The sequence below is a fragment of the Enterovibrio norvegicus FF-33 genome, from assembly GCF_000286835.2.
GTDB classification, from domain to species: domain Bacteria; phylum Pseudomonadota; class Gammaproteobacteria; order Enterobacterales; family Vibrionaceae; genus Enterovibrio; species Enterovibrio norvegicus_A.
On the sequence record NZ_AJYD02000038.1, the window covers coordinates 173,015 to 230,685 of the forward strand.

Below are 57,671 nucleotides of genomic sequence, written 5' to 3' on the forward strand. Positions count from 1 at the left end.
GGAAGATTCACGGTGAAAATCCTTGTCCGTTTGATTTGTGAGTGAGAATGTTGAAAGCAAGTCATGATAACTCATTCTGGCTAACATCCCTTTCTCATGTCCCAAAACCAGTTTGATCGCGATCGCTCAATGCCGTTTCTGCACCATTTCGTGTTATCAGTCATGAAGAAAAATCCCAAACCAATTATTTTTTGCCAAATATGTACTAATGGATAGGTAAAAGAAATGAGCACATCATCGGCATTTTTTATGATGTTGCTCATAAACTCAATGTGTTGATTGAAAAAATTATAGTTAGCCCTACGGCATTCATATCTTTTACTCAGCGAATAAGGAAAATGGCATGCTAGAAGTTAAATGCATGAAAACTATTAATCCGATGCAAACACTTAATACATTTCAAAGCATTACAGAACGCGATATTGATCTCTTAGTGCTAGAGGAACTGAACGTTTCAGACTCCTTTTCTCAATGGATCGTTTGCCAAGTTCGTAAAGAAGTAGCCTCTGTTAAAACGATCGGTGCTTGGCACTCTGTAGCTGATACATCTCTCGGAGAGTCGGATCTTGTTTATCTCTACCAATCTGATGATATGTCTTCTCACGCCATACTATTAGAAAACAAAATTGATGCTTCAGCTCAACCACAGCAAGGAAAGCGATACAGATTAAGAGGAAATAAAGGTATTGAAGATGGACTATGGCAAGATTTCAGAACCTGCATCATTGCACCAGAGGATTACATTGCTAGAAATTCTGAGCCTTATGATGCGGCCATCTCATACGAAAAAATCATGGATTATTTCGTTGCCCAAGGCGACAAACGAGGGTGCTATCGCGCTCAGATATTAAAAAACGCGATCGATAAAAATCGAAGATATTATGTAGCGAAAATTTGCTCAAGAACTACAGAATTTGCCAGAAAATATTTGGCTTACGTTTCAAATAACTTCCCAAAGTTGAACCCAGAACAATCAAAACCTCGAGCTGTTGGACACAACTGGATTCATTTCTACCCTGATCCTGCCAACAAACAGGTGCGAATTGTTCATCAAATCTACGGTAAAACTATTAAGTTGCAGTTTCTTGGTCGAGCAGACGACTTCGACCATATCAAGAGCCAGTTTGAGTGCTTAGAGATGAAAGGGTATCAAATAGTTAAATCGGGTAAATCAGTCAATATCGAAACGCCACTACCTGAGATTAAAATCACGGTACAAGAGTTTGAATCAGTCATGGAAGAGATAGGCACCGCACTTGAAAAAGCACAGGTGTTGAAATCGTTGATGAGAAGACTCCAAACAGCAGTGTGAGAGGGCTAGGACACAAAAACATGAGAAGGTCATGCCCAAAGGCGAGTTAGTTACCGCTTACGCCTCTAAATCATCTTTTGGCTTGTTTTTTCTAATGCCTGTCTAGTGTCTATGGACTGTACACTCAAGCTAGCAACCAAAGTCTTTAACGTCCACTCATAAGCATTTGATATTTTGTCTCTTTTGTGAAAGTAGTGAATTGACACCCGCTTCATGCTAATTAATACCCAATTAAGCTTAAATTAAAGTTGTAATAAGTGGCTATTATTGCGATAACTGAATGTACCAGCAGAGTACAAATTTCTAGTAAGGAGTTATAAATGAGTGTTTCAGTAGCTGACTTTGAGGCGAAAGTATTAGCGCTTGAGGAGGTTGTGATTAGGGTTCGTGCGCCTCGGGCAGCGATGGTTGAAGACTACAATTATGCAAGGAAGGCTGCGGGAAGCTCCTCTGTTACTGAGTGGTTACAGAATCGAATTTGGCCTTGTATTGATGGCTTCGAGGTAGAAGTTATTGCTGGGAATCATACCGCGCCTCATGGAAGAACAAAGTTAGACACTCTTCGTGCCACTTATGTTTACTAACAATTGCTTGTTAAGCACGTTTCAATGGGCGATCACGGAATGGAAATATTAAGAAAAGACTTAATTAAGGCTTATCGGTTTCTGGTTCTTAGGGATGACATTAGCTTACTGAATATGTCCTCGAGTTATCAGAACTTCTCTCGTGACCTTAAGGAGCTGACGGGGATCTCTGAGCCAATCAAAGGATCTGAAGATCTCAAGGCATTTTTGGTAATGATTGCGAAACCATGCTCTGAGATGCCTCCTTGGGAGGATATACGTAAGGGCAAATCTTTTCGAGATGTAAAACTGTATCTGAGAAAGAGTTTGGCCAGAGATGTAAAGGCACGATCTTGGGCTCAGCTTGAACAGTACTATTCGGCATTGAGGGCTATCTTTGAGTCATATCAGAGAAAATTAACTCCTGAAGAGCTTTACGCCATGAACAACGCTAGTAGCTTCAAAGGTTCTTCGAACTTAGAGGGGATCACAGTGTCGGGCGAACCCAAAACTGAGTCGAAGGAAGAGATTATCGCTCGCATACTCAAAAAAAGGAACAAAGGATAATGGACAAGTACACGCCTATCTATGGCGATCCGTATTGCTACCCTGGTACAGATGTACTGATTAACAATTTCGACGAGCGAAATATCTACATCCTCGAAGAGTTGGAGGTTGATCTAACTGAGGCCGCAGCGCAAAAGATTCAATTTCGTCACCCTCCTTATAACTTGCGAACAATGGAGCAGATCCACGCTTCACTTTTTAGCGATCTCTATCCTTGGGCTGGCAAGCTCAGGACTTGTGATATAACCAAGGGTGATACGCGTTTTTGCAACTGTAACTTTATAGAGCTAGAGGCCACAAAGTTGTTTGCTGCGTTGGCGGAAGATAAATGGCTTAAAGGACTGCCGATAGCTCAATTCGCTGAAAAGCTTGCCGAACATTATTGTGAGTTTAATTTGCTACATCCTTTCAGGGAGGGAAACGGACGAACTCAGAGATACCTATTTGACTTCATTGCAAACAGCAACGGCTATGTGGTTATGTGGGGCGAAATAGAGCGTAAGGAGTGGCTAAATGCTAACGTAATGGGTGTATTCGATCCGGAGCCAATGGCCATACTGTTTAGGAGGGCTATTAACTTGCTATAACGCAGTTTTGTGCAAAAATCAGTTTGAAGGCGACCGTTCTGAACTGGTAGCCTTTATCAGCCCGACTGGATTAACAAACTATCAATTATCCAAATACCGCAAGCTTTTCGTCACCCGTATACCCTCTGTATTCTCATGACTCGCTCGTTGTCTAGCTTTAATTGACCGTCTAAGCGCTCTTGCATCTATCGCAATAGGCCGATGAACATAATTGAATTTCCCTATTTGCTTTTTTACATCAAGCATCAACGCGGCATCAGCTTGCTTGGCCGCCAACCAATACGCCGTCATTAGGTCTCGGCGTCGGTCGAGTATGTGTTTCTCATAGCCCTTGATGGCATTATTTTGCTCATACTGTTTCATCAAGTCGTGGTCTGAGAACCCAATGCCTTGCAGCAAGAGTTGATGCCAAATGAAATCACCTTTCTCCTTGTAAGCATCCCCCCGATAGTTCAACGCGCCCTCTTCCTCGTACCGAAATGCCTTCATCGGATCTCGAACAAATTTAGGCACAATCTTTTCGATTCCTCGCCCGTATTTACCATCAGAGATGTCCTGGCTACCACGAATTGCGCCCATCACCACACCACCAAGAACGGGTCCTGCAATTTGCTGCGCGTAATGAGTCCACAAGTCCTGCCCTTCCAAATCTCTATTGGGATCGCGGATCCAAAGGCCATCAAGTGAAATACGGGGAGATACACCGGCACCACCCGCGCCATAGAGAACCAAGTCACTCATCTCTTTTCCGACGATGTCGGATAGGTAGGCTTTGAATTCAATCTCTGCATCCCAGGGCTCATCATCGTCACCAAAGGCCGCATCCAACGCATTGGCGAGCGCGTAAAGCATTCCAAGAGGCATAGCACTTACGCCACCTAGCAATGCCGTCAACCCAAGTGTGCCGAAAAGCTGCTTTCGTGCTGCCGATTTTTCTTCGACTGTTGCTCCCTTAAAACCAACATATAGATTGCGCAGTAAGTAATACGTCATGTTCTGGCTGTATTGCTTGAACTGGGTAATGACTTTCATCGAGGGAGATTGCATGTATCGAGCGCGATTGGCATTGGTATAGTCAAAGTGAGCGTCCCACGTCATGTCAGCAGCGGCTTTGACTGACGCCTCATGGCTTATCCCTTTTTGCCTCGACAAACGATAAGCAGCAATCGCGGTTGTTTCGCGGTTAAACACTTCGGCTTTATGGAACAGTGCGCTCACCATACCCATCACTTTTTCGCGATTCTCGTTGTATTGCCAATTCTCCGCTTCGGCCATTCCGGCTAAATCATGCGCATTGGTCGCATCCAAAAGGCCCATGTCATGCCATTGTTGATAGGCATCCTTTTCGTCATATCCATTGAGCTTATTGAGGATTTTTCCTTTACTGGTCACAAACTCTTTCATAGTTCGCGTCAACGCACCCGCCGCTTTGGCTGAACCAAACTTACTCGCAAGAATCGGTAACGCCACCACGAAATTCTGAGTCGTGTTGACGGCGGCAGCGGCCGGAGACACACCTAGCATCCAGATAAAACCCAGTGACGTAATGTGTTGAGCGACGCTTGAATGTTTTGGGTTCATCACCCAATCGTGACGCTTCAAGAGCTCTTCGGCATAGCGACCGGCTTGATTGTCACCCGATGCGTCAGCTGCCTTTGATGTGTCATTGGCATGCTTGGTCAATTCATCAGCATATTCCATCCTAGCGAGCTGATACGCACCTTTCATCATGTTCGATGCCATGGCCCGCAGCGCATCATTGCTCCACCCTTTGACTTTCTTACGGTGAAGAAACTGTTTGCGCATTGAGCGAGACGGGAGTGCCTGCAGGTAAAGCTGATAGATAGCGTCTTTGATTTCTTCTTTCTTGGCCTCATTCAACGATGTGCCGTCGACCTTACCAATAAAATCCGTAACAAAACTTAGGCTCGCCCCGCTAATACCCGTATTGCCTTCCAGGCGGTAACCTGTATTTACATCAAACCCCTTCTTACGGAGCCGGTCAGCGGTACCGGTTTGTTCTGCTTCACTATCGAACATCATGTAACGCTTTTCGCCGTTCTCATCGACGGAAGACAGCCAATATTTACCAAAACGTGTTAGCGGGAAATAGGGTGCGTTAACCTCTTGCAAATCAAAGACGGTGCGAAGCTCTGCAATCTGTTTCTTCTTTCTCCTGCCATCGACCTCGGCATTCTGTATTTGCTGTTCTAGCAGACGCCGATAGTCATGGTGACGTTGTTTGTAGTTATCTCGCATTGAGCGATAATGCGTTTTCGCCTCTTCAGGCAACCTATCGAACTGCCGTTTTAGCTGCGCATGTTTTGCCTGCCGATGTGGTTCGTTAATCAGATTACTTCTAAGCTCTTTCAGCTCATCAGTTTGCGCTTGAGTCTTATGACTGCCCTCATTGATGTTTTCGACGTACTCGATACGCCGCTCAATGGCTGCAGCTGCAGAAACAAACTTACCATCAGGATCCACGCCCTCCACAGTCGCTTGATGGGCAAGCCCAAACATCGTGTCTGCATCATGCTGATTCTTTGCTGCCCACTTACGAATGTCTTGCGCTATCTCCGCTGACTCAAACGCCATTTGATTACGCCTTGTCAGCATACGATGGACGGTATCGACATAGGTTTTCAGCATGGGTAGCGTGTCAGCGGCCAAATCCGACAATTGGCGAAGTGACACGGCACCCAACCCCACCTTGCCGCCGGCAACACCCTTGACGGCTAACGCCACCGAGCTGAGCGCGGATTTAAACCGATCAGCCGGTGTTTTCCCGCGCTCCACCTGCGCCATGGCCTCTTCAAACGTCATGTTCTGTGTGCGAGAAAACTTCACATCGTCGTCATCTGGTGTTACGGTTTTACTCTCAGCTTCCGCTCCCTCCCTTGGTACAATGGGTCCTTGGGCATGTAGGCGCGGCCCCGAACTGTTGCCATCGGAAGCTGAATCATCCCGCTCAAAGGAATGGTCATAATAAAACTTGCCATCCGGCATTTCGCGCACATCAATGACAACGTCATGCACTCTGCCTTCTACTTCAAAATGCGCGCCAAACCGATGATGGGCGATATCGTTTTTGTTACCTTTTGACTCTTCGATCTCCCCTAAATACACGGATTTTTCAATGAGCTCGCCGGTATAGGGAATCGATGCAGCCAAATCGGGCATCGCGCCTTTCATTGTATGTTTGATCCCCGTTTTACCCACGCTAACCGATATGCCAGAGCCCTTGTTAAGGTATGCTCGCCCTGCCAACAGAAAACCTTTTGCAAGTGCTTTTAGCCTGATTTCTTTGTAGGTTTTGCCGTGAATTGGCTCACCTCGAATAAGCGGTGCCTCGTCCTGCACCCGACTGAACTTTGCTTGCGACAGCGACGATCGCTTATTGGATGGGGTGGCCTGAACTTTCCAATGGTTCACCGACTTGATGCGGTCAATCAATGTCTGAACAATGTTGTTCATTTCTGCACGTGTCATGTCGCTTGGGCGCATCAGCCCCACCTTACGCAAAGCCCGCGCAATGGCGGCAACAAGGCGATCCCACCATTGTTGAATACGGCTTCGCTCAATCTCTGACGCATGGGCTAACACTTCTTCGACTTGCGTGAGCGGGTCTTGATCGGCGTAGTGTTTCAGGACTGTGTCCCAAAGCGGTTTAAGGTGCTTGGATTGCTTGCCCGCATGCACCCGCTCGACGAGCTTTTGATATTCGCTGTCCCCCACCACCGCTTTCAATCCGTGATGAACCAACACTTCATGGCGAAGTTTCTGGCGAAGCATTTTCATGTCTTTGATGTTTTCAGCGACCAATACCACAGCGGCACTCTGATCGTGATAAAAGGCATGGACGGTGGCGTCAGGAAAGGAGCGACCAAGCATCTGTTCGGCACTTTTTTGCGTTGGGACCACCTCTATGTGTATCCCCGCTCCCCCGCGATATTCTTTCAACCACTGCTGTACCCCTAACTCTGCATGCTTGACGGACATACCTTTGATACGGGCACGTTGCCTGGAGACGCCTTCACGGGAGTACAGCATCACCCGCCCATCGTCGAATTCCTGTTGCTCGATGGTATTGAACAAGCGGTCATAGGCGCGTCGGAGTGATTGAGATTCCGATGCTGTTGGGTAGGGATACGCATTTTTAACGTCACTGCCAATCGCATTTTTCTCCCACGCGGATTCACTTGCGATGTTGGCGAGAAAGTCATTCCTTGCATCCTGATCGGCAAGTTTTGCAATCAAATACGATTCAAATGCACGTGCACTCATTTCAACGGGCGTGGACCAATAGTCTTTACTTCTTTTTCGGTCATGCACCATAGAACGCGCTTTGAGATCACTCTTCCCAATTGTGGTCATCACGTTCATGAAGGCATCGCGCATTTCAACACGCACTTGATGGTCATTCCCCCAGTGCGTCCCCGTGTTGGTTGTCATGAAGGCATCACTGGGTTTGTGACTTCCATTATCCAATTTGGCGAAGTAGTTATCTAACGCATGCCACCACTCATGCCCGAGCGAACCCGCGCCATGCTTTTTAGTCAGATTGATCACCACCTTGCCAGGCTCGTAATGCGCCGCAGCGGGATCAACACCGCCACGCCCTCTTGCGCCAAATGCGAGTCCAAGTTGTCCATTGAGGGATATCGCTTTCGGTGAAATACCAAGAATGGCGGCCATGTCCATCAATGCGTCATAGGCATCGTTCACCATCGACTGACGCTTGCCTTGCTCCACCCAATTGCCAAATTCCACGCCACGAAACCCAAAGGTCTTCGCAAAGTCCTCAGCTTTGACATCGCTGCCTTGGCGCATGTCTTCACCGACACGCGGATCATTGGTGTCACGACGAGGTGGCGGCGTAAACTTTGCGGCATCCAGTTTGTCTGCCAACGCATCATGGTCTTCATCGACCATACGGCGGGCTTCCCCAAGGCTGTCTATCGGGCCTGCAAGGTCAATGTATGAACGCCCGACTTTTTTACCGACAAAATACCCAGGCTCACTGCGCTTGGTGTAGACATCAAACGAGGCCGCCTTGCGCTTTTTAGGTTGGCTCATCAATTTTTCGTATTGCGCTTTAAACTCTTCAATGGCCGCGTCTTTGGTGTCGCCATAGGATAAGAGCCTTGGCCAGTTCCCATAAGCACTGCCTTTGGCCGAACGTTCCACCGTCCATATCGTTTTAGGAGGGTCAAACGTTTCACCTTTGAACATGCTGTAATGCCCGCTTGTCAGAGATAGATGCGCCAGACTATGCGCATGACCCACGGCATCATAGAGCGCGGCTCTCCCCATCACTTTATGGCTGTCCCTGCTCGATGACTTTTTAAGCGCGTCAGTCACCTCCTCAGGTGTTAGTGCCCCCTTAACCGCAGCCATCGACACATCACGCATACGTTTAAGGGCGTACGCCCATGGCACTAACTTGTGCGCACGCCGAGGTTTTGGGGGAATGCTGTCACGCATGGCGCGGAAAAGACTGATGGCTGTCAACGATACACCTTGGTCCAATAAGGCGATGTAATTGGGTTGGGGCCAGGCGTTTGAGAGTGTCAGAGACTGAATGTCTTCCGGTGTTTCTCCTTTTATCGAGTCAGCGTAGGCGCCCCATACGTCTTTTCGCGCACCACCAATTTTTTCGCCGACATCTTCAATGCGATTTGGCGGGGTATCGTTATGAGGCTCGATGTTCTTTGTCACCGTCTGTGATTCTGACACCGCCCCATCATTAGGACTGGAGGGCGCGTCCTTTTCGATTTCTGGCTGATAGCGTGGCATGAACTCTTTTAGCTTTTTTGTACGGCGAGTTTTAGCTTCATCACGCATCATGCTCAGGCGTGTTTTCACAAACGCTTCGGCTTTTCTTAGATCCTCTCGCGCCGTCAGCTGCTCATGCTTGGGCAACGTACGAATAAGATTTTCACCGCGCGATCGCAAATCATCCATCACCTGCTTAATGGCATTGGGTGAAAAATCAGGTACCGCGTTCGTTTCTGTCGCTGGCGAAAAAAGGGCTTCCGTTTTCGCACGTCGTTCAATGGTCTCGGGCTTCGCCTCGTTAACAGCCTGACGTCTTTCTGCCTCAGCATTGAATGCCGCTAATCGCTCCGGCGCATGGCGAAGCGATTCAAGCAAGGCCGCTTTCAACTGTGGGTTAGCTTTGGCCATGCGTTTACTTAACCGTTTACGCATCGACTTGGTTTTCTTGACTGTCTCTGAAAAATCGGACAAAGGAATGAGCTCAGAACGCTGCGCCTCAGCCTGATGTCGTGCCTGACGCCAAGCCTTATCGCGTTGAAATGTTTTTGTGACATCACCATCACGTGTTTCTGGCTCTTCCGGTTTTAACGCACGCTCCGCATTCGCTTCACGCTTGAGCAATTCAGCTCTAGCAATGTCTGCGTCAAAATCTCGGTGTGGCGTTTGCCTACCATCACGCTCGGCTTGCGCCTCTTCTAGACGCGGATCGTAAGGCGGGGAGTATGGCTTATAGGTGGGCACGCCATCGCGTTCTTCTGTCAGTTGCTGACGGCCTTGCTCGATGGCGGTAATGTAGCGTTCTGCTTTTGACTGAGCCGCCACGTACCCCGATTGTTGTCCCGCCTGACGTTTTTCCACCGCGGCATCGAAGGCTTGCTGCACACCCGTTTCATCTATATCCAACGAGGACGCTTGTTCTGCTAACGCATAGATGTCTTGTTCAGCCGTGATATCTCCTTGTTCAATACGTTCAAGTGCCGCATCGGTTTTCTGCGCATCAAAGGCATAAGCACGCTTTAACAGTTGAATGTCATGATTTGAGGGGTCGCTCAATACCTGTTTTTCACGCAACACGGCGCGAGACTGGTCACGCTTGGCAGTGAGCGGGTCAGCTGCGTCACTGTCTGTTGGCGCGATATTGACGTCTTGCGATGGCGCTACCGGTTGGACTGTTTCCTCTGTTTCAGCGAGGGACGGCTCCTCCACAGGTGAAACATTGGGACCTGCTTGCCCATCTGGCGCTGTTTCAACGGATCCAGGGTGAGGCGCAATCACCTCCGGCTCTGGCGGCGCGGCGCGTGCCCCGCCAACGGCGCCCATGCCACTGCCGAGGACACCGCCAATCGCGGCTTCATTCACGGCACCAAGTGCCACGCCATCCATCAACGCTTTATCTGTACCGGCGAATTCATTAGCGACCTTGTTCGACACATACTGCTCAACGCCACCTTGGAGGGCTTCTGTGGGTGCTTCACGCACCGCCCCTATCGCCGCGCCTTTCATGATGCCTTTTCCCGTTCCTTTAACCAGTGCGTTTGCCAAAGGAACATCGCCGACAAGTGTTGCTGCGACACTTGCCCCCAACGTGAGTGGGTCGGTCATCGTGGCTTGAGAGGCACCATTGGCAACGCGTGCTCTCGCTTCTTCTAGTTTTTGGTCATCACTGAGCAAAGCGAACTCGGGGTCGGTATCGACATCCATAAACGCTGACGTAAACACCTCACTTTTCAGCAAGTCTTCAAACGGCGTGTTCAAGATACTTTCTTTGGATTGCTGGCCTTGCGCGCCCACATCGCTCGCCATAGACACCGCCGCTGTGGGCGCTTTCGTCAGCAGATTCACCGCATGTGTTGCCGCTTTTGCCGCTAGCTCCGGCCTGGCTCCCGAGCGGACCGCCATGCTCGTCAATGAACTCACCGCATTGGGTAACGACATCCCGCCCGTTGCGATGGCAGACGCCACGGTAGGCGCCAGATACCCAAGCCCTTGGCTCAATTGCATTCCCCAGACAGCAGGATCCGTGGAAAACTTCCAGCTTCCATCGGGCGATTCAGACACGGGCAATGTCTCAAGGGCTTCTTTGCCGTCATCCGTCAGCGTATCTCTGACGGCATCTGCACCTTGACCCATGATGTCTCCCACCCAGGACACATAATTGGCGGCCAAACCTTGCGGTGTGTAGTTCGCGGCATCAATCAATGCATCGGGCACACCTAACTCTCGCGCCTTATCGCCTAAGTAATTCTGTGTCTGGCTTACGACTTCCGTGCCGCCTTCCACGCTGTTCATCGCGCCAATCGCTACCGCTTTGGCCGCGTCGCCTGCGGTGACTTCCAGGTTTTTTGTCGGTGCGTAGGCGTTCAAATCAAAGTCATCCGATAACTCAAACGTCATGTCGGTGCGCCCATTCACTGTCGCGTCAGGGTTGTTTCCACGTGATTCGTTTGGCATATGTTGCTCCAAGAGAGACAAAAAAAAGCCGCTACCCACAAGGGCAACGGCTCGGTTGTTCATAAAAGGGCTATCGAGAGGCGTATCGTTTGGCGTTCTCAGTCCGAATTTGACCGGCCAGCTGTTCAGACTTGGCGGCTTTTTGCTTGTTGATTTGATCCTTGTAGGCGAGATCAATCGTGGCGACATCCACACCCGCCACCTCTTGGCCCTTTTCGCGCAGTGCATTCAAAAAGCCGTGTTTATTGGCGTCATTTCCCGCCCATTGGTCAATATCATGAGTGGGCGGTGAAGACGGCATTTGCGGCTCATCGTTAAATAGCGCCCTGACTTTTTGCGCTTGGCCATCATAGTGTTGATTCATCGCTTCAAGTTGCTCGGGCGTGCTGCCGATACTGAGCTCTTTTAGCGCTTCACTGCGCTGTTTCTCAACGTCTAACAGGGCTTTTCTCAAGTCCTTCTCCGTGTCTTTCCCTTTCGGGTGAAACACCGATCGGTAGGTGGGCGACAGTGAGGCCTGGCGTCGGAGCTTGAGCTGTCCGGTAATATCTTGAAGGGCATGTTCTAACGGAATGACTTTGACGTTGTCATCATCCGCGGTGGAGCGTCCTTGCGTGATGGGACGCGCTACCCATTCATCGTCTCCTTCGTACATCACGTCAGCGGTGATCACGAGCCCAGGTTGTTCTCCCTCTAACTCAGGCTGAATATCGTTCGCGAAGGTCAATCCTCCCCATCGAACCTGCTTGATCGCTTTCCCTGTTTTGGGGTCTTTTTGCCCAACCGCAGCCTTGAGATTGGATTGATAGAAGGAAGAGAACGCGGCTTTTAACTCAGGATCGTTAAAGTCCCCCTCGCCATTAATGACCTTCGGTATGTTGGCTTCAAGCACGTCGGCAGCGTGATTCAGTTCGGGGTCCAAGTAGCGTCTGGGATCATACGCACCGCCTTTGACTCGCTCATCATCAAACACCGCATCCGTTTCACCGGTTTCCATAAACCGCTGCCAGCCGGCATTGAGTAAGGGCGCATTTTCATTGATGTAGACTGACTTTTGCTCTTGCTGATGCAAGTAGTCATTCCTTCGCTTAGCGGAATTTGCATTGGCAAGTTGCGCATCTCGAAGCTTTAGCGTTTGTTCATGTGATTCACTTTGTCGTGCCCGATCTTGCGCCAATGCGCCCCCCTGGCCATCGACACCATACAGGTCCTCAAACTGCGTCTGCCGGCGCGTCTCTTCGGCATGGCGAAGATTTAACGATTCGTTGTACCGGCGATCGTTTTCCGTGTCCCGTTCACGACGGTATTGGGCATCGTCTTTGCGCTGAAAGTACCGATCAGCCACATCAAATGCACGAAGCGCACCGTCCATGAAACCCCGCGTGTCGAGTCTGCTCATGTTCGCTCCTAAAATAAATTGCCGAGAACAAAACCGGCTGCTGCCCCAATCACCGCGCCCCATGGTCCGCCTACCGACCCATACTGGGCGCCAATCATGGCCCCCGTTGTCGCACCGCCCACGGTCGCGCTCATTTTCTGTTGACGCTCAGCTTGCTTGAGTTGTTTATTGGCCGATTCCATCTGCTCCTCGCGATTGGCGGCATCTCGCAAGCCCCCCATCGCCATGCGCTTGGTATTGTTTGCCAAACTGGTAATGCTGTATCCCATGGCTTCTCTCCTTACGAGGCGACATTGTGATCGGCATACTGACGTAATCCGGTCGATCCGCCCGATAACGCCCTTAACGAGCGGTCTCTTTCGTGTTCACGCAAACTGTTTTTCGCTTTGGCCACCGACAGCGCCATATTGGCCTGACGGTTGGTATCTTGACCTGGCGCCACGCCATAGCGCCCCATCCGATTCGCATCAGCCAAGTTTGCCCCTGCCATCGATTGCTTCGCGACACTGTCTACTCGGCTTAATTGCTCATTGAGGAGAACGCCATTTTGAGATTCCTCAAGCAGACGTTTCTGGGAAGGGTAAAAACGTTTGAGCCAATCGTCGTAGTTCTGACGAGAGAGTTCCGCGTAACGATCTGCCGCGATGCCCATGTAACCTCCTTATGCGTAAAGCGTGTCGGCGCGGTTGTGCATGCCATAAGGTGAGACATCACGTTGCTTGCGCATGGTGCTAATACCATCGCCTACCCCATTTTGTGCGGTTGGCCCTTTTTGCATGCCCATGTAACTGCGAAGCCCGACACCGGCTGCTGCGCCTGCAAGCTGCAAGTTTGACGACCGTTTGTTAAAAGCCGTGGCCGCATCATTGATCGCCTTTTGGGTACTGAGAGACGCCACATCACTGAGCCCTTGCAGGGCATCCGATTGTTCACCTACGCCCATCGCCACATAATCAGAGAGCCCCGCTATGTATTTGTCCTGCTCCGCGGCTTGCGCACGATTAACCGTGTCGGTGGTTCCTGTCCCTTGCTCCGTGCTCATCTGTGCCATGGTTTGCGTGAACTTGCCACTGGAAGGGTCAACCCCACTGGCCGCCATGGCCTTCGCGGCATCACCCTTTGTGTTACTGAAGGCATCTTGATAGGCCAAATTGACGTTCGATCCCCGTTCAGACATGTTGGCATCCGCGCGAAAGTTGTTTATTCGCCCACGGAAAACGTCGATATGTTGACTCAGTTCGTTCTCGTAGATCTCCCACTGCTTTTGCGCCACTTCCGACGCCGCGATTTGCGCTGACGTCTCTTTCACTTCATTGCTGCCGCCTTTACCGCCCATGCCCTGTCCTCACAGTCGCTTCTCCCAGTGCTGAACCCCGTCACGCACACTGATTTGTTGAAACCCCTGACGTTCAAAAAGAAGCGAAAGCCCTGCTACCTTGGTGTAGAGATCCAGCCCCCTTGCCCCAATCTGCCGTGAGAGCTTTTCCACGGTCGCTTGATAACGCTCAATCGCATTCCCCGCCCAGTTAAACGCGAACATCACCGTGACCCATAAGGTCCCGTTGTTACGCTCAAACGGTCGTAAGACAAAAAATCCATCCGCCCCTACAAACAAAAAGGCACTGCCATCGGTCAGTGCCTCGTCAATCTCTTTCGCGAACGCATGCTGGTTTCGCGTCTGGGTTTCTTGAATGATCGGAAGCAACACGTCCCGATAGTCCGGCCACTTGGCTTTTTCTACCGTCATCGCTAGCCCTCATACCAAGCAGGTCGCAAGGGGCGAGGAGAAAGCCGAAAGTCGTAATCTCTCAAACGTTGACGGTAAGCGGCGATGTCTTGCTCATACGTGCTGGCTTTAATCAACGCCCCGTTGTACGTGGCGTCGGCCGGCATGAGTCTGTCCGTTAACACCAATTCGTGGTTTCTCCACTCCCGCTCTTTTTCCACATTCCCTTCGACCACCTCCATCATTAACGCATGGCGTGTGTCGTATTCCTCCTGTGTGATCACACCCTGGTCAAACAGTGACTGAAATTCGTCAAACGTCATGACGCTATCATCACGGTAAAACTGATACGTTTCTTTGGCGCTAAACATCCATCACCTCGGATCAATCGCGTTATTCACATCCCAATCGATAATGGTTTTAAAACCGCCATAGTCATGCGCGGATTCCTGACGAATAGCCAGACGATGGGTGGAAGACGGATTCGTCGTCCAACCGACGCCATACAAGGTTTTTGCATTGCGAAAAACACAGTACATGCCCCCGCTGCCTCTATACGCCATGCCCATCTGCTGCGCATATTCGCTGCTCGCATTGTAAATGGCCGTCTCAACCACAAACGTCATCTGCCCACAGGTGAACGTGTCACCGGCACGTAATGCGCGAGAGTGTCCCAGTGCACTGGTAAAAGAATCACTGGTCGCAACAATGTGCCCATAGCTGTTCATGAGCGCGAGACGAAACCCGCCAAAGCGTGTGCCCCCCGCCCTTGGTGCACACATTTTGATGCGAAAGGCGCCTGGCGCAATGGTGCGAAATCGAAATCGGCGAACCTCATCAACGTGAGTCGGTGTCGTCAAATCGCCGGCACTGTAAAGGTTTGAGGTGAGACTTTTCCATCCCGAATCGTTGTGACCCGCTCCCACTTCGTTGTGTCCGTTAAACCGCGGTAAACACGCGACAGACAGCCCACCATTCCAAGGGTAAGCGCGCGCAGAATGGTTATCACCCAAGCACGCGTAATAGTTTTGTATCGTGGTGATACGGGCGCCGTAGATAGACCCGCCCGTGATGCTCGTACTGTGCACGGCGGAGCTATATACCGACGTGCCATGGATCTCTGAGCCGAAAATATAGCCACTGGCATACAAGTCATCGGTATACACTCTGCCGTCGTTGGTGATGTGCGTGTGATAACCACCATAAGGTCCACCAACGCCAAAAAAGGCGTCCCCGCCATAGAACGTACCGCCCGTGATCACGGGACTTTCCATGCTTATCCCTGAAACCACTTTGTCGGCGGTAATGATTTGGGCATCCAGAATTTGAATGGTGGCCTTTCGGATGAGGGCACGTGGGATCACCACATTGCCGTCGTCAATGGCGAACAGCGGTGACAAGGTAGGTTGTCCCTCTTCCGTGTCCTGGTTGGGATCGAAGATCACCACACTGGACGCCGCAATCGCGACCTGACTGGTGCCATCTTCTTTGGCAAGTAAGCCAATGCCCGCTTGAATGTCACCGGCTTGTTGTTTGACGCCCCACATGTTGTCGAACGTTTCGCCCGTTTGTGCAATATCTTGGCGCAGAAAAGCAATCAGCTCTGAGTCTTCAAGTTGCTCACCAATCTCATCGATGACGCGACTAATATCCACACTGGTTTCGACATAAAGCCCACCTTCGTCGGTGTAAGGCCCTGGGATGTCTTTCACATTCACATGGCGAAGCCAGAAATAAAACGTGGCCCCCGTGGACACCACATCGCTAAACAAAGTCGCGCGAGTCGTGCCAATCATGACCGCGTCAGACAGCGAAGGGGCATTGCCCTCCTCATCGGGTGAGGCCTTCCAAATTTCGGTGTGCGAATGTCCCGCATAATCGGGTACGTTCCATCGGATCAAGATAGCGCCAAATCCGCCATATCCTTGCATGCCTTGTGGCAGCGTTGGCCGCTCGACCGTTGACGTTGTATTCCCAGGTTTTGATGGCGGCGGAATAGGGATCAGTTTCGACCCTCCCGACACACTGCTTCGGCGAATACCTATGATGTTGAGATCGGCCAAGTCTTGCAGCGTCAGCGCACGGTGTAAGCCATTTCCGCGGCGCCCCGTCAGTTTCTCCACGTTCTCAATGAGGGCATCGAGATCGCGTCGCCCGTTCCACTTTGACGTCATATCACGCCAACTCCTGCATCGAGGACGCCAAAAGAATACGATCAACGTCTGCGGTCCCCGACACTTCCACTTGCCAATAGGTCGCTCTCACGCAAGGTAGCCGAAAGGCGTCGTGTGTCAGGCTTCCCATGGCCACGGTGAACACCTCTTCTCCGTCGGCAAGAAAACGTAGCGACAGCCGTTCTGGATGGTCCGTTTGAATACGCGCACTGCTGAGCAACGCGTCTTTCGGCACAAGAAAGGCCTTTGATCGCCAAACGAGTGGGCGATGTTGTTCGCCTTGCCGCCAATGCAGCAATTGACGACCATTGACCATCACGAGGCGGTCATTTTCCAAATCGGTGAACGAGGCATCCCAAGTGTCTGTTGTTCGCGTGAACGCCATTGAGACGGGATCAAACACAAAGGAGCCGCCCTCGCTTTGGGCAACATACAGCCCTTCCACACTCACCGCCGATAGGCTTTCCGGTGTCCAACGAGCTCGCCACGTCACGGGGTCAATGATGGATTCGGTGGCAGGTATCGCGCCGTCTGAGCCAATCGCCACGATGCCATCGGGTGAGGCGTAAAACACCACGCCATTAATCACGACCATGGAGCGTGCACTGACGCACGCTTGCTCTCGCTCAATCTTGGTGGCCGTCATCGCATCGGGCGTGATCCCCGAAAACAAATAGGGGTAGCCTTTTGTACCGACCACTAATGAGGTGCCGATCGCCGTGATGGCCACAATCTCATGCTCTGTGGTCGCGCGATTTCTTTTTGGCCAGGCATATGGCAAATACGCGTCACTGAACAAAATCTCGTTCCCGCTAAATCCCGCACAGATCCCATTGGCCATCTGGCACAGTCCCTGCAAGTTTTCAGGCGGCAATGCATAGTCCCAGGTCTCCACCACGGGGCCTGTCGCGTCTCGCGCAGCATCGACAATAGTGGATTGGGATATTGGGACCTCGTCCACCAGTAAATACGCTTCGTCCGTCAGTGAGGTGCTCGTGCGATACAGTCGGATATGGGTAATGTTATGCGTGTTCGTGGTCGGGCTCGTGATCCGCACCGTCACGGTGGAACCAGGACGCTCGACAAGTAACTCTTGAGAGGGATTGCTCGGGATACCTTCTTCGCCAAATCGCGTGACATACGTCTGCACATAGAAGCGCGTTTCATCATCAAAGGCGGCCGCTTCACCTTCAGGCGGTGACTCCCCCGTGCTCGCATCGATGGCCACAATCAACGGGGCTGAAGATGGCTTGGGCACGCCCAGATCATACGCCGCTTGTGGCCCCACCCCGTTGGGACCAATCGCGATGTCTTGCGCAGTGACTTTCGGCTTTCCCTCCCCAGTAAAATAAACCCTTTGATACGGATCTCTTGCTTGCGGCGAAGAGATAGCACTGACCTCCGCACTGCCTGACCATACCAGCCAATGATCGCCATATCGAAACAGCGAGCGTGGTGACAAGGGCAAGTTATCGGCCATGGCGTTTTGCTTCATTGGCGTCAAGACACCATGGGTAAACTCACAGTCGAGCGCATAGGTTGCCGCTTCATTGGGAAGGAGATGCGCTTTAAACCGTGGGATCTCGCCGCGCATCATCGACACGTCAATCAACATCGTTAGTTCACCACATAGGCCATAAGAGATAGGCCGTTGACCGTTGCACCACTTTCACTCGACGCCTCGCCTTCGATGCGAATGGTTTCCTCGGTCACCGTCACTGAAGGCTCAGCGGCCCACCCAGCACCAGACCACCAATTCTCGTCCTTAAACAATACGATTGGCGTCATGGCCATGGGCGGGTCGAACGCCATCTGTGCAAAACTCCAATGGGGCGTGGACGCTTTACCTATCACGGGACAAAAGAGCGTCGGGATTTGGCGGTGATATCGTTGCGTTTTTAAACGAGTGACGCTTTCATCCATCGGAATAAAGACCGACGACTCGCTCTCTATGTCCACAACGACATTGGTAATAATGAACTCTATCCTGGAGCTTGTTTCCACATCGAACCACTTCACCCCAATATTCAGCTCAAGGTAGCTATCAAAAATCGCGGGGTGATTCTCATCCGGCGCAATGTTTTGAAACACGGCGCGGTAACTTCTCGATACACCGCGCACTTTGTTGGACAGCACATTTTCAACGATGACCCAGTCCCCATCCGTTTGCTGGCCTGCCGGTATCTCCATCACACTGTTTTCGGTATTGAGCATCACACGCACGTCAATCTCACCCACCATAGGCCCGCTGTGATATCCCAGAAAAAGCACGTCACTTAAGCTGAGTTCAAATGTCACCTCGACACGCTGGCCTTTCAACGCATAGAACGCGTCAGGCATGCGCTGTGATATCACGAGGTGAGTTACCATCGGCTGACTCGTGCTGATCGAAAGCCCAGATTTCGCAGGCACAGCGGTGTCGCTGTATTCACCTTGGTAAATGAATTGCCTAACCGTTCCCGACACTAAGTCGGCGAAGTTGGGATTTAGCCAGCGCGTAAACCACATCCCAGCGATCGGCACGTGATAATTAATGCCAATTTCGTCAATGCTCACATAACTCGGCCCGTCCCAGACGGCGAAATCCCCATTGGTGATATAGGTACGTTTCACTATCGGTCGCACCGTGCCAAATGGCGGCGCTTTATGGACGCCGTAGTAACGCAAATCCGCGGCTTCTTGATTGATCATGCCCGTCTGCGCCTCATCGACCACTTCTTGTTTGGTTTTACCTGAGAGTTTGTCTGCGTTTACCGCAGTCGCATCGAGTGGCAAGGCGCCAATGGTGGTCGGATTGATGGAAAAATCAGGAAACGGGATCACGTCCATCACGTTTGACGGCACATCAAAGAACAACAAGTGCCCTGGCTTAACCGTCTTTCCAGCCAATGGTCCCGCGGTGTAAGTAAACGACGTGGTTTCATCCGCAAAGTTCACCAGCCACAATGTGTCTCTATCAAGTGTTTCGTAGCCGTCGGGATAAGGTTGCGCCGTCGTGGGGGTAAACATCCCGCCAGAAACGAACGTTTGTTGCGAGTACGACAACGCTTTCAATGCCCAATGTTTTGCCGAATAGAAACTGCCATCGATGGGGCTATTTTCAGGATTCGACGCAAACATCCACGCTTTATTACGCGCTAAAATGGCATCTTGAGACGCTGATTCTGCCGCACTTTTATTGCCGGCCGTCGTGGCCACAGCATCCAAAATGGTGGCGTGATAATCCACAATCACACCGTGCTTATCGACCACATTCGCGTGCATCGTTTGCACCGATGAAAAGTGCGATTGTGCCGTTTGGTATGACTGGTTAAATGCCGTCATACGGTCATTTAGCGCGGTTTGGTCATCCTCCAATTCCTGTTGGCTATCGAGCAACTGATCGCGAATGTTCATCACGGTGACCACGGAAGGATGTGGCACTGGCTCATCAAAGATCAGCAAGGATTCCAACGTATAATCGCCCGACATCGCGGGGCTCACCGAGCAATCCCCAACATGGTCGACATCGGAACGTCGGGACACCTGTGCAAAAACGTCGTACTCACCGCTTTTGAGCGTAAAATCGTACCGCGCTAAGTGATCAGTTCGGTGATACACCGTGGAATGGATCAGCGCATCGCCTGAATTACTTTTGGAAATAAACTCAATGATCGCATGCGGGAGCGTCGTATTTCCCGACGCGTCAGTTAATACGCCCGTTAACCGTATCATCGCTCCGCCTCCCGTTGCCGACGTTGTTGTTTCTTCATCGCACTCAAATCCATCACGTTGCCAATGGCAGCATTAAACAGCTGCAGATGAAGCAAGGATTTGTTCTGTTCACTGGCATTTTGTCCGTCCTTGCCGTAAGCACGATGAAGCACGAAATCCATCACCGCAGAGACGTAAGCGTCTTTGATGGGCAAAACATCGTCGCCGTGTAGAAACGAAAATGCCGAATAGGTGTGCGTGACCGACACAGCATGGCTGGGGCTGGGATACAGCCAATACCGTGTTTTCTCCTCGCGGGCTTGCGTCCAAGAAGAAGGCTGTCCTTCCCGCACTCGCCACATCGGATCTAACTGATTGAGCTTTTCCAGCGCCACAAAACTCACACCCATGTCATCCACGGCATCGACCGACATCAACGAGATAGCCCCTTCGGGCAACACCACTTCGCTGCTCTCACTATTCACCGTGTCCGTTCGCCTGAATTCATCGGGCAGATTCACGGCCAGAATGGACAGGGCTTGGTTGATGTAAAGCAACAGCTCCGCCTCTGACCACCTCACGAACCGCTTATCAATCAGCTGCTCGGCCATCACGTTTATCACGTCAGATATTTGCATCAGAAAAACTCGTGTTTTCTCACCGCATGAGGCGGATTCAGTGCCGGGGTATGTTCCAATCGCCAACGTTTGGCCTTGCGTATTTGCTCAACGAACTCCCGCTCTTGGTAAACGCCGAGTTGGACATTTGACCACTCCTTGTCAGGCTGTCGAAGCAGGAAACTGGCGGCGCCCGCGCAGATCCCCAGCGCCCAATCCTCGAACAGCAATGCCGGTAAATGGGCGGTCCCTTGTTGCGGCTCAATCACCGCATGCAGCGTCACATTGCTCGCCGACTCGGTGAAACTGACTTCGTCCAATGACAGGGCCTGATACGCGTCTTCCGTCATGACCACCTTGTCGGTGACCCCTGACCTTTCAACCCGATAGATCCCAGCCGACTTGTAGCGGCCTTGGGTTCGGCGATTAATACCCGCGCGTTCCACGGCGGAAAGGGTTTGATGGGCGTAAACCCGATCAAGGCGTCGGGTATACACCACCACTTGGCTTTGACGGCAAAATTGAATCGCCGCATCCACCACCGCGCTTTCCATAAGCGGAATAAGGGGAACATTGACCAGGGTACGCAGCCTTGGCACAAAGGCAGAAACGGGCACCTCTCTCATCCGGCGATCTCTTCGACGTCACGTAACGCATCGCGGACACGCTTTCGATACTCCGGCATCGGCTCTTGCGGGCCTTTCGGTTCAAGGGTTAACGCATCAATGCTCTCCACCAACGTGGCAAGCTTGGGACCGGTCATCTTAGACAGATCGACCACGTCACCATGGAGTGTCACGGTCATGTCCATGGCCTGTTGCAAGGCTTTGGCCTCTTCCTCTTGTTTGGCCTGTTCATCCGCCAAGGTTTTCACACGCACCTTCTCTTCACTCAAAAAGGTATCGAGCTGCCCCTCGGCAATAAAGACGTGTTCAAAGCGAAGCAACATGGCCGCGTTCTCATCCGTCACCTCAATTGGCGTCAGCCTAGGGAACACCTGGCGCGTTCCTGTTACCGTGTCACGCTTAAAGGCTTTCGGCCCGACATACACGATGTTTTGCACACCCATCTTCAACCTCCTAACATCGAAAAAGGCGCATGACGCGCCTTGGTAGATCAGTAGCCTTTGACGACATACTCAGGGTTAATTTCCAACTTGCCCGTGGCTGGCGCCCCTTTCAGCGTGGCCATCAACACCTGCTTGCTCATGGTGTAGACCGTGTCGATAGGCAGCGCGACCGTGCGCGCTTGTGACACGTCCACGTCCATGGCCAGCACCTCGTCGCCCAGCGTGATATCCGCCTTCACACCCGCGCCTAAGCCGTCGGTGTTCACGCGAAGTCCAATCACGTTGATGCCAATTTCCACTTGGATCATTTCGACGAGGGTGTCGACCGCGGCGGCATTAAGCTCCACGCCCGTAAACGCCAATGAGACGTTACCGTGCGCTCCCACATACATGCGGTCATGCATCGAGGGCGCTTTAATTACATTTGCCATTATTCTGTTCTCCAACGCAGTGAGATAAGGCCAGCAAGTTGCCGGCCTTTGCCATTAGCCCATTGAAATTGCGGTATCCACAGCCACCACGCCGTGATCATTCATTCGCCCGTTCTTATCCTTAAAGCGGATTTTCTTGAGGCCATTCATCCAGGCGATCGTGACCTCATCTCGGTTACCAGAATCGGTTTTCTCCGTGTGCACGCTAAACTGGCTGCCCTTCGAGGTTGAACCCCATGCATCGGCTAAAGCTTGCGCCCCAATGAGCATGGCGCGATCGATGGACGTGCTTGCCGTCACCTGACGCACGGTGGCCTCGTTGTCATTCCCTGCCACGTTGACCGTCGAGCCTGTATTGAAACGAATGGGCATACCGAGGTATTTACGCACCAAGATGTTTTCGTGCATGACGCAATCACCGCGGAAGACTTGATGGCTGAAATCCCCCTTGCGCTTCATCGCCGTGGCGGCCAGTTGCTGCCAATCTTTGTAAGACGAGGTCTGCTTAAAGTCATTCCACTGACGGGGCGTGATGTTGAGGATAAAGAACGGTTCATCGCCCGCCAGCTTGTCTTCGTTAAAACGGATCGGCTGAATGGGATGGTCCATTTCATCCAAGAACAAGGACAGACTATCAACCACACTCATGCTGAAGACATCCGCCTGATCGAGCGTTTCAAACGTGGTGGCGTCCCCGCCGAAGAAATGGCGATCGTAGGTGGGTGGCAACACGTCATTGACCAACATGCCTGCGTACTCTTCGTGGGCAGACAAAGGAACAATGGTGTCATCGGCAATGAAATCCCCGCGCGCACCGGCCATATGAACGGTGGCGAGCTGGTCTTTCAGATCGTTGTAGTACGTGCCAAGAAGCGTGCGCGACGTGCTCATCAAGTTATGGGCCGTGCGTTGCTTGCTCATCTTGCCGCCCGCATCGACTTGGTGACGACCTTGGTCAATCGACAGTTCGAACGCCGTGAAGTCCAACGATTCACCGCGCCCCGCGATACGTTGATCGCCCATGGTCGGGCGTTTAGTGAGTTTGTGGACAATCTGCATGTCCACGGTGTCGCCTTTGGTCTTTTTCAAATCGGTGACTTGCACTATTGGTGCACCCGACGAGGTTTGCTTATTCCCCTTCATGTCTCCTTTGGCGGCTTTGGGCGCCTGCTCGGTCAGCATATTGGTGAACGAGCGATTTCGGTTGGCGGCCGTAAAAAGTGCCGCCTCCTGCAAGCGGCGTGCTTGCTCTCGCGTAATGGTTGTCATGCTCGGTATCCTTCACACAAAAAAACCGCCACGCGGGCGGTCTCTTTTGCCGTCTACACGGCAGTGCTAATCACTGGTTTGAGCAAGAATGTTCTCGATGTCTTCTGTCGACATCTCCGCCATCAGCGTTTGCATGGATTCTGCATCCGCATTCAATAGCTGTTCAGCCTTTGATGGCGTGTGTTGACTGCTCGAGCCCACCTCACTCGGTGAGTTAGGCAAGACGTCTTCGTTGGCTTTTTCCGCTGCCGCCTTCGCTTTCTCTGTGATTTGCTCATCAAAGTGCGTTTTGGTCAGACGGACGGCCTCGTTGAAGCGTGCCTCTAAGGGCTGGTTAGCCCACTGCGGATCGGCTTGTAGTTGGTCATCAAATTCAATCGCTTTGTCCCATCGTTCTCCGCCGGATTCGTGCCACGCGTTGAGCGCCTCATTGGCATGAATGGCCGCTAACACTGCTTGGGTGTTCGTGTCGGGGTCCGGTTGAGATGACGCAGGTTCTGCGGTGTCGGTGAACTGACGCTCTATGTTGGCCACCTTGGCGACAAGCCCACGAATGGCCATGCCAATGTCGGGATAGTCCTCTGCCAATGTCTCCAACTGTTCGTCGGTCAGTTGTAACTTCTCAGGTAAATCCTCGGGAGCCACACCCAGCTTCTCGAGTTGTCGGTCGCGTATTTGCAGAAGCCGCCCTGATTCTTCCCAGGTCGCCTCTTTTTGCTGCAACACTTCCAGCTGCTCTTTGAGTTGGGCCTTTTCTTCGCGCTCGCGCTCAAGCACGTCATAAGGAATGACATGTTCGCCGTCTTTCGCTGCGATGCCCGTTGGGGTGCCTTCGTCGATCTCTTGCTCGTTGGTGTCGTCATTTGCGGGGGCCGACTCCGCAGCAGTATCGGCATCAGATGACGCAACATCCGCGCTTAGCGCTGGCTTTTCTTCTGGCGGTGATGATTCCGACGGCAGTTCGTCAACCACCTCGGCGTCTTCGTACTTCGCCATCAGAGCGTCCAGTTCTTCGAGTGTTTCATTACCTGTGATTTCGATGTCCACGTTTGCTTCTCCTGTGTAGACGTATCGCTGTCTGTGCGGTTAAGGGCTCTCGCTGAAAACCCTTAGCGACAGAGACTGTTCTCCAAAACATGGTGTTACTTTCGTTGCAGCCCCTCCAAAAAAAAGCCTCTACCAGAACATGGAGAGGCTACTAAATCAGTAAGTTTCAAGTGATCGCATTAGGCATATTTCACCCCTTTAGCCCTCAGCTTCTGTCTAGCACTTTTAATGTATTCCGTTGTAAAGATTTCCTCATCTTTCAGGTCTAGGGCTATATTCAGAATCGTTGCTAAAACATCATCACTATAGCGAAGTGATTTCGACAAATTCCCAACTTTTCTTTGCTCAATATCCCCGAGCAGTAAAGCTACTGTGTCTTGTTTTGATGGCCTATGCTGGGAAATGACAATATCAGAAGCCAAATCACGCCCCACAACTTCCAAGCTATCGTTTTCAAACGCAATAGTTTGAAAGAAATCTGACAACGAAGGCCAATATCGCGAATCAAAATTGATTTTCTTTAGCTCAGGGCTCGTATAGCTTTCAAACAAATAGTTACCCTCTCCTGCATTTTCCAATAGTGATGAAATAGAGCTCTCGTAATCGCAGAAAACTCGTCCTCTATTCATGATTTCGGTTCTGCGTTCAAGCAAGTTACTCATAATCGCGGCATACCTTGAAAGTTGCTCGTTCACACTCTCCAACTCTCCAAAGTCATTTCTAATCTCATCACCTACAGTTTCTGACCAGAAAAAGCGCGAATCAGGGATAAGCTCCATTGCTAGTTGAATGTCGTATTCTGAAACCTGCTCAAGAGTTTCAACAAAGAAGGGCTCTAATTCACTTGCACGCTCCAACATTCGCCTTTGAATTGGAATGTGTTTAGGCAAAATTTCTTGTTCAATATTGGACTCAATATCTGATTGGATATAATCAATACAAATTCTCTTAGCTTCTTTACGACTATACATACTCGGTTTAATCCTCAGTGAAAGTGCAACTGAGGCAGATCATAATTGATTGAGAGCACCTTGTAGGTATCTGAACATAAAAAATATTATTACCTTTAGATACCTCGTAGCGATAAGCCAATCCTCGGTAGTTAATACGTTTATGATTAGATAGAGTTGTCAGTTCAAGACAGTATTGTTTCGACAATGGGTTTCGAACCGAAAGGCAAAGCGGTAGCGCTCGTTGTTCACACCGTTGCCGACAAAATCACTGTCTCCCGCGTTGAATAATTCAAACTGCACGCGCAATACCCAGTCATCATTGGCGTTCTGATAGCGCGCAATGCGAGGGGTTTGAATGATCAAGGAGTCAGGCAATGACTGGTCATAATCAATGCCACCTTGTGCCACTTTGGATTGGTCATCATCCACATAACTGATGGACAACGAGGGACGAGACAGGTCCAGATTGGCAATGTCGAACCCACTGCCCGCCTCACTGATGAAGGTCGCGACCATTTTACTGCTCCCCACAGGGATGGTGTCGTTCGTCGCAACCCAATGGACCGTCCCTACATACATGTTGTCGGTCGCGTATTGGCCCGCGATGCCCAATTGGTCAGCGGACAGCGTCACGCGCCCCGCTTTGGCCACGTCGGTGTCGTCATCTTGGCTACTGAACACCACGTTGAGCACACTGCTATCAAAGTTTTGTTTGGGTGACACCGAATAGAGATAAGGGCGAAACAACAAGGTGTCCCTCTTACTCCAGGTCGCCAAGAGATCGATAAATCCCGAGCCCCCTTTATTGAGGTTGCCCTCCGTGAGCCTGTCGTGCTCCCAGTATTGGGTGAACATCATGTTGGCAAAAGAAGGCGCCAGCACATTCACGAGGCTTCCGATCTGATCGGGCCTTGGGTGGGTGTAGTGGTTACACGATTCGGCGGCAAAAATGTTGGAATCCGGATTGGTCGTGGCCACGGTTTGAAGCGGGTTTCGCCAACGACAAAACAGCACACGACGTGTGTCCGTCGGCGTGCTGGTCATGGTGATTTCGTTTTGACGCGCCAAAGCCGCGAACACAATGCACCCAGCCCAACGCAAAGGGTTCCAATCGCCCAGATGCTTATCGGAACGTGTGCCGAAAATGTCAATGTTGTGGGCGTCATAGTGGTGCTCTGCACTGCCGGTAATGAGGCGATTACTGTCCGCCCCAAAATAGAAGGCCCCACCACGGTTCCCGTAGGTGTCAAAGTTACCGAGATCATTCAAAGACGCGCTGTAGGTCCGCTTTCTATGCACGATGAAGCGTCCCTCACCATCCGGCCAGGCGTTATCATTGGAGTGCGAAGTGTTAAAGGGTTCTCGCAGATACACGCCCCACCCTTGGTTATTAATGCCCGCACACGCTTCAAAGGTATTGTGCATGTAGTCTTCGTAGCCTGCCGGCGCGTGAAAGCCATCAAGCTGGTTATAGCGACAGATGATCCCGACATGACGATTACAAAAACCATCGACCAGCATCCAGCCATTCCAGGGCATCGACTCCACTGTGATGCTTTCAAAGTGATTGGCGTGTTGTCGCGCGGCGACCGAAAACTTCCCATGGAGGAAGGGGAACATGAGCATCGTGTAGGTTTGATGGTAAACCAGGTGATAAAGGGAGACGTCAACCGTCACGGTGTCCGCAGGAAGACCGCCTGGCACCACAATGGTCGTGTTTTCATCCGTCTCGGGATCGAAAGGTTGATGGTACACACGGGTTTCGGATGCCAGCACCTGGCCATCCTCATCGCGTGCCGGCCGCGAGGTGCAATCACCATCATGGAAAGAAAATCGATGGCCGCCACCGAGCTTCGTGCCCGACATGGCGTAGCGCGCAATTTCCACCCTGTCACTGTCATAGGCACGCACATAGCGCACTAACGGAATGTCTATCGAGTCATCATCCACAACAGGAAACTGATCGTTGTAAGACCCAACTGCCACCGTGATGTGTGTGTCACCATTGCCGGCTTGAGAAAACGCCGTCAGATCTCGGTGAACAATCGGCTCACCAAACCGATTTTGCGTAAACGTATTGGGTAAGGCTGCCGCGCGGTCACTCAACGTACTCAATGCGGTCGCTTCTGCAATCGGCGGCGTATAGCCTTCAATCACCCCATGCCCACCGGATCCCTCGGGCTTTAAACCGCCATGTATCGTGAAATACCCCACGCGAGAGCTGCTGCACTGCGTGCGAATACCGCTTTCGTTGTTGTCACCGACGATAAATAAGCAGGTCCCAAACTCCGAAATGTTTCTGAGCGCTTCGGTGTTGCCCACGTATAGCCCTTTTCTGCGAAGCATGCTGCCGAGGCCATAAAACCGTCCTACACACGGTGGTAAGTCCAGATCGCCAACAATGGGAAAGTAGCCAATCGGGAGCTCAACATTGAACGTATGAGGAAGGTCCGCATCATTGACCTTGGTGCCGTCGGGATGCCTCGTGCCCAGCGCCACCTCAATGGCACGTTGGTTAGCACGTGCGATGTCTTGCAGTATTTGGGGATTGGCTTGGCCAAACGCTTTGGCATCGATAAAGGTGCTGCCAATGCTTTGCAGCTTCGGCAATCGCTTTTCCTGGGGGATCGCTTTATACACCCCGTCTTCATCACGATACCCAGACTGAAAGAAAGAGTCTTGGTAGGCGAGCGCGCCCATCAGCCCACCCACTTCGGCATCAACTTGCTCCACTTTTTGCGTCAGCTCGGTGACTTCTTGGGAATCACCAGGACCACTCACGGTATTGAAAAGACCTTTTCTCATGCTACCACCTCTCAATCACGAGCTTGACGGCGTCAACGCCCGTCGGCGGATTATCCAAATCGGCCTGAACAACCAGATCATCGGCAAGTCCGATCCAATTGGGTTTGTCGTAAGTGGGCGGGTTGGTTTGACTCAGCAAGACTTCCCCATCAGGGATGGACTCTTCCACCCCTTCCAATTTGACGGAGCAAACAATGCCCCCAGTCGCGTTATTCACCACCTCGCCGTTGAGTAAGGGAATGACAAACACGCGCCCATAATTGCCATGCGCACACCGGATGGCTTTGCCCGTTTGCAAATCCGCCAGTGACACCGTGACGCGGTATTCCTGCAGTGATTCTTCATGGCGCCTTCTCACACCCGTTACCTCGCTATTGATTCGTCAGCTACAGCTGCAATGCGTCGATTTGTTGGGACAAGAACGCGTCGTACTGCACACGAACCTGCTTCATGTCTTCGGTCAGCTGTTGCATCTCGGCCAGTGTTTTACCGGTCTCTGCTTGCGTCTTCGCATTGTCATAATGGGACGATGACGCGTCGGATTTCAGCTTCTCCACCTTCGCTTCGAGCTCGGCCACCTTGGCGTTCATCTCGCGCATCATCAGCGCTTCTTGCTCGGCCGCTTTCTGTTGCTCTGCCTCATACGCGGCGTGTTCTTCAGGCGTCATGTCCTCAGGATCTTTGGGCACCTTCAAGGCCCCGCGGATACGCTCAAGAAACTCTTGTTTGTTCGGGATATCAGAGAGCTCGCAGACCAAATCAAACACCGACATTTGCGCTTCGGGTGGTAAGTTCGTCGTCAACATCATCATGCGGTCAGCCAACTGCGCTTTGTACGCGGTCGTTTGTTGGATAGGCGCCAGTGAAATATGAGCACGCAGGCGGGTGACATCGTTGTTAAGCCCCTGCTCGGTTTCTTCATTCACCACCACGGTTTTGCGCTTCATCTTGTTGTCGCGATTGATCACCACCGGCTTATTGCGTTGCCCTGACATGTCTTCAATGATGTAACCCAGCATGAGCTCACCCAGCATTTGACTCGACAATCGATAGTTATCATTGAGCTCAGCCAAGGTGGTTGAGCCTTGCTCCACCAAGTTCGCAATGGCGACACCGGAATCGGCGGCCCCTTCTTGCCCGAGAAACGCGGAGTAAATGCCCATCGTGTCTTGGATGAGCTTCATCGAGTCTTGCATCACCTCAAACTGCTGCGAGGCGACACTGAAATCTTGTTGAACCTGGAGGGATTCCGCGATGGTCTTCTTGTTCTTGCGCTCGGGGTTTAACTCGATGTAGCCATCAGGACGCTCGACCTCTTCCAACAATCGCTCTCGGCTCATGTTGGTCGCATCTTCGTCCGCAATCACACGTTTGGCCTGAAGTAACCAGGTCAGTTTGATACGCCGAAAGTTCACTTCATCTTGCGCCGGTATCGCCCGCGCGATTAAGCCATACGGCTCACCACTTTTATCTTTTCGATAGCCAAAGAACGGGACGATCGGAAACATCCCATTGGGCGCTTGGCATGCACGGGATCCGAGCTTGTGTGGTCCAGCAAACCAGGTTTCGATAATCTGGCTCACTTGCCCCACCGACAGCGACGCCTTTCCCATGGCCACGGCCGTGGTATGCGCCAAGTTGTTCGGGTTGTATTCAATCACACGGCCATCACTGAGGCGGATCACCGTTTTGCGTTCGATATGGCGACGATAGATGATCTGCAGACGAATACGTTTGCGATTGGTACTGAGGTATTCCGAGTGCGAGCGGCTCCAGCCTTGGTATTCCTCCCAGGCACTCACCAGATTAGCGTCGACACCTTCAATCATGGAGACATCGGCAAAGCCTTCCCACTCGTTCAGCGCATGGTCCAACACCTTGGCTTTGTGGGGCATCTTGGCCTTCAACGTGGCGATCTCTTCCCAACGTTGGCGCATCACCCAATTGCAATCGGACCAATCCGGTTCAATGGAGAACCAATCCCAATAGATCTCATCTCTCGGGACATTTTTGATTTTGTACTTGTGCCCAAAAGGATCGGGATTCCGGTAGGCCTCCACAAACCCTATCCCGCATTTGGTTTGGCCCGCGTAGGCTTCAGAGCGTGCCCGATCAAGGCGCCCTAATCTGGCCGCATCCGCAAACTCGGCGTTAATCGCTTCGGCGAGCAGCTCCATCTCTTCATCAGGATCGTCCGCCACGACCATTAAATCGGTACGCGTCTTCGCTTCCATCCCCAATACGCCGTCAATCGCTGGCGCGATGAGATTGTGCATGGTTTCAGGTTGCCCACGATCGCGAAGCACGGAGATCAAATCAGGGGCAAGTTGGTCACCGTCATAGTAAGCACAGGCTCGATTGGCATTGCTACGCCATTGAGGCTGCGCATCGATGTCAGACATGATGGCCGTCAATTGTGTGGTCTCTATGCCTTTGTCTGTCAGAGCTGCCGTCATCTACCTCGCCATCCAGTGTTTAACCCGTATTTGTTGGGGTTGCTTATCTTTCGCAACACGTGCCGGCATTCGCGCACGCATCTCTTGAGCAATCATGTAGCTCATCACCTGGTCATCGAAGCACCCTTCTTGCGCCCCCATCGCCCCTTTCTTGTCGTACACAAACGTGTGGAACTCCGACACGGTCCCTATCCAGTTGATGCCAGATTGGTCATGACGCAATAACGTTTTCATGCCTTCAGAGAGAATGGGTTTGGAGTGTTTCGTGGTGAGCCAACCGAGTTTGACCGTTTCGTCTTCATCGTCACGGTCGATGTACTGCTCGCAGTAAATACGTTGTGTGGGGTACAGATCTTTAAACGCCAGGATAAACGCGTGACCATGATTGTTCCGCTCAGGTCCCACGAACGCCTTGTTGTACCATTTGCCGATGTGGGCGACTACGTGTGCGAACATTTCCACGTCCAGGTACCCGAACCAGTGCGCCACTTGCTCGCCGGTGCTTTTCTTCACCACATCGAAACTGGAGCGATCACCGTGTTCGAGTCCTTCGGCAATATCCACCCCAACGGCGTAATCTTCGTCAGGGTCCGGCAGCTCCCAAACGAGCAACATGTTCATCAAGCTACGCTGGCCTTGCTCATCCAGCGTTTCGGGTTTAGCGGCTTTGGTCTTCTCACCGGTAACAGGCTCAACGTCATACACAATGAGCGGCTTTGAGCATTGGCCTTCCGCCTTCATCACATGATTGGCATCGAACACGCGTCGACCTGAGGTCAAAAACGCTTCTAGCGGCGTCGAGGGAAACTCTTGTTTCATCTCATCACCCTGCTCGGCTTCTTTGAGCACGTACCATTGGCGCTGCTCATCATCGATGATGCAATCCATGGCTGCTTCCACCGCCGTAAAGTAATCACGCTGCGTTTTGCTCATCACCAGGCCATGTTTCGGGACCTTGGCGCGATACTTCGGATCTTGCCACCACGCAAAGAAGTGAAACTTCCAGTCGAGTGATGTCAGGTCGCTGCCAACGCGTGCATGCTCCATGGATTTGGAGGCCATGGCGTGAAAGTCGCCGCCCACACCTTCTGCGGTTGACTCAATGAACGCCACACATCCAGGGTGAATCGCATTCAAGGTACCGGTGCGCACTTCTTTGGCTTTCTGTGGATACTGCGCACAAATCTTGCCGTGCTCAGAAACATGCAGCCGATGGACCGTCCCTGAACGAAACGATGTCGCCACCTGAATGCTCGAGCCATGCGCAAACAACAGGCTGCCACCGGTTTTGCCTGAGGTGCGTGACTTGATAATGAAACGCGCCTTCAACCAATCCGGTAAGTTGTCGAACGGGATTTCTATCTTGGTCCTGAATATCTCGCCCGCCGCATTTTGGTCCTGGGCGATGATCCCGCACTTGAGGTTGTTATTGAAAAGCGCCTCGTCCAAGAGGTAGATATCGATGGCGGTAGAGAAACCAATCTGTCTGGCTTTAAGAATGATGTTGAGCCAATGCATCAGCTCGAACAGCAACCGTTGTGCTGGCCTTAACCGAAACGTGACCAGCTTGCCTTGTTCATTCTCTATCTTGTAGAGGTTGTTTAGACGCCACCATTTGTCGGAGAGATTGCGTTTAATCTCTTCGGTCAATGCTTGTTCTGTCATACGAAAAACACCACCGCGGAGGTTTTACCCCATTGGGGGAAAACTGCGCCAGCACTGGGCTCAAGAGCCCATCAACCCGCCAGAGCCCATTTCTCTGAGCTCTTCGAGTATCTGACCTATCGGCGTATCATCTGCGTTGCCATCGCTAAATAACTTCTGCGTTTCCGCAATGATCTTCTCGCGCCTAACGACATCGATACCCAATGTGCTCATGGTTCGGGTCAGCGATTCAATGCGGCCAGTGAGTATGTCGAGTTGGCCATTCAATCGTGTAAACGCTTCATAGAGTGCAACGCGTTCTTTCAGTGTCTCTGCCTTTGAAAGGTCTTCATGGATCTTGCCTAAGTACTCAATACCGCTTTGTAATCTCGCCCGAGTCAGTAGCAATTCATCTTCCAACGTGGCCGTAAACGCGGCATCAAACATGACCTGTTTATCGGCGGGAAAGTAGCGCGCGTAAAAGCTCCCTTTTCGAAAAGATTCACCTCGAACGTCATGCCCACTCTCAGCCTCTTCACGTTGGCGCTCATCGATAATGATGACTTGGGTTTTCTGCTGCTCTTTCTTCGCAGCCTTTCTTTGCGCACTGCGCACTTTCGCGGTTTCTTTTTGCGCAGTTGTGAACTGCGCAATAGTGCGCACTTTAATGTGTCTGCGCGCACTGGCGTAATTCAGCCCTTTTGCTTCACACCATTCCTTTGCGCCGGTCCCGTATTTCTCATGGTCGTGTTGAAACTGCGCTTGTAATTTCTTCCAATCGCGAGACATTACTGACTGACTTGTTCTCGGCTCAGCTCACCTTCGACAATCCAATCCCCCATCATGGGACGATGGCTGGCTTTTGTGGTTATGCGCGAACCGTCTCTAAGGACGACGCGCGCGCTGGTACCATTCCAACGAATGACACTGACAATGCGGCCTGATTTGGTTTGTAAATCACTCATGCATTTCCTCCGTCACCAACCGTGGTCAGTCCTGGTCTTGCTTGTCCTGCATGATTTTTGTCTGGGCATGTTTGTACCACCAGTTAACTGCAAAGGTGGCGACACCAATAAGAAAGCCGCCCAAGGCGACCCATTCGTTAAAGGTTAGTCCTGCCATGGTGGTCACCGCTGACGCGCCATAGGAAATGCCAGAAGCAGATTCATTCATTGTTAATCTCTACTCATCGCCTCAGTGACTTTAGGCACAATCTTTTCAGCGCTTCGCCCGATGACATAACCACCCAATCCAATCTGCAGGAGAGTCCAGGCTTCGGTGGCCAATCGAAACTCAGTCAGCCCAAAGGTATCGGCAACGACAAGGACCAAGAACGTCAGCATAGTGATAGGACGCCAATTACGTTGTAACCAACTCGCGCCTTGCGCCTCAGCAGTAATGACCTTGGTTTTCGATTCAATCAGACGGGCTTCATAATCCATGACCTTCGCGGCCATGGCGCTTTGCATATCAAACAGGCGAGCTTTGACCTGCAGGCGTTCTTCATCACTGGTATGAAGATCATCAATCAACGCAGTAACCGGCTCAACGATGCCGGACAGAACGTTCCAAATACTCATTACGCGGCCTCTTGTTGCTCAACGGGGTAACGCTTACGGCAAAGGTGGAAATGAGGACCATCAATGAGCGGTGTTTTACCTTGCTGCTTCTTGCGCGCAACATAGCGAGCGATGGCGGCTTCCAAGTCTTCTTCATCATTGATGACACTCCAACAGGCGCCCCATACCACAGACACATCCAACTCAATCGCCGCTTGTCTCATGGCGTATGCAATCTTCACATACAGGCCAAAATCCCATCGCACTTCACCACACACCCATGCGCCGAGGTCGACAGCATGGCCCGTCAAGTGACGGCTTTTCTTCGTACGAGACCCGCCTTGCTGCATGAGCACCAGATGACGCTCAAGCGTTCTTAATCCTTCGAGAACAGCAAAATCAACAGGGGTAATCTGTATGGCTCGCTTAACCACACGCACCATATCAATATGAACTGGCGCTAATCGTTTGGATGAACGTGTGCCGAGTCGAAAAGACATAGCCCTCACTCCTCAAAATTTAGGTACAAAAAAACCCGCGCAGTGGCGGGTTAGATTGGGCACAAAAAAACCTCGGCCCGTTTAAAGGTCGAGGTTATGCATTATTAGAAGAAAATAACGCGGTTTTTGGTGAGGCTCAAGCGGTTTAGGTTGTTCGATTTACCAAAAACAAAATTCAAAGAAATACTCTGGTCGAATGTAACTGACAATTTCTCTGACAACGTAAGCCTACTTAGCGCAAATCAGGTAATGAGATAATCAGAACACTAGCCGCAAGAAGGTTGCTCATAACGGAGCTGACTAACGTTCTCCGATTCCGGGTCATACACCACTAGGACAGTGTCGCCACTGACGTTGAATCTTTCCCAAGCACCAACCAACCCTAGTACTGGTACCTTTTTTGCTGGCATAGCTGCTGTTGGTTGACCCAGTAAATCTGTCACTTCATTCGATTTCATGTTTACCGTTATTCCCAGCGGTAATGCGCCAACCTGATTTGGTTTAACTTCAATACCAATGAGCGTGTTTGTTTGTCGATCAAAGACAAACGAAACATTGTTGGATTTAGACGTCACGAAAAACGTATCGAAAGCAGGATCAACATCACGTGGCACGTTTCCACCACTTAAGGAGGCAAAGTGAGCCTGCTTCATGAGTTGGTTGTACGTTTGACCTATCATCTTTCCATATTCCGTACTCATCAATACCATCCATTTTCTTTGTTAATTTCATGCAGTTTTTTTCGCGCTGAATCCAACTGATCTTGTTCGTAACCATTTTCTTTCAAGCACTGCTCTATAGCATCAAAGTTACTATCAACAGCATCCTTAATGCTATTAGAATCTTCTATCTGTTTTTCAGGTTGGTTACGTCCACCGTAAGTTTCACTGCATTTTTGATGTACTTTGGCTGGTATAGCAATTCCTGCTGCAGAATTTTTTAACATGTTAATTTGTTCTTCAGTCAGGAATGTAACTCCAAGCTCTTTCATCAGCGCTCGCTTTAATGCTGCTAGAGAAGGAATATGATCGATGTCCATCCCATCTTTCTTACTTCGAGGAGCTAAATCGCCATAGGTACCAACTTCAAGTGGTTTAACTTTGGGCTTCCTTGGCCGACTAAACACCAAATAAAGTGGGTCAATACCACTATCTGCCGGAAACGTCACTATCAGTTCAATGTGTTCCGCTTCAGGGTTTGGATAGACTAGCTTGTCTAGTTCCTGTCCATCATAATCTATCGGGCGAACGAGAATATTGCTGATTTCAAGGCCACTGGTGTCAGGAAACGATGTACCTGCAGTGAGCAGGTTGTCGCTGTCGTCGGGGTACCAGGTCAGCGTTATTTGCTCATCGACTTTCGCCTCAAATCTCTCCCCAACGGCATTGGCTGAAATACGTCGTACACTATCACCATACGGGCTGCCTTCGCCTGTGTGTATGCCTACAACTTGTGGATTGCCGTTTTCATCTTGATATAGCCGGAAGCGAACGCGTGTTATAGCTTCGGGCAATTGTGCTAATTCGTCTTCCGAATATAGGGTGCCATCACCCAATTGCGATGGCCAAAATGCCAATAGCAAGAAGTTAGCACGAGATACTGTGCTCTTGGCCATTTCTCCCGCAAGCGCCCAGTTAAGAGGCATTCTAGAGGTCGTGCCTGTTATCTTCCCTAGTGGTAAAAGACCGCTAGCTGTCATCGCCCTTGCAGGGGCCATTGCTGCCATCACACCAAAATTTGGAGCCTTTAGTTCCTCTTCGCAGGCTTGTGTATCGCCGTACGGTCGGGTGCAAGATTTGGCAAATACTTTGTCAGCTTGAGGCGCCCTAGAAAAATTCTCTGATATCGCTGGCGGTGGTGTGGGTGTCAGCGGCGGTTCAGCAATCACTGGCTCTGGAACATAACTTGGTTCTGAAAAGGAAGAGGCCGGACCATTATTGGCTGATCGCGATGCACCCATGCGCGGCTGGGCGGTCAAAAAACGCTGTTTGGCATCATTGAATGCTTGGTCAGTCATGGTAATTTGGTTGCTGGCATTGGCGACCAACTTGCCATCGGCGTACTTAAACAACGGGGCTGTGGGGTTATCAGACACCACTACCATCTCGCCCCGAGCGAGGGACGATTGAATCGACACCCCACTTGAACCTGAAGGCAGCATCGTCAGCAAGTCGGCATCACTGTAACGTGAAATATTCCCTTCAATTCGAATGGCATCATTTTTTGATAAACCATCCAGCCTTACAATCCTTGCCATTCCCTTCCCAAAAATTCTCTATATTTAACAAGCACCTTGCAAGAATTACTCCACAAAGCCAGTCATAAGAATCAATGGCTTATTGCAACCATTCAATCAGTGAGCAATTCTTTGCCCAAATCCAGGCAAAAAGTTGCTCACAAGCAAAATATTGCTAGGAAAAGGTAAAGCCGTTTTTAGTGGGATTCTGACTACTGTCTTTCTCTGGCCACAAAATGAACTCAATCAAACGGCCTAATAGATTAGGTGGAATTGATCTTGCCCTTCTCAACTCCGATCCTCTACACTAAACACTGTTTAAATATACAGTACAATTTATGCCAGCCATACGTTACAGACACAACTACAAATCTGGGATCATCTCCGCTTCAGCGACATCGCTTGAAGACGTGTCCCGTCGCGAGAATCTCCCTGCTCTGCTCAAAGACGGCAGCCTGGTCTATTTTCCTTTTGGCGGCTTTATTGAGCGGAAGTCGCTCTCGAACGTACAGTTCGTCAAGATGGTAAACATTATTGGGTTTTCCCCCAGTGAGGGAGAATCCGGTCCCTGGCAGGATATTCCAAGTAACAGTGAAGTACTCGGCGTATTTAGGACAGGAAAGTACTATGTGGCACTTGATAATCAACAAGTTGTGTTAGTCTAAGTCGTCTAATAAATAGAGGTCTCACGTGGGATTGAAACTAGATAAAAGCAAACGCATTGCTCGACTCAAAACAATCGCGTCAAAGTTAACGAACGGTGACATCGTGGCAGCGGCTGAACATTTCCACGAATTGCACGGAGACATTGAGAGTTATATCGACTCAACCACATATGATGTGCTTATTAATGGGCGCCCATATCCTCCCAAGGCCATATTTGGTCTAGCGCTAACTCGCCTTCTGCAGCAACAAATTCGCTCTTTTCATTTCTCCGGCGGGAAAAAAAGCCCATGCTTTGAGATCCTCACTAAACTCGGCTTTGAGATAGTCCCTAAATCGCTCAAGCTCAACTTGTACCAGGCATATAGTCGCGAAGACATTAGTCATCTGTTCGACCCAGACTACAAGTTTTCTTCAGGTTCAGGGCGTTGGGGCGGCACAGGAATTGTTTCTGGTTACCCCACTCCAAACGATCATGTTTTTATCGTCACCATGGAGAGAAACGAAAGCAACGATTACGATGATTATCTGACGGAAGATGGTGTTCTGTTCTGGAATACTCAGAACGAAGTTACCGCCAATAGCAAGCAAGTGAAAGACTTGCTTTCACATGACCCTGATACCGGCACTATCTATCTTTTCATGAGGGTCAACAGCAATGATGACTACACCTTCTTCGGTCCACTAACTTTCAATGAGTGGAATCCAAACTCATCGAAACCTGTGCATTTCTTTTGGAACCTTTTGTCTTGGCCTTTAGCCGACAATATTAAAGAGCTCTTTGCCGCACACATTAAAGACGCTCGAATGCCTGGTTATAAAGCGCCGATTCCATTATCCGATGCCTCTTTGGTTGAAACTCCGCCCCCAAAACCTTCCAACTCTAAAAAGCAGGGTAGCAGAAAACCATCTGGCACCATTGATTGGGCAGCGAGGGAGCAATCTAACCGCCAGCTTGGAGATGCTGGTGAAAAAGCAGTCATTGCATTTGAGCAAAAACAACTTACAGAACTTGGTCGTCCCGACTTAGCTTCCAGAGTTGAGCACGTTGCAACAATCAACAGTTCAGCAGGATATGACATCAAGTCATTTAATGACGATGAGTCTCACAAGTTCATCGAAGTAAAAACCACCACTGGCGGTATTAACACTGCGTTTTACATTTCAGCGAATGAGGTCAAAGTATCCACCGAGAAAGGCCAGGATTACTGGATATACCGTCTTTATAACTTCAAAAAAGAAAATGGTATCGGCAGGCTTTATCGTGTTCCAGGGCCTGTTGAAGAACGTTTTTTGTTAACTTCAAACACATATATAGCATCACCAAAGTAGTGCCAAAATTAAACCATAATTCTCACTGACGTCATTTCCAGCATAAAGGTGCATCTCTCAAATGATCAATCGAATAGTAAATTTACTAAAGAATTTTTTTAAAAGTTCTATCAAACCCAAAGTTGAAAAGCCCCTCCTCCAACCTAAGTGCGTCGATCGTACGGCACCTAAGGCAAAAGATTCTGAAGATGCGTCATTATGCGAAAATTTTCTAAAGTTACTAAAAAATTACAACAAAGACGAGCTGCCAAAAGGAATGATTCTCTATCATGGCACAATAGAGCTTGGGACTCAGACCTGTGTTAAAAGTAGTCTACTAGCCGGTACCAGAAAATGGTTCAGTGAGGATAAAATCTATGCCGCAAACTACGCTTTTGCCAATGCCGGTGATAATTTAGGTCGTAGATACCTTTGGAAATGTAGGCTTAAAAGCAATCTCGCTGGTATCGAAGGTTCTCAACTAAAGCTATCACAAAAGTCTCCTTGGAAAGGCGAGTTTCCTTGGAAGTTTCCGAACCACTATCATTTATACGCGAGAAAAATTTTAGGAGAGAAAGCATCTTATGGTTTCTTCAATGAATACGTCAACGGGATTTACCAGGAAGTTTTAGTCACTGAGCACAATAACGTAATTGAGGTAATCGAGGTGATCGAGTTACCTGACACAAAAGAGAAAGCAATAGCCTTTGTTTCTGCTAAGACGGATATCTAGACGATCTTTTAAACACCTTTAAGCACAGATTATTTCATCCTATATCTAACGCCACTTTATATATCAGCCCATAAAATTAATTCATATCAACAATTATAATCATGAGCGACACCTTTTAAGATGCACGTCTAGATAAATAATAAAACAACTTTCTCTCTCAAATTTTTCTGTTAAGTTGATTCATTAAATCTCATAGAAATAGGGGAATATCGTGGCTTATATAGAGTGTAAAAGTTGTGGTCATAAAGAAGAGGCCAATAAGGACTTCTTTTTAAAGGTGCTTGGAGGAGGCTTTGTCGGCGGCGGCTTTTGGGCTTGGGTAACATATTTTTTTGCAGGGACCGGGTTTGCATTTGCAATTTGTGTTGCAATCGTAACTGGTGGTGTCGCCCTTCTTGCATTTTCGGATGACATAAATAAATGGTTATCTGAAAGTTATGATTGCCCAAGTTGTAGTAAACGATTATGGCGATTAGTAAAGGAGTAATACTTAATGAGCCGTTAACTGCGGCTCATCACCACGCCAATGCACTGACCTCCACTACATAATTTTAAAGAGAGAATGCGCCACTAAAACACACCAGGTATATCTTGAAACCAAGCTGCGACAAAGTCATCAATTACACCAAGCATTGACCTGCCTCGACAATCTTTTGCTCGTCACTTAACGTTCGACTCCCATTTGCCTACCCTACTCGACTAATGGCATTTCTAAGCCAAAATCACTGAGCCAGGAGGCACGTGTAATGAAGCGTTTCAAAGGACTGAGCCTCATCGAAACGATTGTCACGCTCTCGGTACTTGCTGTTGTCACAGCCGTATCCGTACCCGTTTATACAAAACAACTGGCCAATGCACGCGCTGAAAAGCTAGAACAGGATATCTTTCAACTGGTGGACGTTGCAGCTTCGTATTCACTTCGCCGCTGGAAGCCAACCTATATTCATCTGGTCAACATCCCTTCGGATAAACCCACGACTGACAGCTCTTGGTGTCTGGTTGTTTCTTCCTACGCCTCAATCACCAAATGCTCTGATGAAGACGACACGCCAGCTGAAAAAGCTAATGAGAAACGTGTCGCGACGGTGTTTGGAAGCAAACACACCCAGATCAGCCTGAAAAGACTAACCAGCCAAACGAAGTTTAAATTTGATAACAACAGCTACTCACTGTTCTTAGGTGATGAACGAAAATTTGATATCAGCTTTCTTGAGGCTCAGGCGGGAAGTAACACGTTTACCGCGAAGGCCATTAACTTCAAAGATTTTGAGCTTGAAAAGGTAACCGTCGTTACTGATGACACTTAACGCATTTTCGAATAGGTCGGTGCTAGTTCACGGCGCTCTTAAGCATTTCCATTCATCAAAACTCAAATTTGCGTTTTGATACTCGCCTAATTCACTCCCACAGAGTAACACCTCAGTTACGCGCATTTTCCAACCTTCTCGAAATGCCCAGCGTTCAACTGGCAATGGGGCACAGGATTTTGAATGATGTGAACAGAGAGCCATCTCCTTTCTCCTGCCAACTCAACGCGAAGAGAGTTTGGCTCTCACTCTCTCATCCTTGCTTTGCAGCACCATCAAAACAAACTAGCCGTATTTGTGAACTAGTTCGTTCGTTTTTCTCAAACACAATTGTTGTTACCACCTGAAATACCATAAGCTAGCTTGTCGCGGTTATTAGTCAGCATCTCTTGCAGCCATCATTAGGTATAAATATGAAATCACTACTTCTGTATATTGATATTGGCGATTGGAATGGTGGAAATAATGGACAGTACCCCAAAATTATCGAATGGGATCTTGAAGATAATGAGCGTCCAGTCAATGTATCTGAAGGTTGGGGGCATGGCCTTGGTGGTGGTCGATTTTCTCTTAAAGCTTTTATCTCTAGTGAATGGTTCGACTGGCTTCAAGATCCCCAATCGAAGTGGGTTAAGGACACACTCACTAGCCACAACGCAATGAACAATGATATACAAAGTATTAAGCGAATCCTTTCGAACCAATCTGTCGAACACAGTTTTGACCTACCAGACAATCTCTGTAGAAGTCTTCAAATCTCGGGAATTCAATTTAACACGCGAGATATTTGAGCCCTTTTCTCGATCAGTAATTGGCTGCCCCCGCGCAGCCAACGCTCTCAGTCCGCAGTCATCTAATTCCTTTGACCAACACCTCATCAATTAACGCGAACACAGAAGCGGACTCTGACGGTGACAACGGATTGAGCGGATCACCACTCCCTCCATCGTGAAGGTGTCATGTTTGGTGATAGCGACAGAGGAATACTTGTCATTGGCCGAAAGAAGCAGACGACGCGGAACATCAAGCAGCTTACAGACAACTCTTAGGAAAAAGTTACATGGTTAAATACTTTTCTAGTCATCCGAGCCTCGAAAACCGAGCTCTCCAGATATGGCAAATTTTGATAGGATTCGCCTACGAACGCAGAATCACAACTTACGGCGAGGTCGCAGATATTCTCGGCTATAAGGGAGCGGGGACAATGGATAGACAATTAGGTCATATTCTTCACTTTTGTGCTCAGAACAAACTACCTCCTTTAAGCGTTTTAGTTGTCAATGCCGAATCAGGCTTACCTGGTGATGGTTTTGAAACTATAGGGGACTTACACAAAGCTAGAGAAAAGGTATTCAATTTCGACTGGTTTGACGTAATACCTCCAACACCAGCTCAGTTTGCAAGAGCATGGGATATTGCGGAAGAAAACAACTTTAACTTAGAGTCATAGCACACATTCCCCCTCCCCCGACCAACAACTCATAGTATCCTGGCTGCCATGTGCAGCTAACACTCTCACCCTACAACCATCTAATTTATTTGAACAAAATCTGAAAACTGTCATATCCATGCGACCGATATCAAGTCCTTCATACTTCACTGCATGATACATTTTAGTCAGACAATTTAGACTATGATAACTTCAAACATGTCTGTGAACACTAAACCTGATTATGTTGTATATGGCGATGAAAGTGGTACTACAGGAAGTGACCGCTGCTACTCTATAGGGCTTCTCTGTGTACCTTCTAATAATGTTGAACTCTTCAATTCACACGTTGCAAAGCTCAAGCAGAAGCATGGCATAGTAGGAGAGTTAAAATGGTCAAAAATTAAAAATAGTCATGGACAGGCGAACATGTGTGTTGAACTACTGCATGTTGTCTTAAATAGCTCTTGTTGTTTTCACTCGATAGTGGTCGAAAAATCGATATACAACAACTGGCGGAACAATAGAGAAGACGCTTTTTACAAGACATACACAATGCTGTTGAAAGGCACTGCACAACAGCTGAAATCTCACTTAACAGTGCTCATTGACCAGAAGTGCGATAAGTACAAAAAGAATGATGAAGTTGTTGGGATCATAGCAAATAACTTGCTCGCTCAAATGGGTCGAGAGCGATCCATTGAAGAGGTTTCAATGAACGATTCCAAAGAGCATCTTGGCTTACAAGTTGTAGATATTTTAACTGGCTCAGTAAACGCTGGGTACCTCAAGTTCCTAACGCCTGGTCTCACGTTGTCTAAAGCCAAGGAGTTAGCACTTCCGAAGATGGCACACCTGTTGGGATGGGACGAAATCAAATATGACACTTACCCTAATGAGAGCTTTAACATTTGGCATTTCCCCCGAGAGAATCGTGCCCGACCAGCCACAAAACCAGTAAAATCAACAGATACTAGACAACTCTAGTCCTCCATTTAACTAACAATATTACTAAACTAATATTGATTACAGCCTTAGCCCCCCCTTAAAGACTCAAACATAGATTAGAAGGCACTTTAATGAATTTTATTGAATTCAAAAAATGGCAACTTGCAGACCAACCAAGTCTCAGACACCAATTTGAAAAGTGGTTAGAACTGCAGAGCGATGAACCCGAAGTTTGGAACAGTTGTACTCTTCAAGCCACGGGGATCGAATTATTGCTTCGAAACCAAACTAATGACATACGCCAATCCTGCCTAACCATCGCTACCGTGCGCCTTAACGAAGAACTACAAAATAAAGGCATTTTCAAGTCGCTATTGAATTATCTTGTCCAAAACTCACCATGGGAGACTATCGCGATTGAAGATATAAATAATCCGATCCTTCTTAACTTTTGTAAAAAACATGGATTTGAAAAGATAAGTTCGATGTACCCAACGTCCTTGCGCATTAGTAAGAGCAATCTCAAAAGCTTTCCAGTTGCAGAGTTTAGCTTTTGAATTTTTCGGCACATAGACTTAATCGTTCATATATGACGCTATTTTATAAGAAAATCTACACTTAAAATGATTGGAACATACCAGTGATTACATTGCGAAATCTCTCCTGGAAAGCGTTGTATTGCCATTAATTCCTCGATTCCAACCACCCAACCCTCTCACCCTGCAACCATCTAATTCAACTGAACAGCACCTCATCGACTAACGCGAACATAAAAGCGGACTCTGACGGTGACAACGTATTGAGCGGATCACCACTCCCTCTATAGTAAAGGTGTCATGTTTGGTGATAGGTACTGAGGAATACTTGTCATTGGCTGAGAGCAGAAGACGACGCGGAACATCAAGGAGCTTACAGATAAACTCCCCGTTTAAGTTCGCCACAATCACATCGCCATCTCTGGCGGTAACGTGACGATCCACAACCAAGATATCGCCGTCGAAAATCCCCACTCCTTGCATAGACTCACCCGACGCTTTACCAATGAAGGTCGCGCTTGGGTGCTCGACGAGCAACTCATCCAGGCTTAGAGGAAGTTGGCGATAATCACTGGCTGGAGACTCAAAACCGGTGATACCCGCACTGGCGAAGATAGGGATAATGTTCATATTTTTCACTGTTTAAATATACAGTATTCATTCTAGCGATTTTCGTCTCACTAGCAAGAGCTAGGCTTTCTGACAGCGGGAAATTTGAACTAGATATTTATCCTGATCACGGCTGTTACTTGCCCCTTTGCTGCACACCCGTTACTCGCGTAAGCTGTCCGACATGAACAATATTGCGCGCTTGGGCACCAAATGAATGACAAACCAATAGACATAAAGTGCCCTGATTGTGGTGAGCTAGCTAAATTCGAAGAACCGTTTGAGTTCTTATCGAACCGGAAGATTCACCCTGATGAGACAAGACCGATTCATAGATGGGGCAGTTGGCGAGTTCTCGAAAGGTTTCCTTCTAAAATAAGCTGGAAGCCACCATCAGGCTCCAGCCAGTTTCTAAGAAGTGGTGGTGACTCAGGTTATGCCGGTTACCCACTGCTTACGAATGGTTTAGTTCTATGTTCTCATTGCCACTCAAATAGACAGCACAAATTGAACTGGCCAATTGATGCATATTGGCAATGGCAAATCAGAGGTAAGTTGCTGTGGGCATGGGACAAGGAACACGCAGAGGCGATTCTGAATTACATCAAGCAAACATCTCGACCAACGCGTCGCTCTTATTACCTTAGATACATCCCCTCGCACTTTCTTTCAGCTAAAGTGAGAGAATTGGTCGTTCAAAGAATTGAGCGAAGTTTTAATTGTTAATGGAAAAGACCAGCCAAACCCTCTCACCCCGCAACCATCTGATTAATTTGAATAAAACTCCCCCACTCGCACCCTCACACGATCCAAATCAAGTTTAGCCTTGCACACTTTATGATAAATTCTCGTCGTAATAAATAGACAACAATGACCTATCTAGTGCCGAGAGTGTCTGTTTTTTTAGCGAAGTAGATCTCATCCACATTTCAACACAGGAAAGACATCAAATGAGTACTGAAAGTACCAAGCAATTTATGACTGCTCCAATCGCATCAATCATTATCACCATAACAATTTGTGTTACCGCATTGTTTGCGATGGGATCTTTTGAGCAGCCCAAACAAGATTACGCAACCGTTAACTTTGATGGTGGTTACAAGAAAATTGGTGTCATTAGTGAGCAACGAAGCTTTTCTGAAGCTGAAGTTATATTTAATGACAAAGTTCTTTGGTCGGGCACTTTAAGTTACGTAGCAGATGAAATTAAGAAAAGTATGGCATCCGAAAAGAACCCTGAAAATGTCACTTGGAAAGCTGGTGTAGCTCTAAACGGCACAGCCGGAATTTCATGGGTTGGCAGTGAAAGTTCTTTCAAACTTACCACAGAGACAATCAACCTATTATCAACAGAAGAATCGCCACTGTTAGCGCAACAAGTAATTGAGCAACTATTGGCACTAGACAGAAAGGTTAAAGATGAAAATGAGGCAAGTGCCAACCAAGCTTTGACGCTTTCAGAGCCCCCTAGCGCCTCATTTACTTTTACCAAACTAATTACAGCATTGAGAGATATGTAGTCGAAGGTTTTGACCACTAGAATAAGTGTCGCGCAGCCGACACTTTATTCGCTCCAATCTCTTGAGATAAACATAAAGTCATCGTTTCTAATGCTTTCTGCAAAGCTCCTGCCGTAATCTTCACCCCAAATAGCTCTCACTCTGCAACCACCCCATTTCTTTGAACAAAATCTCATCAATCACACCTCAACTGCGAACTAAATCATGCCTCCCCATATGCACTTTATGGTACATTCTCGCCCAAAAGTTTTAGGCAGTGATGGCTTGTTGCGTGCCGATAATTTGTGAGCGGTAGCGTGCCCCCTAAACTTGGAGTCTAATAAGTTTTTAGCCGATTAAACCAACATCAATTCCTAAGTAGTATTTATGAGCTTTCAGATAAAAAGAGTCGAGATAAAAAACTTCCGGTCAATTCGTACTTTGAGTATATCACCTAATCAGCTAGCAGTATTGGTTGGTAGAAATGATTCCGGGAAATCAAATGTTCTTAGGGCATTGAATCTATTCTTTAATGGTAAAACAGACCAAAATAAAGAGTTAGATTTCAAGATTGATCATAACATTTTCAACCTTCCAAACAGAAGAGCAAAAGAAATAATTGTTAAGATCGAATTGTCAGTCCCAGAAAATTATCGTCGTGTAAATGGTGACATTGTCGTCTGGGAAAAACGTTGGCGAGACAATGGCCTTGTATATAATGAGTATATAGGTCACCGTGAAGTTGTGGGTCCAAGAAGTGGTGTTTACATAGAAGAATTGAAAATACCTGAAAGATCAAACCTTCATGCCCTTTTGAGGAACATTAAATTTATATATGTCCCCGCCATAAAAGACCTAAAGTATTTCTCATTACTTCGGGCCAGCATTTATGATGTGATAGCTGAAGTAGCAAACCGAGAGTTTCGTGATTCTAGCAGAGACTTCGAACAATCAATATCACATCAACTGCAAGATCTAACACAAAACATCAGACATTCATTGGGTCTGAATTCAAGGTTGGCTTTACCGAGAAATCTAAGTCATATTTTTGAAAGTCTTGACTTCTTAAGTGATGAGCAAGATATTTCACTCGATGTACGAGGTGATGGCGTAAAAGCCAGACATATACCTCTAATTCTAAAATTTATGGCTGATAAAACTCGAAGCCTTCAGGGACGAGGTGCACAGCCCTATAATTTCATTTGGGCTTATGAAGAACCTGAAAACAGTCTTGAATTATCTAGCTCCATTGAGTTGGCAGATCAGTTTTGGGAATTCGTAAACTCAAGTATATCCCAAATATTTCTATCTACTCACTCTCCTGTTTTTTATAACCTCCACTGTAAGGAGAAAGATGAGAACCAGATATCTTGCCATCACATGTATACATCGGATCAAAATCAAGGAACCAAAGAAACCAATGAGCTAAGTGATTTAGATGAGCGAATGGGTACAACGGCCCTATTTGCACCAATGGTTGAAGAGCTTGAGGAAAGGGTAAGGCAGCGTGAAGCCGCAAGAATTGAGGCAAAGGCCTTAGCTGAGGCTAACCGTAGAAAGCTATTTGTAGAGGGACCTTCTGATAAATTAATCATAGAGAAAGCGATAAGTGTTTTTATCCCGAACAGATCGCAGGATATTGATATTGAAACAAAGGAAAGTGCTGGTATCAACTATGTTATCGATATGCTTCAGTCATGGAGAAGCCAAGCAAAGCACCATCCTAATTTACCACGGGCGGCAGGACTTCTTGATCTAGATGCGGATGCTATTAAAGCTTCAAATGCCTGGAATGAAGTACCTGATAATATCCGCTCGGCAAAATGTTTTAAGCTTCCGAAGCCTCAACACGTAATACCTATTATCCAAGCGGGTTTCAACATTCCTGTTGTGCTCGAAACTTTATATGACCGAAACGCATGGATGTGGGCTGATGAAAATAATCATCTTAAGGAAAGAAATATTCTTTCTATTATTCCAACCAATCTAAACAGTAGAATTATTGCCGAAGAAACTACTCTAAGTGAGCACCTCGACGAGGAATGGGAGATATATGTGAGAAAAGAGTTCACACAAGCAGGTAAAGGTCCTATGTCACGACATTTCTGTAACAAAGATGATCAAGAGTTTAGAGATAGATTTGCCTGCCTTGAACAACTGATACTTCAGATAGAGGCTTATCTCTTCCCAGAGTGAAGTTGCAGAATTCTACTAACATATATGATCCCCATATAGCTTACGAGACTCTCCATTGGCTACGCCCGCGTGGCCATATAGAGCCTTCCAATCACAACAGATTTCCTTGCTGGTTACCAATACCAACAGTGAATCCATTTGAGTATAAAAGAGTCATACAATGAAGCATGAAATAGTCCAACTAGCACAAAGAATTCGCTCGATCTACGAGAAAGCTTCACATGAAGATTTTTCATTGTTTATGGGGTCCTTCGAGTTTCCTAAAAATAGTTGTGAAGGAGCATCAAGAGTCTTTGCTCATATTGTGAAAAGCAAGCATCCTGAATGCGATGTGAAAGTTATAGAAGGCTACGATTACCCCAACGATGAGCGCCACTATTGGGTGGTAGTCAATGAGTTAATTTATGACTTAACAAGTGACCAATTCGATGAATTTTCTGTTCCTCTTTTTGGAGTTAACTACACGCCACTATCTGAGAAATTTAGTGATTTAGAGTTCATTATTAATGAGGACATTTTTCATAACTGGTCTCCGGGGGGCAGGTACGACAAGAACCAAACTCTAGACTACGTAGAGCACCATTTAGCCCTACTATAGCACCGATGAGCATTTCACTGGTTAATAGGCATTTGCACCCTCTGGTTGCCACACGCAGCTAACCCTCTCACCATGCAACCATCTATTTTAATTGAACAAAATCTCACCACTCAACCTCAACCACGATCAAAATAATGCCTCTCCTTATGCACTTCATGGTACATTCCCGCCAGATAATTTAGACAGTGATGGCGTGTTGCGTGCTGATGAGCAAAGGGCGGTAGCTATAGATCCCTCTGCATCAGAAAGAGGTTACGTAAAATAATCCAGAGCCCCTACTTTGTACTAAGCGAGTAAGATTCCCGCTATCAAGTTGTAAGCCTTCAAGAGGTAATTTTGAATTGGGTAAGATAACAAAAATATTCAAACTCGAAGATTGTTCTAGTGATAAACAAAAGTTTGTGTGTAACGAATGTGCTAGAGAAACGTCTCATTCTATAGTTTCATCATTTCATGAAAGCGGTTTTGACGACGCAGGTGATGGCTACCGAATGGATTGGGATAGACGGCATCAGATCATTCAATGTAGTGGTTGTGATGCAGTGTCTTTTCGCATTGAATCCACTCATTCTGAGGACGATCATTATAGCTATGAGCATGACGCCTTAGTAGGCAATATCACAGAAAGCTACTTCCCAAACCGAACACATCAGCTTCGCGCGATTAATACCTACTTGTTACCTTTAAACGTTCAAGCTATCTATCGAGAAACCACGAGTGCCATTAGCAATGGTTTATTTATCTTAGCTGGTATTGGTGTCCGAGCTTTGATTGAAACAGTCTGTAAAGAGCAAAACGCTCAAGGCAAAGATCTATTCGCTAAAATTAATTCTTTGTGTCAAATGTCAGTAATAACAAAAGAAGGCTCGGATACATTGCACCGCTTACGCAGCCTAGGAAATGAAGCTGCACATGAGGTAAAGCCTCAAAGTGAAGATCAACTATATATGGCTATGCAAATCATAGATCATATGCTCGAGGGTACATATATTATCCCCCAACGAATCAATCAAGTATTTGGTAAAGTGGACAAAAAATGTGTTTAAGAGTACTCGTAGTATTCTTACCCACTTAAAGCGCAAGGGCTGCCCCCCGCAGCCAATCCTCTCAAACTTCAACCATCTGATTTGATCGAACAAAATCTCCCCAGTCGCACCTCAAACACGATCTAACTCATGCCTCATCTTACGCACTTCGTGGTACATTTCAGTCAGATAATTTAGACAGTGATGGCGTGATGCGTGCCTATAGGCAAAGAAACGCCCCCAATGAAACTGCAGTAACAAGAACCTGAGAATATTTATATAAGGACTGTACATTGCGTAAAACCAACAAAGGTAAAAACCGCAAAAAAGATAAACCTCGAAAAGTCAGTAAGAAAGGCCGCTCAAAGGTAAAATCAGCTTCGCGCAGCGAAAAGGATTGGGACTCACTAGAACAGTTTCTAGAAAGTAGAAAAAGTGATGAGTGGTTCATTAACAGTAAAAAGGCTCTCGATTGGTTTCTAGATCATATGGGACAGGATGTTTGGCACGAAAGAAAGCTAAACGTGGTGGCCTACTTCAAAAAACAGCAAGAACAGCTAATCCCGGACAGTTCAAACTTTGGCATCAATATTGAAGATGAAGATGCTAGAGTTGCCTTCCACAGCGACTGGATTGCTTGGTATCTGTATCTAGTAGAATCACTGTATGATCGACCAAGCGTTGACGAACTTCCCCAATCGTCGAGAATTTACCCATTCTTCGCTGCGATTGGTCGCCATATCGATTTGGCAAAAAGCATTAAAGGCATCGATTCTAAGCTCGACGAACTTCTTAAGGGTAAAGCAAACCAGCCTGATTCAATTTTATTCGAAATTTTGGTTGCCATTATGTATAGGAGAAATGGTTGGACAGTCGAATTCATACCTGAGGTTTCTAGGTCAAAAACGCCGGACTTATTTGTTACCAGAGGTAGTGAACATTTCTATGTAGAATGCAAAAGACAAGCAAAAGTAACTGAATATTCAGAACTAGAAAGAAAAGAATGGAGAAAGCGATGGGCTAAACTCGTTCCAGTACTTACCACTTATGGTACGCCCACGCACGTCGATGTGGTATTCAAGACCGAAGTATCAAATACAGATGAAAATCTAGTATCACACGTACTAGTAGAACTAATCCGAAGAAACGGTATAGAAGACTCCATATCATTGGAGAATGAGCAAATAATCATTACTGCAAACCACATTGATATGAATGCGGTTAATAAGCATTTTGACCGGTTTCAAGTGCGCTGGAATTCCCCCCAAATGATAGCTCTCTTTGCTGGAGGCTACGATAGCAGCGGTTCATATACCCAAATCCACTCCCCAAAAGCGATTAACGCATGGGGCCCTGACGATCAAGAGCACATACTCAACCTCTTCTGCGAAGGAGTTTTCACTGCTTATTGCGCAAAGTGGGAATGTATAGCCGAGGAGTCAATAGATAAAAAGGCAAAAGATGTTAGAAAGTTGCTCAGCAAAGCGATCAATCAAGCACCTTTAGACGCTCCAACTATAGTGCATATAGCCTACGAAACACTGCATGGCCCAATAGTCGAATATTCAAGAGCTGACAAAATTCGAAATTCAATTCAGAGCTTTGATTGTAAAGATAAAGATATAAGAGCGATCTATTGTCATGCAATTCAACCCGCGGCGCTGGTAGACAGCTTTGAGATTGCCGAAACAACCATGCGGTTTAGTAAAAATGGAGCAATTTTAGAGGATATACTTAAACATGACTTATTGCTTGATGAGCCGGGGGTGAAAATGAGAGACGACACACACTGGAACGAAGACTTCACAGCCAAACAAACACTCTCATAACTTATTTAAACTCCTTGGAGGTCCCTTCAAGGAGTATTCTAGTCGTAAATCAATACTATCTACATTAAGAGTTGAGTTAAGGTTACTACAATTATCAATTTTTTTGTTAGGCTATCACTGATGGGCCACATCCGTACGTTCCTTGCATTTACAGCCACCAACCCTCTCACCCTGCCGCCATTCTTGATGGCAATTAATATTAATAAGCGTCTTACAGACATAATTGTTGTAATTCATTCGCTTAGAAACTAGGATGTGAACTTAGATAGTTTAGGGCAGTACACACTGTGGAGCAGAATCCTAGCGACCTCAATGAAAATAAGGAGGTTACTATGGATAAACAATTGCACAAAGCTGGTACGCTAAAAAGTACCACCCTGGTCATCCTTGGATGGCTTGCGTTCTACGGCTCTTATCTCTTCCCTGAAATACTCAGCGCATCCATATTGCTACAGTCCGTCGCCAGGGTTCTGCCCTAAGCTATCTATCATCCTCAGGGCTTCTCACCCTGCAACCATCTAATTCTATTGACTAAGATCTAACCGTTCGACCTCACATGCGATCTAAATCATGCCTCCCCTAATGCACTTTGTGGTACATTCTAGCTAGAAAATTTAGACACTGGTGGGTTGCCTGCCGATAAGCAAAAGGCGGTAGCGTGGAATATATAAACGACGATTCAGTAGACATCCACTACCCTTCATTCAAAGGCTGCATTGTAAGACACGATTCACCTACAAGTAATCAATAAAAATCTTACTTATCATTACAATAAGAACATAACATCTGGTGTAATCAACACAAAAGCAGCATTAAAAGACTAATAAAAAAATATATCAGAATATTTATAAACTCAACCAACCCCATTTTTTAAAATCACAGTATCACTTCGGTTTAGCATTACTGTGTCGAGATTGAAAATGCCTAAGAAAAGCAAGAAGAAAGATATACTAAGTAGAGAGATTACTGTCAACCACAAGAGCAAGACTCTTCACTATCGATATGCTGAGCTTGTTAACTATGACGGTCACTTGTCGTTTTCTGAGCTTCTCCATAAAGCTCTTGTATCCTTATGCTTGGTAAAAAGTCGCTATCAAATCGTAAATGAAGATTCTCACGATCCAGATGAGGATGATTACAAGAAATCCAAACTATTCATAAACAACAAAGAAAGCCAATGGGGTATCGTATTCGGTGATTTAATGCGTTATGCCGAAGGAGCAAACAAATCAACTGTTACAATTGATGATGACCGAGAGTTTTTAGAAGTTGAATCATTAGCCCCACCAGAGACAGATGAAGGTAAAAGGCGCGAGTTTTTGGACTCAATTCTGTACTTCGGTGCCTTCAACAATCACTTAGCCATCATACAATCAGCATCACTCCGGACTTCTGAGCTTGAAAAACACATTAATTGGCTACTTCGCTCATCTGGTGTGATTGAAGATAAAGCTTTTGTTTTACTGACAATGAAAGTACCAGAGTTGGCACAAAAGAAATTAGAAAACTCAAATACCAAGATTCTTAAGATTGGTGCACCTCTCGTTGATACTATTGGAGAGGAAGCAGTAGAAGACGTCAGACAAAAAATTGGATCCGATATTGAACACTTTGACGCAAAAAGCGTGTCCGTAAAACCAAAAGGTAAAGGGCTCAACTGGCTTCTGAGTGTATTTGGTGATATGGAAAAGCTAAAAGAATTTGGTATATCTGAAGAGCTTCTATCTGCTGACGCGGTTGATGGATCAAGCATAAATGTTTCACTTGAAATTTCGTATAAAAGAAAAAGCACTCAGCGCTCGCAAGAGATAATAAATAACGTATCAAAAGCGATGCGGCACCAACATCCAAATGACATTACTATTGAGCTTGATAAAGTGGGTAAACTTGTTGGCAGAGAGCTAAGCTTACAAAAGAAACTTACACTCAGATATGTTAACGGAGTGCTTGACCCACAAGATTTATATCCAAAAGTAAGGGAGTGGTTAGTTGAACAAATCTCAGTCGAAGAACTAGATGCGGCCTCATGAAAATTCGTATTTTTATTGCCCTATCTATCGGAATTTTGACTATGATAGCATCGCTTTTGATGCTATCAACTGAGGCCGTTCAGATACTTAAGCCAAAGTTCTATCTAATTAACGCAATTTTCCTGCCTGTTATCGCTATCTCACTAAATATAAAAGGAAAATCAGACAATCTAAATGCCTGTCAGGGCTTAATGTCAAAAGACATGCAAAAAATAACCTCATACACGAGTGAATTCGGTTCACGAATATGGTCAATTTGGTTTTTGCTGTTCTCGACCTTTTCCATGTCGATCCTTTTTTCCAATATTCCACTTTCTAAAGAAAGCTCTCAAATTTTCACGAGCTTTCTTTTTGCGGCTTATGCTATTTGCACCCTCGTATCAACCTCCCTATTTTCTATCGATCAGTCGATTCAAGTTTTAAGCACGCACCTCAAGACGAAAGCGATGCGTTATGAGGAAAAGAAAAATGCTCTTAAATTATTAGATGATGATAGTGAATTGAGTTCAAAATTTAAGGAATACGCATCTAAACACCTAGGGGAGAAAAATTAGCTTTGTGAGCACTCCAAACATAACATTACCCCAAATATCATACTCACCTCATCCCCCTCCCTACATAACCCCATCAACACCCTTTCAAACAACCCCTCTAGCTCCCTACTCCACACGCTATCGCTCACCTGCGAAATCCCCGCCTGCCTCAAATGCTTCCTCACCCCATCTGCCTTTAGCGTCACCCCTCCACTTCCCCCGCAACCTGAACAGGTATCAACAACCCTCGTCACGCCCGTTCCCCCGCACTTCGGACACTGACAGCTCTTTTTTGCCTGAGCTTTTGCGTACTCCTCTAACCGCTGTCGCTCATCAACGATCCATTGCTTGCGCTTCGCAATCGCCGCAACCAGCTGCGCGGTCTTAAACGCAGAATCGCCGTCTAGCTGCTTTTCCATCACATTGATTTGCACCTGCCAGGTTCGCATTAATCGCTTACTGCGCCTTGCCTGCTCGCTGTGGTTCTTCCAAAGTGACGTGAGCTTTCGTTGCTGTGGCTCTAGCGGCTTTTCCGCGAACACCATCAGCGCCAAGGTGATCATGTGTTTGCACAGGTCCTTCCGTTTGGCGTCTTCCGGAATGAGTTCTTCCATCTTCTTTTGAAGACGCTCAAACGCATACATGTCGTTTAACCATCGCCACATCATTGCATCACTCCCAACAGGGTGTTCGTGTTGAAGCTTACCGAGCACACCTAAGATGACATCACCGGTTAACGTCGCTCGGCCTCGTTGCATCGACGGTGTTTTCTCGCTGTGCATTCTGATCATCAGTTCAATCGCTCGACTCATTGGGCGCTCCCCTTAACCTGGATAAGACCTAAACGAATTCGTCTAGCCAATGTCAAATGCAGGGCTCTGAGCATGTACTCTTCTCGCTCCCCAGGCTCAAAGGCATACTTCACACGTCCGTCGATCACGTCATGGCAATTGACGCAGGCATCCGCCCCCCAGAAGTCATCTGATTTATACGCCATCCCATGCGTGGCACTTGGGAAATGCGCAAACACGACGGTGTCAGGGTTAAAGCAGCAAACACCTAAGATTTCTAACGTGCATTCTTGCCCCCTAGCGGCTTGAGTGAGTTTTTTACTACGAATGGCGGGTGTTTTGACGTTCATCATGCAAACCCCAGTAGTTGATTCACGGCCTTTTCGGCATCGTCTTCACTTTCAAAGTACTTGTGCAGAATGTGGTTCCAGATAACGGTGAATGACGCGCGGTACAGCTCAGCGAATTCATTGTCATCCATCTTGGCAAATGAGATGGATTTAGCCTCTTTCTTCACCGCCCCATTCGGGAACACGACGATCTTAAAAAAGCCTGCTTCCATCGCGACCCATTTTCGGTAGGCTTCAAAGCTTTTCTCCACCTCCAACGACGCACGCTTTTGCGCCATCACATCCAAAAATCCATTGGCGAGATCTTGCAAGGTTTGTTGTTCTCCGCCCCACTTCGCCAGCTCGCCAGCGAAACGACTAAGCAGGTTTCGCTCCTGCGGTGATACCGTGCCTCCCTTTGGGTTCCAGTAGTCAAAGCCCAAGTTCAACAACGCAAAGTACTTACGATGGAACTTGGGGTTTCTCGTCACCTTGAAATGGGCTTCCAACACCGTGCCAATGCGCTTTTTGTCGAGCAACGCCTTGTCCGCTTCGGTTAGCGGAACCAGTACGCCACCCTGTGTTTTAACGAGTGCCAGTTGCATCACTCATCGTCCCAATGATCTCTGTCATCGCCTTTTCGCATGTCGGAGCCTAACCACAACAGGTAAACCCCAAGGACAATGAGTAGCCACACTGCAATGCCAATGTCATCACCGTTCATGACGCCTCCTCGCTACGTGCCGGAAAAGTTGTGGCGATCGTGCACGAGCCAATGCTTGCAGACCGCTTTCGTCGGTAGCAGCATGTGTTGCCCGAAATAGAACCCCATACGCTGAGCCAATTCACACAGTGCTTTCGCACACGCTTTATTCGCCACGCCGTCTTTTTTCCACTTACGAATATCAATCGCGGTTTGACCCGTCGCCTTGACGATCATCCGCACGATGTCGTCCATTTTGAGGTTCGTTTGTTCTTTCATATGTCGCAGATAGCTCTCATAGCCGTTGGTCGATAGTTCGTCGAACATGGCATTGATTTCAGCTTGCGAAGGGGTGTAATCACGCATGGTCATTTCCTCTTAGTGGTTCGCCAACGACGGGCGAGAAACGATGAGTGCTTTGGTGTCATCTATCGATAGAATGCTGACAATCGGGGGTAAAGAACCGCCTTTGTAAACCTCACGGCATTGCGCAATATTGCCGATGGTCATTGGCGGCGAGACGTCTAATCCCTGGGAGGCGTTGTGTTGGTTTGCCATGCCACTGAGACTTTTTGGATAGGATTCAGGCGGGTTAAACAGTGCAGTACGGTATTTGTTTTCGAACTCTGCCGCTCGAAATGGGAGGTCTTTTTCCGAGGACTGACAGAGCTTGGCCCATCCGCCCATTTGGTCGATACATGCATGGATAAGTGCATCGTCAAACACGACGTCGTTCCAAGCACCGACACTCGAAATGGCCTTCGACACTTTCGACCAAGCCACAATCGCACGGTCTTTGGATGTCCCCCCCATCAGCCGAATGACATCGGCAGGTTTCGGGGGATACTGACCTGCATCGGGGTTTTGTGTGTGCAGCTCAAGAGCCTGGTCGACGGCCCCGAAATCCATGTGTTTTAGTGCTCGCCACCACTCATCGAGGACGGCTTTCGATAACGATTTACTGTATAACCCCATGACGGCTTCTAGCCTTGCTGCAAAGTCTTTCTGATCGCGTATGTTCATGAGATCTACCCCGCCGCGTCGTAGGTATTGCAAACTTGGCTTTCGAGCCATTCCTGAACTGCGGAGGCATTCTGCGCTTCGATGCGTGCTTGTTGACTCATCGACGTGGGTCTGCCTAATCGCTCACTAGAACGTGATAACCAGCCCGTGATAAATCGTTTGATACCTCGCGGTGTTTTACGCCTCGTCGGGTTAGAAATAAGCCAATCTGCTGCTTTGGCTATTTCAGATTTCACATCAACGGTTGAGTAGGTTTTGGAGAGTGTTTCAATGTCAGACTGGGTCACAGGGCTCGAGCCCCCGCCTTTGAGTGGCAATTGAAAAATCGCGGGCTCGATATCTACGCTCAACGGCGTTTCGACGTTGTGCGCTGTATTGTTACCTCTCAGTTCTTGTTTATATTCAGTACTTATTAGTGTCGGCTCAGCCTGATTAGGCTTAGTCTGATCAGGGTCTGCCGTATTTGGGGCGACAAGATCCGGCTCAGCCAAATCTGGGTTTGCCGCATTTGCTCGAACCTTTTCCGGTTTAGCCTGATTTGGGTTATCCGAAATAGGCGCATCAAACACGGTGTAAGTAATGTGCCCATCCGCGTATTTTCTCGTCAGGACAAATCCCGCAGATTTGAGTTCTTTGAGAATGTTATAGACACCCTCTTTACCCGTTTTCTTTGCTGTTCCGCCTGTGACTTTGACTAACTGCTCTACGCTCACGGTCCAATTGTCAGGTTTGGATAGTAGATA

Annotated in this window: 57 protein-coding genes and 1 pseudogene (2 of these 58 running past the window's edge); 21 read left to right on the top strand and 37 right to left on the bottom strand. The window is 48.3% G+C overall.

Features of this window, described 5'->3' with window-relative positions; translation table 11 throughout:
• A protein-coding gene (locus A1OO_RS09205) for a DNA/RNA non-specific endonuclease (protein ID WP_017002804.1) crosses the window boundary here: on the bottom strand, positions 1 to 11 show its 5' portion. The gene continues 727 nt to the left of window position 1, outside the view; only the first 11 of its 738 coding nucleotides appear in the window; the start codon lies at positions 9 to 11; the stop codon falls past the left edge of the window.
• 332 nt (positions 12 to 343) lie between these two features.
• On the opposite strand from A1OO_RS09205, the gene A1OO_RS09210 reads away from it, so the two are divergent.
• From A1OO_RS09210 to A1OO_RS09225, 4 genes are all read left to right on the top strand, one after another.
• The gene (locus A1OO_RS09210; RefSeq protein WP_017002805.1) at positions 344 to 1,312 is read left to right on the top strand and encodes a hypothetical protein; all 969 of its coding nucleotides are present in this window, start codon (positions 344 to 346) and stop codon (positions 1,310 to 1,312) included.
• Between the two features lie 320 nt (positions 1,313 to 1,632).
• A complete protein-coding gene (locus A1OO_RS09215; RefSeq protein ID WP_017002806.1) occupies positions 1,633 to 1,896 on the top strand; it encodes a hypothetical protein in 264 nt (87 codons plus the stop codon).
• Positions 1,897 to 1,920: 24 nt separating this feature from the next.
• The gene (locus A1OO_RS09220; protein ID WP_017002807.1) at positions 1,921 to 2,442 is read left to right on the top strand and encodes a hypothetical protein; all 522 of its coding nucleotides are present in this window, start codon (positions 1,921 to 1,923) and stop codon (positions 2,440 to 2,442) included.
• Entirely contained in the window at positions 2,442 to 3,029 is a 588-nt protein-coding gene (locus A1OO_RS09225; RefSeq protein WP_017002808.1) for a Fic/DOC family protein, read from the top strand. Before A1OO_RS09220 ends, A1OO_RS09225 begins: the two co-directional genes overlap by 1 nt.
• Positions 3,030 to 3,110: 81 nt before the next feature.
• Here the strand turns inward: A1OO_RS09225 and A1OO_RS09230 are convergent, their stop codons facing one another.
• From A1OO_RS09230 to A1OO_RS09360, 28 genes are all read right to left on the bottom strand, one after another.
• Positions 3,111 to 11,258: a PLxRFG domain-containing protein gene (locus tag A1OO_RS09230; protein ID WP_017002809.1), complete on the bottom strand. Its 8,148-nt coding sequence runs from the start codon at positions 11,256 to 11,258 to the stop codon at positions 3,111 to 3,113.
• A 70-nt stretch (positions 11,259 to 11,328) separates the two neighbouring features.
• A complete protein-coding gene (locus A1OO_RS09235; RefSeq protein WP_017002810.1) occupies positions 11,329 to 12,657 on the bottom strand; it encodes a hypothetical protein in 1,329 nt (442 codons plus the stop codon).
• Between the two features lie 8 nt (positions 12,658 to 12,665).
• On the bottom strand, positions 12,666 to 12,926 hold the full coding sequence (locus tag A1OO_RS09240; protein ID WP_017002811.1) for a Blp family class II bacteriocin: 261 nt from the start codon (positions 12,924 to 12,926) through the stop codon (positions 12,666 to 12,668).
• A gap of 11 nt (positions 12,927 to 12,937) precedes the next feature.
• Positions 12,938 to 13,309, bottom strand: coding sequence for a hypothetical protein (locus A1OO_RS09245; RefSeq protein WP_017002812.1), 372 nt, complete (start codon positions 13,307 to 13,309; stop codon positions 12,938 to 12,940).
• Positions 13,310 to 13,318: 9 nt separating this feature from the next.
• Positions 13,319 to 13,993 (bottom strand): hypothetical protein, encoded by a 675-nt coding sequence (locus A1OO_RS09250; RefSeq protein ID WP_017002813.1) that lies wholly within the window; start codon positions 13,991 to 13,993, stop codon positions 13,319 to 13,321.
• Between the two features lie 9 nt (positions 13,994 to 14,002).
• Entirely contained in the window at positions 14,003 to 14,404 is a 402-nt protein-coding gene (locus tag A1OO_RS09255) for a hypothetical protein (protein WP_017002814.1), read from the bottom strand.
• A 2-nt stretch (positions 14,405 to 14,406) separates the two neighbouring features.
• Entirely contained in the window at positions 14,407 to 14,754 is a 348-nt protein-coding gene (locus A1OO_RS09260) for a hypothetical protein (RefSeq protein ID WP_017002815.1), read from the bottom strand.
• 3 nt (positions 14,755 to 14,757) lie between these two features.
• On the bottom strand, positions 14,758 to 16,557 hold the full coding sequence (locus tag A1OO_RS09265; RefSeq protein ID WP_017002816.1) for a phage tail tip fiber protein: 1,800 nt from the start codon (positions 16,555 to 16,557) through the stop codon (positions 14,758 to 14,760).
• 1 nt (position 16,558) lies between these two features.
• Positions 16,559 to 18,172, bottom strand: coding sequence for a hypothetical protein (locus tag A1OO_RS09270; RefSeq protein ID WP_017002817.1), 1,614 nt, complete (start codon positions 18,170 to 18,172; stop codon positions 16,559 to 16,561).
• A gap of 2 nt (positions 18,173 to 18,174) precedes the next feature.
• On the bottom strand, positions 18,175 to 20,271 hold the full coding sequence (locus A1OO_RS09275; RefSeq protein WP_017002818.1) for a hypothetical protein: 2,097 nt from the start codon (positions 20,269 to 20,271) through the stop codon (positions 18,175 to 18,177).
• Positions 20,268 to 20,888, bottom strand: a complete 621-nt coding sequence (locus A1OO_RS09280) for a DUF6682 family protein (protein WP_017002819.1) — start codon at positions 20,886 to 20,888, stop codon at positions 20,268 to 20,270. Before A1OO_RS09280 ends, A1OO_RS09275 begins: the two co-directional genes overlap by 4 nt.
• Positions 20,888 to 21,493, bottom strand: a complete 606-nt coding sequence (locus A1OO_RS09285; protein ID WP_017002820.1) for a hypothetical protein — start codon at positions 21,491 to 21,493, stop codon at positions 20,888 to 20,890. The genes A1OO_RS09280 and A1OO_RS09285 overlap by 1 nt, the downstream gene beginning before the upstream one ends.
• Positions 21,490 to 21,936 carry a hypothetical protein gene (locus A1OO_RS09290; protein ID WP_017002821.1) on the bottom strand — a complete coding sequence of 149 codons (447 nt, stop codon included), beginning with the start codon at positions 21,934 to 21,936 and terminating at the stop codon, positions 21,490 to 21,492. Before A1OO_RS09290 ends, A1OO_RS09285 begins: the two co-directional genes overlap by 4 nt.
• 47 nt (positions 21,937 to 21,983) lie before the next feature.
• Positions 21,984 to 22,367 carry a hypothetical protein gene (locus tag A1OO_RS09295; RefSeq protein WP_017002822.1) on the bottom strand — a complete coding sequence of 128 codons (384 nt, stop codon included), beginning with the start codon at positions 22,365 to 22,367 and terminating at the stop codon, positions 21,984 to 21,986.
• A gap of 54 nt (positions 22,368 to 22,421) precedes the next feature.
• Positions 22,422 to 23,636 carry a N4-gp56 family major capsid protein gene (locus tag A1OO_RS09300; protein ID WP_017002823.1) on the bottom strand — a complete coding sequence of 405 codons (1,215 nt, stop codon included), beginning with the start codon at positions 23,634 to 23,636 and terminating at the stop codon, positions 22,422 to 22,424.
• 66 nt (positions 23,637 to 23,702) lie between these two features.
• Positions 23,703 to 24,683, bottom strand: a complete 981-nt coding sequence (locus A1OO_RS09305) for a hypothetical protein (protein WP_017002824.1) — start codon at positions 24,681 to 24,683, stop codon at positions 23,703 to 23,705.
• Between the two features lie 179 nt (positions 24,684 to 24,862).
• Entirely contained in the window at positions 24,863 to 25,654 is a 792-nt protein-coding gene (locus tag A1OO_RS09310; RefSeq protein ID WP_017002825.1) for a hypothetical protein, read from the bottom strand.
• A 159-nt stretch (positions 25,655 to 25,813) separates the two neighbouring features.
• On the bottom strand, positions 25,814 to 28,441 hold the full coding sequence (locus tag A1OO_RS09315) for a hypothetical protein (RefSeq protein WP_017002826.1): 2,628 nt from the start codon (positions 28,439 to 28,441) through the stop codon (positions 25,814 to 25,816).
• Position 28,442: 1 nt separating this feature from the next.
• On the bottom strand, positions 28,443 to 28,799 hold the full coding sequence (locus A1OO_RS09320; RefSeq protein WP_139128062.1) for a hypothetical protein: 357 nt from the start codon (positions 28,797 to 28,799) through the stop codon (positions 28,443 to 28,445).
• Between the two features lie 28 nt (positions 28,800 to 28,827).
• Complete coding sequence (locus A1OO_RS09325; protein WP_017002828.1) at positions 28,828 to 30,897, bottom strand: portal protein; 2,070 nt, start codon at positions 30,895 to 30,897, stop codon at positions 28,828 to 28,830.
• Positions 30,898 to 32,562 carry a terminase gene (locus A1OO_RS09330; protein ID WP_017002829.1) on the bottom strand — a complete coding sequence of 555 codons (1,665 nt, stop codon included), beginning with the start codon at positions 32,560 to 32,562 and terminating at the stop codon, positions 30,898 to 30,900.
• 60 nt (positions 32,563 to 32,622) lie between these two features.
• A complete protein-coding gene (locus tag A1OO_RS09335) occupies positions 32,623 to 33,330 on the bottom strand; it encodes a hypothetical protein (protein ID WP_017002830.1) in 708 nt (235 codons plus the stop codon).
• Positions 33,330 to 33,506 carry a hypothetical protein gene (locus A1OO_RS23560; protein ID WP_017002831.1) on the bottom strand — a complete coding sequence of 59 codons (177 nt, stop codon included), beginning with the start codon at positions 33,504 to 33,506 and terminating at the stop codon, positions 33,330 to 33,332. Before A1OO_RS23560 ends, A1OO_RS09335 begins: the two co-directional genes overlap by 1 nt.
• A gap of 25 nt (positions 33,507 to 33,531) precedes the next feature.
• Entirely contained in the window at positions 33,532 to 33,714 is a 183-nt protein-coding gene (locus A1OO_RS09340) for a phage holin (RefSeq protein WP_017002832.1), read from the bottom strand.
• A 2-nt stretch (positions 33,715 to 33,716) separates the two neighbouring features.
• A complete protein-coding gene (locus A1OO_RS09345; RefSeq protein WP_017002833.1) occupies positions 33,717 to 34,121 on the bottom strand; it encodes a 3TM-type holin in 405 nt (134 codons plus the stop codon).
• Positions 34,121 to 34,600, bottom strand: coding sequence for a M15 family metallopeptidase (locus tag A1OO_RS09350; protein ID WP_017002834.1), 480 nt, complete (start codon positions 34,598 to 34,600; stop codon positions 34,121 to 34,123). The genes A1OO_RS09345 and A1OO_RS09350 overlap by 1 nt, the downstream gene beginning before the upstream one ends.
• A gap of 266 nt (positions 34,601 to 34,866) precedes the next feature.
• Positions 34,867 to 35,301, bottom strand: coding sequence for a hypothetical protein (locus A1OO_RS09355; RefSeq protein WP_017002835.1), 435 nt, complete (start codon positions 35,299 to 35,301; stop codon positions 34,867 to 34,869).
• The gene (locus A1OO_RS09360; RefSeq protein WP_017002836.1) at positions 35,301 to 36,857 is read right to left on the bottom strand and encodes an S-type pyocin domain-containing protein; all 1,557 of its coding nucleotides are present in this window, start codon (positions 36,855 to 36,857) and stop codon (positions 35,301 to 35,303) included. Before A1OO_RS09360 ends, A1OO_RS09355 begins: the two co-directional genes overlap by 1 nt.
• Before the next feature lie 317 nt (positions 36,858 to 37,174).
• Here A1OO_RS09360 and A1OO_RS09365 point away from each other — a divergent pair, with 317 nt between their 5' ends.
• The 6 genes from A1OO_RS09365 (at position 37,175) to A1OO_RS09390 (ending at position 41,641) form a co-directional block, all read left to right on the top strand.
• Positions 37,175 to 37,501, top strand: coding sequence for a hypothetical protein (locus tag A1OO_RS09365; RefSeq protein ID WP_017002837.1), 327 nt, complete (start codon positions 37,175 to 37,177; stop codon positions 37,499 to 37,501).
• A 25-nt stretch (positions 37,502 to 37,526) separates the two neighbouring features.
• The gene (locus A1OO_RS09370) at positions 37,527 to 38,831 is read left to right on the top strand and encodes a DUF3427 domain-containing protein (RefSeq protein WP_017002838.1); all 1,305 of its coding nucleotides are present in this window, start codon (positions 37,527 to 37,529) and stop codon (positions 38,829 to 38,831) included.
• A gap of 61 nt (positions 38,832 to 38,892) precedes the next feature.
• Positions 38,893 to 39,543 (top strand): hypothetical protein, encoded by a 651-nt coding sequence (locus tag A1OO_RS09375; protein WP_017002839.1) that lies wholly within the window; start codon positions 38,893 to 38,895, stop codon positions 39,541 to 39,543.
• 211 nt (positions 39,544 to 39,754) lie between these two features.
• Complete coding sequence (locus A1OO_RS09380) at positions 39,755 to 40,030, top strand: hypothetical protein (protein ID WP_017002840.1); 276 nt, start codon at positions 39,755 to 39,757, stop codon at positions 40,028 to 40,030.
• 259 nt (positions 40,031 to 40,289) lie between these two features.
• Entirely contained in the window at positions 40,290 to 40,850 is a 561-nt protein-coding gene (locus tag A1OO_RS23565; RefSeq protein WP_017002841.1) for a pilus assembly FimT family protein, read from the top strand.
• A 413-nt stretch (positions 40,851 to 41,263) separates the two neighbouring features.
• Positions 41,264 to 41,641 carry a hypothetical protein gene (locus A1OO_RS09390; RefSeq protein WP_017002842.1) on the top strand — a complete coding sequence of 126 codons (378 nt, stop codon included), beginning with the start codon at positions 41,264 to 41,266 and terminating at the stop codon, positions 41,639 to 41,641.
• A gap of 90 nt (positions 41,642 to 41,731) precedes the next feature.
• On the opposite strand, the pseudogene A1OO_RS23770 reads toward A1OO_RS09390, so the two are convergent.
• A pseudogene (locus A1OO_RS23770) lies at positions 41,732 to 41,890 on the bottom strand (S24 family peptidase); the annotation flags it as partial.
• A gap of 164 nt (positions 41,891 to 42,054) precedes the next feature.
• On the opposite strand from A1OO_RS23770, the gene A1OO_RS23260 reads away from it, so the two are divergent.
• The 3 genes from A1OO_RS23260 (at position 42,055) to A1OO_RS09405 (ending at position 43,784) form a co-directional block, all read left to right on the top strand.
• Positions 42,055 to 42,300: a hypothetical protein gene (locus A1OO_RS23260; RefSeq protein ID WP_139128063.1), complete on the top strand. Its 246-nt coding sequence runs from the start codon at positions 42,055 to 42,057 to the stop codon at positions 42,298 to 42,300.
• 198 nt (positions 42,301 to 42,498) lie between these two features.
• Entirely contained in the window at positions 42,499 to 43,266 is a 768-nt protein-coding gene (locus A1OO_RS09400; protein WP_017002844.1) for a DUF3800 domain-containing protein, read from the top strand.
• 92 nt (positions 43,267 to 43,358) lie between these two features.
• Entirely contained in the window at positions 43,359 to 43,784 is a 426-nt protein-coding gene (locus A1OO_RS09405) for an N-acetyltransferase (RefSeq protein WP_017002845.1), read from the top strand.
• Between the two features lie 201 nt (positions 43,785 to 43,985).
• Here A1OO_RS09405 and umuD read toward each other — a convergent pair whose 3' ends face one another.
• Entirely contained in the window at positions 43,986 to 44,393 is a 408-nt protein-coding gene (umuD, locus tag A1OO_RS09410; protein WP_017002846.1) for a translesion error-prone DNA polymerase V autoproteolytic subunit, read from the bottom strand.
• A gap of 929 nt (positions 44,394 to 45,322) precedes the next feature.
• Between umuD and A1OO_RS09415 the strand changes: the two genes are divergently transcribed.
• The 8 genes from A1OO_RS09415 to A1OO_RS09445 all read left to right on the top strand — a co-directional run bounded on the left by A1OO_RS09415 (position 45,323) and on the right by A1OO_RS09445 (position 54,103).
• Positions 45,323 to 45,892, top strand: a complete 570-nt coding sequence (locus A1OO_RS09415; protein ID WP_017002847.1) for a hypothetical protein — start codon at positions 45,323 to 45,325, stop codon at positions 45,890 to 45,892.
• A 366-nt stretch (positions 45,893 to 46,258) separates the two neighbouring features.
• Positions 46,259 to 48,067, top strand: a complete 1,809-nt coding sequence (locus A1OO_RS09420) for an ATP-dependent nuclease (RefSeq protein WP_017002848.1) — start codon at positions 46,259 to 46,261, stop codon at positions 48,065 to 48,067.
• Positions 48,068 to 48,227: 160 nt separating this feature from the next.
• A complete protein-coding gene (locus A1OO_RS09425; RefSeq protein ID WP_017002849.1) occupies positions 48,228 to 48,665 on the top strand; it encodes a hypothetical protein in 438 nt (145 codons plus the stop codon).
• A gap of 341 nt (positions 48,666 to 49,006) precedes the next feature.
• On the top strand, positions 49,007 to 49,711 hold the full coding sequence (locus A1OO_RS09430; RefSeq protein ID WP_026023791.1) for a DUF4145 domain-containing protein: 705 nt from the start codon (positions 49,007 to 49,009) through the stop codon (positions 49,709 to 49,711).
• A 272-nt stretch (positions 49,712 to 49,983) separates the two neighbouring features.
• A complete protein-coding gene (locus tag A1OO_RS09435; protein WP_017002851.1) occupies positions 49,984 to 51,519 on the top strand; it encodes a hypothetical protein in 1,536 nt (511 codons plus the stop codon).
• A gap of 332 nt (positions 51,520 to 51,851) precedes the next feature.
• Complete coding sequence (locus A1OO_RS23425) at positions 51,852 to 51,998, top strand: hypothetical protein (protein ID WP_017002852.1); 147 nt, start codon at positions 51,852 to 51,854, stop codon at positions 51,996 to 51,998.
• Between the two features lie 441 nt (positions 51,999 to 52,439).
• Complete coding sequence (locus tag A1OO_RS09440; RefSeq protein ID WP_017002853.1) at positions 52,440 to 53,549, top strand: hypothetical protein; 1,110 nt, start codon at positions 52,440 to 52,442, stop codon at positions 53,547 to 53,549.
• Complete coding sequence (locus A1OO_RS09445) at positions 53,546 to 54,103, top strand: hypothetical protein (RefSeq protein WP_017002854.1); 558 nt, start codon at positions 53,546 to 53,548, stop codon at positions 54,101 to 54,103. Before A1OO_RS09440 ends, A1OO_RS09445 begins: the two co-directional genes overlap by 4 nt.
• Here the strand turns inward: A1OO_RS09445 and A1OO_RS09450 are convergent.
• The 6 genes from A1OO_RS09450 to A1OO_RS09475 form a co-directional block, all read right to left on the bottom strand.
• Positions 54,100 to 54,894 carry a TIGR02642 family protein gene (locus tag A1OO_RS09450; protein WP_017002855.1) on the bottom strand — a complete coding sequence of 265 codons (795 nt, stop codon included), beginning with the start codon at positions 54,892 to 54,894 and terminating at the stop codon, positions 54,100 to 54,102. The genes A1OO_RS09445 and A1OO_RS09450 overlap by 4 nt on opposite strands.
• Entirely contained in the window at positions 54,891 to 55,226 is a 336-nt protein-coding gene (locus A1OO_RS09455; RefSeq protein ID WP_017002856.1) for a nuclease domain-containing protein, read from the bottom strand. The genes A1OO_RS09450 and A1OO_RS09455 overlap by 4 nt, the downstream gene beginning before the upstream one ends.
• Positions 55,223 to 55,807 carry a DUF1367 family protein gene (locus A1OO_RS09460; protein WP_017002857.1) on the bottom strand — a complete coding sequence of 195 codons (585 nt, stop codon included), beginning with the start codon at positions 55,805 to 55,807 and terminating at the stop codon, positions 55,223 to 55,225. The genes A1OO_RS09455 and A1OO_RS09460 overlap by 4 nt, the downstream gene beginning before the upstream one ends.
• 131 nt (positions 55,808 to 55,938) lie before the next feature.
• A complete protein-coding gene (locus tag A1OO_RS09465; protein WP_017002859.1) occupies positions 55,939 to 56,271 on the bottom strand; it encodes a hypothetical protein in 333 nt (110 codons plus the stop codon).
• A gap of 12 nt (positions 56,272 to 56,283) precedes the next feature.
• Positions 56,284 to 56,928, bottom strand: a complete 645-nt coding sequence (locus A1OO_RS09470) for a DUF6475 domain-containing protein (RefSeq protein WP_017002860.1) — start codon at positions 56,926 to 56,928, stop codon at positions 56,284 to 56,286.
• Between the two features lie 5 nt (positions 56,929 to 56,933).
• Positions 56,934 to 57,671: the 3' portion of a hypothetical protein gene (locus tag A1OO_RS09475; protein WP_017002861.1), read on the bottom strand. It continues 102 nt past the right edge of the window; the window shows 738 of its 840 coding nt (coding positions 103–840); the start codon falls outside the window, past its right edge; the stop codon is at positions 56,934 to 56,936.

Bases quoted from the DNA above. Each gene is read 5' to 3' on its own strand.
- A1OO_RS09375 (WP_017002839.1), top strand. From the start codon at position 38,893: ATGATCAATCGAATAGTAAATTTACTAAAGAATTTTTTTAAAAGTTCT.
- A1OO_RS09340 (WP_017002832.1), bottom strand. From the start codon at position 33,714: ATGAATGAATCTGCTTCTGGCATTTCCTATGGCGCGTCAGCGGTGACC.
- A1OO_RS23260 (WP_139128063.1), top strand. From the start codon at position 42,055: ATGGATAGACAATTAGGTCATATTCTTCACTTTTGTGCTCAGAACAAA.
- A1OO_RS09290 (WP_017002821.1), bottom strand. From the start codon at position 21,936: ATGGGTGTGCAAAACATCGTGTATGTCGGGCCGAAAGCCTTTAAGCGT.
- A1OO_RS09445 (WP_017002854.1), top strand. From the start codon at position 53,546: ATGAAAATTCGTATTTTTATTGCCCTATCTATCGGAATTTTGACTATG.
- A1OO_RS09295 (WP_017002822.1), bottom strand. From the start codon at position 22,367: ATGGCAAATGTAATTAAAGCGCCCTCGATGCATGACCGCATGTATGTG.
- A1OO_RS09270 (WP_017002817.1), bottom strand. From the start codon at position 18,172: ATGTTGATTGACGTGTCGATGATGCGCGGCGAGATCCCACGGTTTAAA.
- A1OO_RS09255 (WP_017002814.1), bottom strand. From the start codon at position 14,404: ATGACGGTAGAAAAAGCCAAGTGGCCGGACTATCGGGACGTGTTGCTT.
- A1OO_RS09345 (WP_017002833.1), bottom strand. From the start codon at position 34,121: ATGAGTATTTGGAACGTTCTGTCCGGCATCGTTGAGCCGGTTACTGCG.
- A1OO_RS09415 (WP_017002847.1), top strand. From the start codon at position 45,323: ATGAGTACTGAAAGTACCAAGCAATTTATGACTGCTCCAATCGCATCA.
- A1OO_RS09350 (WP_017002834.1), bottom strand. From the start codon at position 34,600: ATGTCTTTTCGACTCGGCACACGTTCATCCAAACGATTAGCGCCAGTT.
- A1OO_RS09465 (WP_017002859.1), bottom strand. From the start codon at position 56,271: ATGCGTGATTACACCCCTTCGCAAGCTGAAATCAATGCCATGTTCGAC.
- A1OO_RS09390 (WP_017002842.1), top strand. From the start codon at position 41,264: ATGAAATCACTACTTCTGTATATTGATATTGGCGATTGGAATGGTGGA.
- A1OO_RS09250 (WP_017002813.1), bottom strand. From the start codon at position 13,993: ATGGGCGGTAAAGGCGGCAGCAATGAAGTGAAAGAGACGTCAGCGCAA.
- A1OO_RS09230 (WP_017002809.1), bottom strand. From the start codon at position 11,258: ATGCCAAACGAATCACGTGGAAACAACCCTGACGCGACAGTGAATGGG.
- A1OO_RS09420 (WP_017002848.1), top strand. From the start codon at position 46,259: ATGAGCTTTCAGATAAAAAGAGTCGAGATAAAAAACTTCCGGTCAATT.
- umuD (WP_017002846.1), bottom strand. From the start codon at position 44,393: ATGAACATTATCCCTATCTTCGCCAGTGCGGGTATCACCGGTTTTGAG.
- A1OO_RS09460 (WP_017002857.1), bottom strand. From the start codon at position 55,807: ATGCAACTGGCACTCGTTAAAACACAGGGTGGCGTACTGGTTCCGCTA.
- A1OO_RS09215 (WP_017002806.1), top strand. From the start codon at position 1,633: ATGAGTGTTTCAGTAGCTGACTTTGAGGCGAAAGTATTAGCGCTTGAG.
- A1OO_RS09365 (WP_017002837.1), top strand. From the start codon at position 37,175: ATGCCAGCCATACGTTACAGACACAACTACAAATCTGGGATCATCTCC.
- A1OO_RS23425 (WP_017002852.1), top strand. From the start codon at position 51,852: ATGGATAAACAATTGCACAAAGCTGGTACGCTAAAAAGTACCACCCTG.
- A1OO_RS09245 (WP_017002812.1), bottom strand. From the start codon at position 13,309: ATGGGCATCGCGGCAGATCGTTACGCGGAACTCTCTCGTCAGAACTAC.
- A1OO_RS09280 (WP_017002819.1), bottom strand. From the start codon at position 20,888: ATGCAAATATCTGACGTGATAAACGTGATGGCCGAGCAGCTGATTGAT.
- A1OO_RS09425 (WP_017002849.1), top strand. From the start codon at position 48,228: ATGAAGCATGAAATAGTCCAACTAGCACAAAGAATTCGCTCGATCTAC.
- A1OO_RS09220 (WP_017002807.1), top strand. From the start codon at position 1,921: ATGGGCGATCACGGAATGGAAATATTAAGAAAAGACTTAATTAAGGCT.
- A1OO_RS09470 (WP_017002860.1), bottom strand. From the start codon at position 56,928: ATGAACATACGCGATCAGAAAGACTTTGCAGCAAGGCTAGAAGCCGTC.
- A1OO_RS09440 (WP_017002853.1), top strand. From the start codon at position 52,440: ATGCCTAAGAAAAGCAAGAAGAAAGATATACTAAGTAGAGAGATTACT.
- A1OO_RS09405 (WP_017002845.1), top strand. From the start codon at position 43,359: ATGAATTTTATTGAATTCAAAAAATGGCAACTTGCAGACCAACCAAGT.
- A1OO_RS09455 (WP_017002856.1), bottom strand. From the start codon at position 55,226: ATGATGAACGTCAAAACACCCGCCATTCGTAGTAAAAAACTCACTCAA.
- A1OO_RS09225 (WP_017002808.1), top strand. From the start codon at position 2,442: ATGGACAAGTACACGCCTATCTATGGCGATCCGTATTGCTACCCTGGT.
- A1OO_RS09285 (WP_017002820.1), bottom strand. From the start codon at position 21,493: ATGAGAGAGGTGCCCGTTTCTGCCTTTGTGCCAAGGCTGCGTACCCTG.
- A1OO_RS09240 (WP_017002811.1), bottom strand. From the start codon at position 12,926: ATGGGATACAGCATTACCAGTTTGGCAAACAATACCAAGCGCATGGCG.
- A1OO_RS09265 (WP_017002816.1), bottom strand. From the start codon at position 16,557: ATGACGTCAAAGTGGAACGGGCGACGCGATCTCGATGCCCTCATTGAG.
- A1OO_RS23565 (WP_017002841.1), top strand. From the start codon at position 40,290: ATGAAGCGTTTCAAAGGACTGAGCCTCATCGAAACGATTGTCACGCTC.
- A1OO_RS23560 (WP_017002831.1), bottom strand. From the start codon at position 33,506: ATGAGTGATTTACAAACCAAATCAGGCCGCATTGTCAGTGTCATTCGT.
- A1OO_RS09315 (WP_017002826.1), bottom strand. From the start codon at position 28,441: ATGAGAAAAGGTCTTTTCAATACCGTGAGTGGTCCTGGTGATTCCCAA.
- A1OO_RS09360 (WP_017002836.1), bottom strand. From the start codon at position 36,857: ATGGCAAGGATTGTAAGGCTGGATGGTTTATCAAAAAATGATGCCATT.
- A1OO_RS09330 (WP_017002829.1), bottom strand. From the start codon at position 32,562: ATGACAGAACAAGCATTGACCGAAGAGATTAAACGCAATCTCTCCGAC.
- A1OO_RS09355 (WP_017002835.1), bottom strand. From the start codon at position 35,301: ATGAGTACGGAATATGGAAAGATGATAGGTCAAACGTACAACCAACTC.
- A1OO_RS09310 (WP_017002825.1), bottom strand. From the start codon at position 25,654: ATGTATAGTCGTAAAGAAGCTAAGAGAATTTGTATTGATTATATCCAA.
- A1OO_RS09260 (WP_017002815.1), bottom strand. From the start codon at position 14,754: ATGTTTAGCGCCAAAGAAACGTATCAGTTTTACCGTGATGATAGCGTC.
- A1OO_RS09235 (WP_017002810.1), bottom strand. From the start codon at position 12,657: ATGAGCAGACTCGACACGCGGGGTTTCATGGACGGTGCGCTTCGTGCA.
- A1OO_RS09325 (WP_017002828.1), bottom strand. From the start codon at position 30,897: ATGACGGCAGCTCTGACAGACAAAGGCATAGAGACCACACAATTGACG.
- A1OO_RS09450 (WP_017002855.1), bottom strand. From the start codon at position 54,894: ATGAGTCGAGCGATTGAACTGATGATCAGAATGCACAGCGAGAAAACA.
- A1OO_RS09210 (WP_017002805.1), top strand. From the start codon at position 344: ATGCTAGAAGTTAAATGCATGAAAACTATTAATCCGATGCAAACACTT.
- A1OO_RS09275 (WP_017002818.1), bottom strand. From the start codon at position 20,271: ATGATACGGTTAACGGGCGTATTAACTGACGCGTCGGGAAATACGACG.
- A1OO_RS09400 (WP_017002844.1), top strand. From the start codon at position 42,499: ATGTCTGTGAACACTAAACCTGATTATGTTGTATATGGCGATGAAAGT.
- A1OO_RS09335 (WP_017002830.1), bottom strand. From the start codon at position 33,330: ATGTCTCGCGATTGGAAGAAATTACAAGCGCAGTTTCAACACGACCAT.
- A1OO_RS09300 (WP_017002823.1), bottom strand. From the start codon at position 23,636: ATGACAACCATTACGCGAGAGCAAGCACGCCGCTTGCAGGAGGCGGCA.